This is a genomic window from Mesorhizobium sp. BR1-1-16 (assembly GCF_020165495.1).
Classification (GTDB): Bacteria; Pseudomonadota; Alphaproteobacteria; order Rhizobiales; family Kaistiaceae; genus Kaistia.
In genome coordinates this window covers 55787-113457 of record NZ_JAIUIE010000002.1, presented here as the reverse complement: position 1 = coordinate 113457, position 57671 = coordinate 55787, and the positions used below count along the sequence as shown (strand labels likewise).

53 protein-coding genes (2 of these 53 running past the window's edge) are annotated in these 57671 nt (G+C 65.1%); 16 read left to right on the top strand and 37 right to left on the bottom strand.

The genetic code is table 11. From position 1 onward, the window contains the following. Together argF and LB518_RS06440 are read right to left on the bottom strand one after the other, a co-directional pair. Nucleotides 1–568: the 5' portion of an ornithine carbamoyltransferase gene (argF, locus tag LB518_RS06445; RefSeq protein WP_224574607.1), read on the bottom strand. Its footprint begins 353 nt before the window's first position; the window shows 568 of its 921 coding nt (coding positions 1–568); the start codon lies at nucleotides 566–568; its stop codon lies beyond the left edge, outside the window. A gap of 11 nt (nucleotides 569–579) precedes the next feature. Continuing rightward, entirely contained in the window at nucleotides 580–1797 is a 1218-nt protein-coding gene (locus LB518_RS06440) for an aspartate aminotransferase family protein (protein ID WP_224574606.1), read from the bottom strand. 408 nt (nucleotides 1798–2205) lie between these two features. Here LB518_RS06440 and LB518_RS06435 point away from each other — a divergent pair, with 408 nt between their 5' ends. Together LB518_RS06435 and LB518_RS06430 are read left to right on the top strand one after the other, a co-directional pair. Next, complete coding sequence (locus tag LB518_RS06435) at nucleotides 2206–2748, top strand: GcrA family cell cycle regulator (RefSeq protein WP_224574605.1); 543 nt, start codon at nucleotides 2206–2208, stop codon at nucleotides 2746–2748. 100 nt (nucleotides 2749–2848) lie between these two features. Beyond that, nucleotides 2849–3526, top strand: coding sequence for a TetR family transcriptional regulator C-terminal domain-containing protein (locus tag LB518_RS06430; RefSeq protein WP_224574604.1), 678 nt, complete (start codon nucleotides 2849–2851; stop codon nucleotides 3524–3526). A gap of 55 nt (nucleotides 3527–3581) precedes the next feature. On the opposite strand, the gene LB518_RS06425 is transcribed toward LB518_RS06430, so the two are convergent. After that, entirely contained in the window at nucleotides 3582–4316 is a 735-nt protein-coding gene (locus tag LB518_RS06425) for an SDR family oxidoreductase (RefSeq protein ID WP_224574602.1), read from the bottom strand. A gap of 85 nt (nucleotides 4317–4401) precedes the next feature. Here LB518_RS06425 and LB518_RS06420 point away from each other — a divergent pair, with 85 nt between their 5' ends. Beyond that, nucleotides 4402–5289 carry an AraC family transcriptional regulator gene (locus LB518_RS06420; protein ID WP_224574600.1) on the top strand — a complete coding sequence of 296 codons (888 nt, stop codon included), beginning with the start codon at nucleotides 4402–4404 and terminating at the stop codon, nucleotides 5287–5289. A gap of 13 nt (nucleotides 5290–5302) precedes the next feature. On the opposite strand, the gene preA is transcribed toward LB518_RS06420, so the two are convergent. The 3 genes from preA to LB518_RS06405 form a co-directional block, all read right to left on the bottom strand. Then, entirely contained in the window at nucleotides 5303–6625 is a 1323-nt protein-coding gene (gene preA, locus LB518_RS06415; protein WP_224574598.1) for an NAD-dependent dihydropyrimidine dehydrogenase subunit PreA, read from the bottom strand. Between the two features lie 14 nt (nucleotides 6626–6639). Continuing rightward, complete coding sequence (locus LB518_RS06410; RefSeq protein WP_224574596.1) at nucleotides 6640–7992, bottom strand: NAD(P)-dependent oxidoreductase; 1353 nt, start codon at nucleotides 7990–7992, stop codon at nucleotides 6640–6642. Between the two features lie 219 nt (nucleotides 7993–8211). Then, complete coding sequence (locus LB518_RS06405; protein ID WP_502845805.1) at nucleotides 8212–8916, bottom strand: GntR family transcriptional regulator; 705 nt, start codon at nucleotides 8914–8916, stop codon at nucleotides 8212–8214. A gap of 324 nt (nucleotides 8917–9240) precedes the next feature. On the opposite strand from LB518_RS06405, the gene LB518_RS06400 reads away from it, so the two are divergent. The 7 genes from LB518_RS06400 (at nucleotide 9241) to LB518_RS06370 (ending at nucleotide 15046) form a co-directional block, all read left to right on the top strand. Next, entirely contained in the window at nucleotides 9241–10221 is a 981-nt protein-coding gene (locus tag LB518_RS06400) for an ABC transporter ATP-binding protein (RefSeq protein WP_224574592.1), read from the top strand. Between the two features lie 31 nt (nucleotides 10222–10252). Beyond that, nucleotides 10253–11533 carry an ABC transporter substrate-binding protein gene (locus LB518_RS06395; protein WP_224574590.1) on the top strand — a complete coding sequence of 427 codons (1281 nt, stop codon included), beginning with the start codon at nucleotides 10253–10255 and terminating at the stop codon, nucleotides 11531–11533. A gap of 89 nt (nucleotides 11534–11622) precedes the next feature. After that, nucleotides 11623–12504: an ABC transporter permease gene (locus LB518_RS06390; RefSeq protein ID WP_224574588.1), complete on the top strand. Its 882-nt coding sequence runs from the start codon at nucleotides 11623–11625 to the stop codon at nucleotides 12502–12504. Nucleotides 12505–12507: 3 nt separating this feature from the next. Next, nucleotides 12508–13464, top strand: coding sequence for an ABC transporter permease (locus LB518_RS06385; RefSeq protein ID WP_224574586.1), 957 nt, complete (start codon nucleotides 12508–12510; stop codon nucleotides 13462–13464). A gap of 8 nt (nucleotides 13465–13472) precedes the next feature. After that, nucleotides 13473–14204, top strand: coding sequence for an aspartate/glutamate racemase family protein (locus LB518_RS06380; protein WP_224574584.1), 732 nt, complete (start codon nucleotides 13473–13475; stop codon nucleotides 14202–14204). A gap of 192 nt (nucleotides 14205–14396) precedes the next feature. Further along, nucleotides 14397–14702 carry an ElaB/YgaM/YqjD family protein gene (locus LB518_RS06375; RefSeq protein WP_224574582.1) on the top strand — a complete coding sequence of 102 codons (306 nt, stop codon included), beginning with the start codon at nucleotides 14397–14399 and terminating at the stop codon, nucleotides 14700–14702. Next, a complete protein-coding gene (locus LB518_RS06370; protein WP_224574580.1) occupies nucleotides 14699–15046 on the top strand; it encodes a hypothetical protein in 348 nt (115 codons plus the stop codon). The genes LB518_RS06375 and LB518_RS06370 overlap by 4 nt, the downstream gene beginning before the upstream one ends. 54 nt (nucleotides 15047–15100) lie before the next feature. Here the strand turns inward: LB518_RS06370 and LB518_RS06365 are convergent, their stop codons facing one another. Then, on the bottom strand, nucleotides 15101–15904 hold the full coding sequence (locus tag LB518_RS06365; protein ID WP_224574578.1) for a response regulator: 804 nt from the start codon (nucleotides 15902–15904) through the stop codon (nucleotides 15101–15103). A 93-nt stretch (nucleotides 15905–15997) separates the two neighbouring features. Between LB518_RS06365 and LB518_RS06360 the strand changes: the two genes are divergently transcribed. From LB518_RS06360 to bla, 3 genes are all read left to right on the top strand, one after another. After that, a complete protein-coding gene (locus LB518_RS06360; protein ID WP_224574576.1) occupies nucleotides 15998–16300 on the top strand; it encodes a NepR family anti-sigma factor in 303 nt (100 codons plus the stop codon). A 54-nt stretch (nucleotides 16301–16354) separates the two neighbouring features. Then, a complete protein-coding gene (locus tag LB518_RS06355) occupies nucleotides 16355–16897 on the top strand; it encodes a sigma-70 family RNA polymerase sigma factor (RefSeq protein ID WP_224574574.1) in 543 nt (180 codons plus the stop codon). 123 nt (nucleotides 16898–17020) lie between these two features. After that, complete coding sequence (gene bla, locus LB518_RS06350; protein ID WP_224574572.1) at nucleotides 17021–17914, top strand: class A beta-lactamase; 894 nt, start codon at nucleotides 17021–17023, stop codon at nucleotides 17912–17914. A gap of 56 nt (nucleotides 17915–17970) precedes the next feature. On the opposite strand, the gene LB518_RS06345 is transcribed toward bla, so the two are convergent. From LB518_RS06345 to LB518_RS06210, 28 genes are all read right to left on the bottom strand, one after another. Further along, nucleotides 17971–18135 carry a DUF1328 domain-containing protein gene (locus tag LB518_RS06345; protein WP_073057876.1) on the bottom strand — a complete coding sequence of 55 codons (165 nt, stop codon included), beginning with the start codon at nucleotides 18133–18135 and terminating at the stop codon, nucleotides 17971–17973. Nucleotides 18136–18215: 80 nt separating this feature from the next. Then, the gene (ribB, locus tag LB518_RS06340) at nucleotides 18216–19316 is read right to left on the bottom strand and encodes a 3,4-dihydroxy-2-butanone-4-phosphate synthase (protein ID WP_224574570.1); all 1101 of its coding nucleotides are present in this window, start codon (nucleotides 19314–19316) and stop codon (nucleotides 18216–18218) included. Between the two features lie 115 nt (nucleotides 19317–19431). Then, entirely contained in the window at nucleotides 19432–19740 is a 309-nt protein-coding gene (locus LB518_RS06335) for a Dabb family protein (protein WP_224574567.1), read from the bottom strand. Between the two features lie 21 nt (nucleotides 19741–19761). Continuing rightward, nucleotides 19762–21402, bottom strand: a complete 1641-nt coding sequence (locus LB518_RS06330; protein WP_224575720.1) for a GMC family oxidoreductase — start codon at nucleotides 21400–21402, stop codon at nucleotides 19762–19764. A 78-nt stretch (nucleotides 21403–21480) separates the two neighbouring features. Further along, on the bottom strand, nucleotides 21481–22260 hold the full coding sequence (locus tag LB518_RS06325; RefSeq protein WP_224574565.1) for a 3-ketoacyl-ACP reductase: 780 nt from the start codon (nucleotides 22258–22260) through the stop codon (nucleotides 21481–21483). Beyond that, complete coding sequence (locus tag LB518_RS06320) at nucleotides 22257–23768, bottom strand: FAD-dependent oxidoreductase (protein ID WP_224575718.1); 1512 nt, start codon at nucleotides 23766–23768, stop codon at nucleotides 22257–22259. The genes LB518_RS06325 and LB518_RS06320 overlap by 4 nt, the downstream gene beginning before the upstream one ends. Continuing rightward, entirely contained in the window at nucleotides 23768–24883 is a 1116-nt protein-coding gene (locus LB518_RS06315; RefSeq protein ID WP_224574563.1) for an ABC transporter ATP-binding protein, read from the bottom strand. Before LB518_RS06315 ends, LB518_RS06320 begins: the two co-directional genes overlap by 1 nt. Nucleotides 24884–24887: 4 nt before the next feature. Continuing rightward, nucleotides 24888–25820, bottom strand: a complete 933-nt coding sequence (locus LB518_RS06310; protein WP_224574562.1) for a carbohydrate ABC transporter permease — start codon at nucleotides 25818–25820, stop codon at nucleotides 24888–24890. After that, nucleotides 25817–26710: a carbohydrate ABC transporter permease gene (locus LB518_RS06305; RefSeq protein ID WP_224575716.1), complete on the bottom strand. Its 894-nt coding sequence runs from the start codon at nucleotides 26708–26710 to the stop codon at nucleotides 25817–25819. Before LB518_RS06305 ends, LB518_RS06310 begins: the two co-directional genes overlap by 4 nt. A 184-nt stretch (nucleotides 26711–26894) precedes the next feature. After that, entirely contained in the window at nucleotides 26895–28148 is a 1254-nt protein-coding gene (locus LB518_RS06300; protein ID WP_502845794.1) for an ABC transporter substrate-binding protein, read from the bottom strand. Between the two features lie 64 nt (nucleotides 28149–28212). After that, a complete protein-coding gene (locus tag LB518_RS06295) occupies nucleotides 28213–29727 on the bottom strand; it encodes an aldehyde dehydrogenase family protein (RefSeq protein WP_224574558.1) in 1515 nt (504 codons plus the stop codon). Between the two features lies 1 nt (nucleotide 29728). Further along, complete coding sequence (locus LB518_RS06290) at nucleotides 29729–30508, bottom strand: enoyl-CoA hydratase/isomerase family protein (protein WP_224574556.1); 780 nt, start codon at nucleotides 30506–30508, stop codon at nucleotides 29729–29731. Beyond that, nucleotides 30501–32099, bottom strand: a complete 1599-nt coding sequence (locus LB518_RS06285) for an acyl CoA:acetate/3-ketoacid CoA transferase (RefSeq protein WP_224575714.1) — start codon at nucleotides 32097–32099, stop codon at nucleotides 30501–30503. The genes LB518_RS06290 and LB518_RS06285 overlap by 8 nt, the downstream gene beginning before the upstream one ends. Continuing rightward, on the bottom strand, nucleotides 32096–33103 hold the full coding sequence (locus LB518_RS06280; RefSeq protein WP_224574555.1) for a Gfo/Idh/MocA family protein: 1008 nt from the start codon (nucleotides 33101–33103) through the stop codon (nucleotides 32096–32098). The genes LB518_RS06285 and LB518_RS06280 overlap by 4 nt, the downstream gene beginning before the upstream one ends. Then, entirely contained in the window at nucleotides 33100–34146 is a 1047-nt protein-coding gene (locus LB518_RS06275) for a LacI family DNA-binding transcriptional regulator (RefSeq protein ID WP_224574553.1), read from the bottom strand. Before LB518_RS06275 ends, LB518_RS06280 begins: the two co-directional genes overlap by 4 nt. Before the next feature lie 203 nt (nucleotides 34147–34349). Further along, nucleotides 34350–37865 carry an efflux RND transporter permease subunit gene (locus LB518_RS06270; protein ID WP_224574551.1) on the bottom strand — a complete coding sequence of 1172 codons (3516 nt, stop codon included), beginning with the start codon at nucleotides 37863–37865 and terminating at the stop codon, nucleotides 34350–34352. Then, on the bottom strand, nucleotides 37862–39118 hold the full coding sequence (locus LB518_RS06265) for an efflux RND transporter periplasmic adaptor subunit (RefSeq protein ID WP_224574549.1): 1257 nt from the start codon (nucleotides 39116–39118) through the stop codon (nucleotides 37862–37864). The genes LB518_RS06270 and LB518_RS06265 overlap by 4 nt, the downstream gene beginning before the upstream one ends. Before the next feature lie 29 nt (nucleotides 39119–39147). Then, entirely contained in the window at nucleotides 39148–39768 is a 621-nt protein-coding gene (locus tag LB518_RS06260; RefSeq protein ID WP_224574547.1) for a TetR/AcrR family transcriptional regulator, read from the bottom strand. A gap of 134 nt (nucleotides 39769–39902) precedes the next feature. Then, the gene (gene uxuA, locus LB518_RS06255; RefSeq protein WP_224574545.1) at nucleotides 39903–41099 is read right to left on the bottom strand and encodes a mannonate dehydratase; all 1197 of its coding nucleotides are present in this window, start codon (nucleotides 41097–41099) and stop codon (nucleotides 39903–39905) included. Nucleotides 41100–41161: 62 nt separating this feature from the next. Next, complete coding sequence (locus tag LB518_RS06250; RefSeq protein WP_224574543.1) at nucleotides 41162–44428, bottom strand: error-prone DNA polymerase; 3267 nt, start codon at nucleotides 44426–44428, stop codon at nucleotides 41162–41164. Then, entirely contained in the window at nucleotides 44425–45885 is a 1461-nt protein-coding gene (locus tag LB518_RS06245; protein ID WP_224575703.1) for a DUF6504 family protein, read from the bottom strand. The genes LB518_RS06250 and LB518_RS06245 overlap by 4 nt, the downstream gene beginning before the upstream one ends. After that, nucleotides 45875–46708: an ImuA family protein gene (locus LB518_RS06240; protein ID WP_224574541.1), complete on the bottom strand. Its 834-nt coding sequence runs from the start codon at nucleotides 46706–46708 to the stop codon at nucleotides 45875–45877. The genes LB518_RS06245 and LB518_RS06240 overlap by 11 nt, the downstream gene beginning before the upstream one ends. A 190-nt stretch (nucleotides 46709–46898) precedes the next feature. Then, complete coding sequence (locus LB518_RS06235) at nucleotides 46899–47951, bottom strand: endonuclease/exonuclease/phosphatase family protein (protein ID WP_224574538.1); 1053 nt, start codon at nucleotides 47949–47951, stop codon at nucleotides 46899–46901. An 11-nt stretch (nucleotides 47952–47962) separates the two neighbouring features. Continuing rightward, complete coding sequence (locus LB518_RS06230; protein ID WP_224574536.1) at nucleotides 47963–48886, bottom strand: TIM barrel protein; 924 nt, start codon at nucleotides 48884–48886, stop codon at nucleotides 47963–47965. Between the two features lie 58 nt (nucleotides 48887–48944). Next, nucleotides 48945–50060 (bottom strand): sn-glycerol-3-phosphate ABC transporter ATP-binding protein UgpC, encoded by a 1116-nt coding sequence (gene ugpC / locus LB518_RS06225; RefSeq protein WP_224574535.1) that lies wholly within the window; start codon nucleotides 50058–50060, stop codon nucleotides 48945–48947. A gap of 12 nt (nucleotides 50061–50072) precedes the next feature. Further along, nucleotides 50073–50987 (bottom strand): ABC transporter permease subunit, encoded by a 915-nt coding sequence (locus LB518_RS06220; RefSeq protein WP_224574532.1) that lies wholly within the window; start codon nucleotides 50985–50987, stop codon nucleotides 50073–50075. 9 nt (nucleotides 50988–50996) lie between these two features. Then, nucleotides 50997–51881: a carbohydrate ABC transporter permease gene (locus tag LB518_RS06215; RefSeq protein ID WP_224574530.1), complete on the bottom strand. Its 885-nt coding sequence runs from the start codon at nucleotides 51879–51881 to the stop codon at nucleotides 50997–50999. 77 nt (nucleotides 51882–51958) lie between these two features. Further along, nucleotides 51959–53308 (bottom strand): extracellular solute-binding protein, encoded by a 1350-nt coding sequence (locus LB518_RS06210; protein ID WP_224574528.1) that lies wholly within the window; start codon nucleotides 53306–53308, stop codon nucleotides 51959–51961. Nucleotides 53309–53517: 209 nt separating this feature from the next. Between LB518_RS06210 and LB518_RS06205 the strand changes: the two genes are divergently transcribed. Genes LB518_RS06205 through LB518_RS06195 form a run of 3 tightly spaced genes read left to right on the top strand, consistent with a single transcriptional unit; the run spans nucleotide 53518 to nucleotide 55085 of the window. Further along, complete coding sequence (locus LB518_RS06205; protein WP_224574526.1) at nucleotides 53518–54216, top strand: helix-turn-helix transcriptional regulator; 699 nt, start codon at nucleotides 53518–53520, stop codon at nucleotides 54214–54216. 48 nt (nucleotides 54217–54264) lie between these two features. Then, on the top strand, nucleotides 54265–54633 hold the full coding sequence (locus LB518_RS06200; protein ID WP_224574524.1) for a VOC family protein: 369 nt from the start codon (nucleotides 54265–54267) through the stop codon (nucleotides 54631–54633). A 5-nt stretch (nucleotides 54634–54638) separates the two neighbouring features. Continuing rightward, on the top strand, nucleotides 54639–55085 hold the full coding sequence (locus LB518_RS06195) for an EVE domain-containing protein (RefSeq protein ID WP_224574522.1): 447 nt from the start codon (nucleotides 54639–54641) through the stop codon (nucleotides 55083–55085). A gap of 4 nt (nucleotides 55086–55089) precedes the next feature. Here LB518_RS06195 and denD read toward each other — a convergent pair whose 3' ends face one another. Further along, nucleotides 55090–56073, bottom strand: coding sequence for a D-erythronate dehydrogenase (gene denD, locus LB518_RS06190; protein WP_224574521.1), 984 nt, complete (start codon nucleotides 56071–56073; stop codon nucleotides 55090–55092). Between the two features lie 91 nt (nucleotides 56074–56164). Next, nucleotides 56165–57671: the 3' portion of an ATP-dependent helicase gene (locus tag LB518_RS06185; protein WP_224574519.1), read on the bottom strand. The gene runs 554 nt beyond the window's last position; the window shows 1507 of its 2061 coding nt (coding positions 555–2061); the start codon falls outside the window, past its right edge; the stop codon is at nucleotides 56165–56167.

Below are 57671 nucleotides of genomic sequence, written 5' to 3'. Positions count from 1 at the left end.
GCGAGGGCGCAAGCTCGGGCGGCGTCGCGATCTTCAGGCTGAAATCAAACCGCGCAGCGGCATGGACCCAGGAGGCGAGCACGTTGTTGCTGTCGCCGACCCAGGCCACGGTGCGGCCCTTGATCGAACCGCGATGGTCCTCGAAAGTCAGGATATCGGCCATCACCTGGCACGGATGGGACCTGCGGGTGAGCCCGTTGATCACCGGCACCGTGGCATTGGCCGCCAGCTCGGCGAGCGCGTCCTGATCAAGGATGCGGATCATGATGCCATCGACATAGCGCGACATGACACGCGCGGTATCGGCGATGGTCTCGCCACGGCCGAGCTGCATCTCGGCGCCGGTCAGCATCAGGGTCTGGCCACCAAGCTCACGCATGCCGACATCGAACGAAACGCGGGTTCGGGTCGAGGGCTGCTCGAAGACGAGTGCCAGCACCTTGCCAGCCAGGGGGCCGACGCCGTCGCGCGCGCCGTCGCGCGCCTCGCGTAGCGTACGCGCACGGTCGAGAATGCCGTTCAGGGTCGCGGAATCGAAATCGGCGAGATCGAGAAAATGCCGGGTCATGATGGTCCGATTCAGGCTTCGAGCCGCGCCGGCGCAAGCGCGGCGGCAGCCGCCTCGAGCTTCGCGATGGCAGCGTCGACTTCATCGCGGCCGACGGTGAGCGGCGGCAGCAGGCGCACGACATTGTCGCCCGCGCCGGCGACCAGCATGTGCTCGGCACGGAGCGCCCCAACGATTTCCGGCACCGGCTTGACGCCATGCAGGCCGACGAGCAATCCCTCGCCGCGCACGCCGTCGAACACATCTTGATGCTGGTCGACCAGTGCTGCCAGGCGCTGCTTCAGATAGATGCCGGTCTCGCGCACATGATCCAGGAAGCCATCGGCCAGGACGACGTCGAGCACCGCATTGCCGACCGCCATGGCGAGTGGATTGCCGCCGAAGGTCGTGCCATGCGTGCCGGGCGTCATCCCCTTGGCCGCTTCGTTGGTCGCAAGGCACGCGCCGAGCGGGAAGCCGCCGCCGATACCCTTCGCGAGCGTCAGGATATCGGGCGTGATGCCGGTCCACTCATAGGCGAACAGCTTGCCGATGCGGCCGACGCCCGTCTGGACCTCGTCCATGATCAAGAGCAGGCCCTCGGCGTCGCAAAGGGCCCGCAGTTCACGCAGGTAGCCGTTGGAGAAGGCGCGCACGCCACCCTCGCCCTGGATGGGTTCGATCATGATCGCGGCCGTCTCGGGCGTCACGGCGGCCTTGATCAGCGAGATGTCACCGAAGGGGACCTGATCGAAGCCTTCGGCCTTCGGGCCGAAGCCATCGAGATATTTCTGCTGGCCGCCGGCCGCGAGTGTCGCGAGCGTCCGACCGTGGAAGGCGCCCTCGACGGTAATGATGCGGAAGCGCTCGGGCTGGCCGTTGACATAATGATAGCGCCGGGCCGTCTTGATCGCACACTCGTTCGCTTCCGCGCCCGAATTGGCGAAGAAGACGCGGTCGGCGAAGCTGGCGGCGACGAGGCGCTCGGCGAGGCGCTCCTGGCCCGGAATGCGGAACAGGTTGGACGTGTGCCAGAGCTTGCCGGCCTGCTCGGTCAGGGCAGCGACGAGCGTCGGATTGGCGTGGCCGAGGGAGTTGACGGCGATGCCGGCGGAAAAGTCCAGATAGGCCTCGCCCTCGGGCGTGAAGAGCCAGGCGCCTTCGCCTCGCTCGAACGCCAGCGGCGCGCGCGCGAACGTATCGAACAGGGCGTTGGAAGCCGTGGGTGCACTGGATGCGGGGGCGCTCATATGCCCTCCTCGGGTCTGGCCGCAGATTGCCGGATGCTAAAAAACCAAAGGTGCCACCCGAGGCCGTCGCGCCGGGCAGCACCTTTTTGCGTTGCCCTTATATCACGGTCGTGACGATTTCTGTCAATGGAGGCACGCCATCCACAGCCGCGCAGGCGGCTAAGCGATTGACGCGACTCAAACTTCCGCCCGACAGGCCTTAACTGGGGAAAACAGCAAGAACAGCCGCCTCGATTCCCCCCGACTCTTGTCAGAGAGTCACGCCATATAGTAGCTTAACGCTCGTTAAGATACGAAATATCGAGAGACAGTCCTCCCTGAACAATGTGTCGAGTCTGTCGTCGTCCGCAGTCCAGGACGGCGTTCTTCAGGGATTCGAACTGTCTCTCCGACGGACAAGGATTTGCTATGACTTGGACGGACGAACGGGTTGAGTTGCTGAAGAAGCTCTGGATCGACGGGCTCAGCGCCAGTCAGATCGCAACCGAGCTCGGCGGGGTGACGCGCAATGCCGTGATCGGCAAGGTGCACCGGCTGAGCTTGTCCGGACGGGCGAAGCCGGCTTCCGCGCCGACGGCCCGGGCCCGGAAACCCGCCGCAGCGACCAGTCGCACCGGCATCGCCCCACGGGGCGCGGCGCCGACAGCCCGGCCGCTCGTCGCCGGCAACACGGCGCTGAAGCCAATGGTCCAGGCCGCGCCAGAACCGCGCCGCGCCATGCGCGCCGAGGCCTCGGACTCCGTCGTGGTGCCGATCAGCCTGCATGCGACGATCCTGACGCTCACCGAGCAGACCTGCAAATGGCCGATCGGCGACCCGAGCACCGAGGATTTCCATTTCTGCGGCCAGCGCTCGGGCAGCGGCATTCCCTATTGCGAATATCACTCGCGCATCGCCTACCAGCCGGTCCATGACCGCAGGCGCGAGCGCAAGGTGATGGTCGGCACCTGATCCGGACGTATCCCGTTCTCCCGGCCGCGGCGCGGCCGGGGGCGCCGCCTTCGCGGCTGGGCGCTTGATCGCGGCGTGAAATCGGCGAAACTGTCGGCCCATGGCCAGAGGGAAGGCGTCGCCGCCCGTGATGAACCCCGCCGAGCCGGCGCGCGCCCACCAGACCAAGAAGCGCACGCGGATCCAGGAAGAGAACGAGCAACGCATTCTCGATGCGGCGCTCGAGGTTTTTTCGAGCTATGGCCTGCGCGGCTCGACGATCGACCAGATCGCGGCCGGCGCCGGCATGACGAAGCCGAACCTCCTCTATTATTTCCGCCGCAAGGACGACATCTATCTCTCCGTCCTCAAGCGGACGCTCGAGGCCTGGCTGCAGCCGCTCGAAGCGCTCGGCGCCGGCGATGATCCGCGTGCGGAACTCAGAGCATATCTCGACCGCAAGCTCGAAATGTCGCGCGACAATCCGAAAGCATCGCGGCTCTATGCGATGGAGATGCTGCAGGGCGCGCCCGTCCTCGGCGTTGTGCTCGGCACCCGCCTCAAATCGCTCGTCGACGAGAAGGCCGCGCTGATGCGGCGCTGGATCGCCGAGGGCCGCATGGCGCCGGTCGACCCCTATCATCTCATCTTCATGGTGTGGGCGACGACCCAGCACTATGCCGACTTCGAGGTGCAGATCCGCTCCGTCCTCGGCGACAAGGCCGCGGGCGACCGCCATTTCGAAGCCGCCACGCGCGCGCTCGAGGATGTGATCCTCGGCGGAATCTTCGGGCGGTAGTTTCCGCCGTCAGACGGCGCATCCGGAAGCAGAGAGTGACTTCCGCGCGCCGCGCTCAGTCCTGGGCCGTCGGCCTTATGACGATGCTGCCAACCTCGACGTCATCGGGCTGATCGATGGCAAACGCGATCCCCCTTGCGATCGCGGACGGCGCGATTGCGATCGCCCCGAGCCGGGCCGCGAGGGCATCCCTGACCGAAGGATCGGAGACCGAGTCGCCGAGATTGGTTGCGATCATGCCGGGCGACACCTCCGTGACCCTCAGATGCGGCCCCGACTCCTGCCGCAACGCCTCGCTGATGGTCCGCACGGCATTCTTGGTGGCTGCATAGACGCCCATGGTCGGCACGATCTTGAGGCCGGCCGTGGAGACGACATTGACGACATGGCCACTTTGCTGGCGTTGGAAAACTGGCAGCGCGGCGGCAATGCCATAGAGCGTGCCTCGGAGATTGACGTCGATCATCGCGTCCCAATCCTCCACGCGCAGGGCATCGAAGCGCGAGATCGGACTGATGCCAGCATTATTGACGATGACATCGAGGCGGCCGGCCTCGTCGACGGCAAGCTGCACGAGCGCCTCCAGATCAGCGCGCACGCTCACATCCGTCGCCTTGTAGATTGCTCGCCCGCCCGCCGCGACGATGTCGCGGGCGATCGACGCCAGCGCATCCTCCCGCCGCGCACCCAGAACGACGGTCGCGCCGGCCTCCGCCAGGAGAATTGCCGTCGCACGGCCGATACCGCTGCTCGCGCCGGTGATGATGACAACCTTGCCGCTGATGCTCATGTTGGTCTCCTTTCAGCGAAAGGTAGGCATCCGAGCGCAGACGATCTATGCTCGGAGCGCCATGAATCTCTCGCGATCGTCTCAAATGTCGGATCCTCTGGCGGATGTGCTGACCGTGCTCGATGCGCGGCCCATCCGGATCACCCGTTTCGAGGGAGCCGGCGAATGGGCGCTGGCCTTCCCCGCCCTCGACCGGCTGAAATTCATCGCCCTTTTGCGTGGGTCGGGCTGGCTGCTGACGCAGAACCAGCCGCCCCTGCGAATCCTTGCCGGCGACTGCTGCCTGATCGGCAGGAGCGCCTATACGATCGCCAGCGATCCCGATGTGCCGCCGATCGACGGCTCCCCGCTTTACGCCGACGGAAACGACCTGCTGAATCTTGGCGGCGACGAAACGGTCGCGCTTGGTGGCGGAATTTCCTTCGCGCCCAGCGTCGGAGCCTTCCTGCTCGATCTGCTCCCGGCAGTGATGCACATCTCCGGCGCGACGCCCGAGTCGAACGTGATCGCGGCCGTTCTCGATCTTCTGGACAACGAGACGGCGATAGCCGGCATCGGCCGGTCCATCGTCACGACACGATTGGCCGAAGTTCTGATGGTGCAAGCGATCCGGGCGTTTGCAACCGCGCCGGAGGCGATTGACGGCTGGTTCGGAGCACTGGCAGACCCTCGCCTCGGCCGGGCGCTCCAGAGCCTCCACGGCGACATAGCACGGCCCTGGACCGTCGCTGATCTGGCGGCCGAGGCCGGCATGTCACGCGCGGCATTCTCGGCAGCCTTCAACCGCCATGTCGGCGTGCCGCCGCTTGCCTATATCCGGAACTGGCGGATGACGCGCGCCCGCGTCGCTCTGGCTTCACGCCACCAGAGCGTCCGGACCGTGGCTGCCAATGTCGGCTACACGTCGGAAAGCGCGTTTGGGCATGCCTTTCGCCGACATTTCGGTATCGCGCCGAGGCAAACCGCAGAGTGATCCGACGACCGGCTTACTCGGCAGGTTCCGCGACCACGGCGGGCTTGGCCATTGGGTTGTTCTTGTGCGTCGTCCAGTTGGCATATTCGCCGGTGACCGGGAAACCGGTGCGCGGATCGGTGCCGGCGACCATCTCCTCCATCGTGATGCAGTCCTGCACCGGGCAGACATTGACGCAGAGATTGCAGCCGACGCATTCGGCGTCGATGACCTCGAAATGCCTGATGCCGTCGACCATCGACGTGATGGCCTGGTGCGAGGTGTCCTCGCAGGCGATATGGCAGCGGCCGCACTTGATGCAGAGATCCTGGTCGATCTTCGCCTTGGCGACGTAGTTGAGGTTGAGATACTGCCAGTCGGTGACATTGCCGACGGCGCGGCCGGTAATCTCGTCGACGGACGTGAAGCCGTGGCTGTCCATATATTCGGAGAGGCCGGTGATCATCTCCTGCACGATGCGGAAGCCGTAGGTCATGGCCGCGGTGCAGACCTGCACATTGCCGGCGCCGAGCGCCATGAACTCGACTGCGTCGCGCCACGTCGTCACGCCGCCGATGCCTGAGATCGGCAGGCCGCGCGTCTCGGCGTCGCGGGCGATCTCGGCGGTCATGTTGAGGGCGATCGGCTTCACCGCCGGACCGCAATAGCCGCCATGGCTGCCCTTGCCATCGATCGAGGGCAGCGGCGAGAAGGTGTCGATATCGACGCCGATGATCGAGGAAATGGTGTTGATCAGCGAGACGGCATCGGCGCCGCCGCGCTTGGCGGCGCGGGCCGGCTGGCGGATGTCGGATATATTCGGCGTCAGCTTCACGATGACCGGCATGCGGCTGTGCTGCTTGCACCAGCGCGTGACCATCTCGACATATTCAGGCACTTGGCCGACCGAGGCGCCCATACCGCGCTCGGACATGCCATGCGGGCAGCCGAAATTCAGCTCGACGCCGTCGCATTCGGTCTCCTCGACCTTGGCGAGGATATCCTTCCAGTACTGCTCCTCGCAGGGCACCATCAGCGAGACGACGAGCGCGCGGTCGGGCCAATCGCGCTTCACTTCCTTGATTTCGCGGAGATTGATCTCGAGCGGCCGGTCGGTGATCAACTCGATATTGTTGAGGCCGATCAGGCGGCGGTCATTCGAATGGATCGCGCCATAGCGGGGGCCGGACACATTGACCACCGGCGGATCAGTGCCGAGCGTCTTCCAGACGACGCCGCCCCAGCCATCCTTGAACGCGCGGACGACATTGTAGGCCTTGTCGGTCGGCGGCGCCGATGCGAGCCAGAACGGGTTCGGCGATTTGATGCCGATGAAATTCGACGCGAGATTGGCCATAGCGATGCCTTCCCTCAGCCCGCGCTCAAGGCGCGATGAATGGATTCAGCGGCGATGCGACCATCGGCGACGGCGGCAACGGTGAGGTCCTCACCGGTTGCCGCGCAATCGCCGCCCGCCCAAACGCCGGAAAGCGTCGTGCGGCGCTCGGCATCGACGCGGATCTTGCCGCCGTCAAGCCCGATCGTCTCAGCCGACCCGTTGAGCGCGGCCGGCACCAGGATCTGGCCGATCGCCTTGAATACCATGTCGGCGGGCAGTTCGAACGTTGCGCCGGTACCGACCAGACGTCCGTCCTGCTCGGCCGTCTCCTCGAAGACAATGCCAACGACGCGGCCATCCTCCACTACCAGCCGCAGCGGCTTCGCATGGGTGCGGATCACGACGCCGCTCGTGGCGGCCAGCTCCTGCTCATAGAGCGAGGCACCCATCTTCTCCGCCCCGCGCCGATAGACCATGGTCACTTCGCGGGCGCCGAGCCGCTTCGACTGCACCGCGACGTCGACGGCCGTCATGCCGCCGCCGATCACCACCACGCGGCCGCCGACTGGCAGCGCGCCGAGATCCTCGGCCTGGCGGAGATCCGCGATATAGCCGACGGCGTCAGCGACACCGGGCAGAGCCTCGTCCTCAAGCGCCAGCGCATTGACGCCCGCAAGGCCCATCCCGAGGAACACGGCATCATAGGCGCCGCGGAGATCACCGAGCTGGACGTCGCGGCCGAGCGCCTTGCCGTGTTCGACGGTGATGCCGCCGATTGAAAGGACGAACTCGACCTCGTCCTGCGCGAAATCATCGGGCGCCTTGTAGGCGGCGATACCGTATTCGTTGAGGCCACCGGCTTTCTGGCGCGCATCATAGATGACGACGTCATGACCATGCATGGCGAGGCGGTGCGCCGCGGCAAGGCCCGCAGGACCGCCGCCAACGACGGCGACGCGCTTGCCAGTCGGCGCCGCGCGCTCGAAAGGCTGCTCGCCCACTTCGTCCATCAGAGTATCGGTGGCATAGCGCTGCAACAGGCCGATCTTGACCGGCTTGCCCTCCGCCGCCTCGCGGACGCAAGCTTCCTCGCACAGCGTTTCGGTCGGGCAGACACGGGCGCACATGCCGCCGAGAATGTTCTGCGACAGGATCGTCTCGGCCGAGCCGATCGGATTGTCGGTCAGGATCTGACGGATGAAGAGCGGGATGTCGATGGTGGTCGGACACGCCTTCACGCAGGGCGCATCATAGCAGAAATAGCAGCGATCCGCCTCGACCAGCGCCTCATGGCGGCTGAGCGGAGGATGGATGTCACTGAAATTGACGGCATATTGCTCGGGCGACAAACGGCCCGCAGCGATGTCCGGCGCTCTGGTCGCCATGATCACTCTCCCTCGCGGCCCCTCGGCCGATCCCTGGCCCGGACTGGCGCGCCTTCTTGTGAGGCGTCGCGCCTGCCGGAAACTCTTGATCATTTGGACAAATTCCAGATCGGTCGTCAAGGCGTGTATTCGAGCAGTTCCAATCTGCGAATGATCGAAAATTTGGCATGAACTGCCTTGAGGCAGTATGGGCGGCGCTTGGCGGCCCGCACCGAAGCCTCAACGAGCAGCAGGCTCGGCGACCAGAAGCTTGGCGAGGGAAGCCGGCATGGCCGGACGCTCGACGAGGTCGAGCCCCTCGAGAAGATCGGCGATATGCGCCTCCATCAGCGCCGCCGCGCCGGCTGCATCGCCGGCGGCCAGCGCAGCGATCAGCGCGCCATGTGCGGGAGTGGCGCAGGTCGCTTCCTTCCGCCGCCAGTAGAGCGAGATGATCAATGACGAGCGGGCGACGAGTTCGCGCACGAAGCCGGCAAAGACCGGCTGGCCGGCGATCTCCCCGATCAGGATATGGAAGCTGCCGGAGAGGACGATCGCCCGGCGATGATCGCCGTCATGCAGGGCCCGGTGTTCAGCCTCGACCTCTGCAGCGAGCGCTTTGATCTGGGCCGGGGTGGCGCGCGCTGCTGCGGCGCTCGCGACGCGCGGCTCGATGAGCTGCCGCGCCTCGAACACGCTGCGTGCCTCTGCGACGGTCGGCTGCGCGACCATGGCGCCGCGATTGGGCTCGATATGAACGACACCCTCATGCGACAGCGCTTCGAGCGCGGACCGGACGATCGTGCGGCTGGCTCCATAAACGGCGCCGATCTCGTCCTCGGGCAGGCGCGTTCCCGGCGTGAGACGGTGATCGAGGATGGCCGCGAGCAACTCGCGATAGACGATCGCCGCCCGCGCACTGCGCAGCGGCACACGGAGCTCCATCGCGGAGAAGGAAGCCACGCGCTCGTCGCTCGGCATCGTCGCCTTTTCCCGGGTCGGCGCCGGAAGATCCCTCCGCCGAACCACAAACCCGAGAGTAAAGGAGCCCACGCGGAGCGCAAAGACCGCGATCGTATACGATTGAGGCAATTCATCGTCTTCAACGCTGAATCTTTGTGCATGCAAACGAAAGCAGCTCAGGGAGGAGCCACGCGCTCGCCGGGCGTGCAAATCCCGCTGCGGCAACGCTTTTTTCGCATAGGCGGCGCGGCGGAGCGGCTTGGCACACGACTTGCGATCAGAAACGTGGCCCCAACGGAGACCACGATGGCAAGACCCGCCGATCTGGAACTCGCTTCCGTCACCAAGCGCTACGGTGAGACGACCGCTGTCGACAGCATCGATCTCAAGATCAAGGCTGGCACCTATTGCTGCCTGCTCGGCCCATCCGGCTGCGGCAAGTCATCCACGCTGCGCATGATCGCAGGCCATGAGAGCGTTTCGGACGGCGATATCGTGCTCGGCCCCGAGGTCGTCAACGACCTGCCGCCGGCCAAGCGCGGCACGGCGATGATGTTCCAGTCCTATGCGCTGTTTCCCCATCTCTCGGCGCGCGACAATGTTGCCTTCCCCCTGCGCATGAAGGGCTCGAACAAGGTCGACCGCTCGATCCGCGCGACCGAAGCGCTCAAGATGGTCGACATGGAGCGCTATCAGGCGCGCCTGCCGAGCCAATTGTCCGGTGGCCAGCAGCAGCGCGTCGCACTTGCCCGCGCGCTCGTGACCGACCCGCAGATCCTGCTGCTCGACGAGCCGCTTTCCGCGCTCGATCCATTCCTCAAGGTTCGCGTCCGCGCCGAGCTCAAGCGCTTCCAGCGCGAACTCGGCATCTCGTTCATCCATGTGACGCACAGCCAGGAAGAGGCGATGGCGCTCGCCGACCTCGTCATCATCATGAACAACGGGCGCATCGAGCAGGCCGGCGCCCCGCGCGACATCTTCAACGCGCCGGCGACCGAGTTCGTCGCCCGCTTCATCGGCGGCCACAACATCATCCCGGAAGACGGCCGCAAGCTCAGCATCCGCTCCGACCGGCTGCAGCTTTCGAGCGGCGGCCACGGCACGCCGGCGGTGGTGCGCGACGTCGAATATCAGGGCATCGCCGTCCATGTCAGCCTCGCCACCGAAACCGGCGTCGAGATGATGGCGATCGTTCCGGAACGCATCTTCTACAGCCGCCCGTTCGAGGCTGGCGAGGCGGTCAAGGTCCATTGGGACCCGGCCGATATCCACGAGCTCGCCGCCTAGCGGCAATGTTTCCACCAGAGGAGAGTGCCCCATGAAGAAGACCGATAACGGCGGGATGTCACGCCGCACGCTGCTGAAGGGCTCGGCCATCACCGCCGGCTTCATCGGCACGCAAGTCGTCACCGGCTTCCCCGCCGTGCATGCCGACGAGCCGATCACGCTGCGCTATCTCTCGACGGCGACCAACCAGTCGCCGGCCATCGCCGCCAAGGCGAAGGAAATCACCGGCATCAACATCGAATATGTGACCGTCACCACCGACGACGTGACGAAGCGCATCATCACGCAGCCGGATTCGTTCGACCTCGTCGACACCGAGTATTTCAGCCTGCGCAACCTCATTCCCTCTGGCAACCTGATGGGGATCGACGCCAAGAAGGTGAAGCTGGTCGACAAGCTCGCCACCGCAATGACCAAGGGCGAAGTCGACGGCAAGAAGATTGGCGACCAGGGCACGGCGCCGCACAAGGTGTTCTACCTCGAGAAGCAGCGCGGCAAGGAATTCGCCAAGGAGCCGACCGAGTGGATCACGCTGATCCCGACCACCTATAATGCCGACACGCTCGGCATCCGCCCTGACCTGATCAAGCGCCCGATCGAAAGCTGGGCCGAGCTGCTCAACCCTGAATTCAAGGGCAAGGCCGCCATCCTCAACATCCCCTCGATCGGCATCATGGACGCTGCCATGGTCAACGAGGCGATGGGCAAGGTGCAGTATGGCGACAAGGGCAACATGACCAAGGAGGAGATCGACAAGACGATCGCCACCCTGATCGAGGCCAAGAAGGCCGGCCAGTTCCGCGCCTTCTGGACCGACTTCAACGAGAGCGTCAACCTGATGGCCTCGGGCGAGACGGTCATCCAGTCGATGTGGTCGCCGGCCGTCACCGCCGTGCGCCTCAAGGGAATTCCCTGCACGTTCCAGCCGCTGAAGGAGGGCTATCGCGCCTGGGCTTCGGGCTTCGGCCTGCCGAAGACGCTGAAGGGCAAGAAGCTCGACGCGGCCTATGAATTCATCAACTGGTTCCTGTCGGGCTGGGCCGGCGCCTATCTCAATCGCCAGGGCTACTATGCCGCTGTGCTGGAGACGGCGAAGGAGAACATGCAGCCCTACGAATGGGCCTTCTGGATGGAAGGCAAGCCGGCCGAGAAGGACATCATGGGTCCCGATGGCGGCCTGCTCGAAAAGGCCGGCACGGTCCGCGACGGCGGCTCCTACAACACGCGCATGGGCGCGGTCGCCTGCTGGAACTCGATCATGGATGAGAACGCCTACATGATCCAGAAGTGGAACGAGTTCATCGCCGCCTAATCGGCCGAACGATCCCGCCGGCGGGCCAACCCCGCCGGCGCCTCCCCGGGCGCTCGACGCCCGCGCCGACGGACGGAGAGCCTCGCCCCATGCTGGATGAGAAATCGCGCTGGACGCCTTACTGGCAGGCCGCGCCCCTTGCGATCGTGTTCCTCGTCTTCTTCGTCCTGCCGCTCGCCATCACCTTCATGGTGAGCTTCTGGACCTATACCGGCTATTCGATCGAACCGGCCCTTGTCGGCGACAACTATGCCAGCGCCTTCGACAAGTGCATCGACAGCCTGCCGGACCTCTGCACGACCTTCCGCACCTATCTCTCGACGCTGAAATTCTGCCTCATGGTCTGGCTGATCACGCTCGTGCTCGGCTTCACCATCGCCTATTACCTCGTGTTCGAGATCAAGTCCCCGACGACACGGATCGTGCTGGCGCTGCTGACGACGATCCCGTTCTGGACGTCGAACGTCATCCGGATGATCTCGTGGATTCCGCTGCTCGGCCGCAACGGCCTCGTCAACCAGGCGCTGATGGGCGCCGGCATCACCCATGAGCCGGTCGACTGGCTGCTCTATTCGAGCTTCTCGGTGACGCTGTCGCTGGTGCACATCAACACGGTCTTCATGATCGTGCCGATCCTTAATTCGATGTCGCGCATCGACAAGTCATTGATCGAGGCCGCCTATGACAACGGCGCCAGCGCCTGGCAGACGATCTGGAACGTCATCGTGCCGCTGTCGAAGACCGGCATCGCGATCGGCTCGATCTTCGTCATCACCGTGGTGATGGGCGATTTCATCTCCATCGGCCTGATGGGCGGCCAGCAGATCGCCTCGGCGGGCAAGGTCATCGAGACGCAAATCACGGCGCTGCAATTCCCGATCGCCGCCGCCAATGCGATCGTCCTTCTCGCGGCGGTGCTGATGATCATCTGGACGCTGCTGCGCTTCGTCGACATCCGCAAGGAGCTCTGAGCGATGACCGAAACACGCTCGCGCGCCTTCTATATCCTCTCGGCGGTGTTCGCGCTCTATGTGCTGTTTCTCTACGGCCCGACCATCACCATTCTGGTGTTGTCGTTCCAGGGCCCGAGCGGCGGCATGACGTTTCCGATGAATGGCGTCTCGCTGCACTGGTTCCACAACCTCTGGGCCGGCATCGGCGTGCCCAATGTCGTCGATGCGCTGTCGAATTCGCTGAAGCTTGGCATCGTGGTAACGATTATCACCGTGGTGATCTCGATCCTCGGCGGCTATGCCTTCCGCCGCCGGTTCCGTGGCCAGGACGCGCTGTTCTTCACCGCCATCGCCAGCCTGATCCTGCCGTCGATCGTCGTTTCGCTCGGCATCGCGCTCGAATTCCAGCTCTTCAACCAGACGATCACCGGCTGGGGCGACAGCCTCGTCGAGAACTATGTCGACATCGAAAACCCGACGGCCTGGACCAATTTCCTCGGCTTCATCGGCTCGTCGATCCAGGACAATTTCCAGACACTGATGGGCCTTTTTACGTCGGGCCTTGGCGCGCATCTGACATGGACGCTGCCTTTCGGCCTCCTGATCATGTTCGCCGTCTTCAACCGCTTCAATCCGGCCTATGAGGAAGCCGCGCGCGACCTCGGCGCCTCGCCCTGGCAGACCTTCCGCTTCGTGGTGCTGCCGATGATCCTGCCCTCGCTGATCGGCGTCGCGCTGTTCGGATTTACCCTGTCCTGGGACGAGATCGCTCGATCGAGCCAGGCGGTCGGCTCGGCCAACACGCTGCCGCTGACCTTGCGCGGCCTCACCACGACCGTGACGACGCCGGTGATCTATGCGCTTGGCACCGTGACGACGGCGGTTTCCTTCGCCGTCATCGGCACCGCCATCCTGACGCTGCTGATCGTGCAGGCTCGCCGTCGCCGGCATGGATCGGACGCCGGCCGGGGCGTATAACGCCCTTCATGCGCATTCAGATCATCAATCCAGGCAGCGCGCCCGGCACCACGGCACGGATCGCGGCGGCAGGCCGCGCCTTCGCCTCAGCGGGCACCGAGATCATCGCCGTTTCGGCCGAGGATGCACCGGCCTCGATCGAGGGCCCGGTCGAGGCGGCCCTGGCGCTTGCCGGGCTCGTCGAGCAGGTCGCGCGGGGAGAGAGCGACGGTGTCTCGGGACACGTCATCGCCGCCTTCGATGATCCCGGCCTCGACGCTGCCCGCTCGCTCGCGCGCGCGCCGGTCATCGGCATCGGCGAGGCGGCTTTCCATCTCGCGAGCCTCGTCGCTGGACGCTTCACTGTGATCACCACGCATGTGCGCACGGTGCCGCTGATCGAGCACAATCTCGTCCGCTATGGCTTCGGCGGCCGCTGCGCGCGGGTGCGCGTCGCCGAGATCTCGCTGCATTCGCTCGATGATCCGCATTCCGCGGCGCGCGACCGCATCTCGGCCGAAATCGATCGCGCCATCCGCGAGGACCGATCCGACGCGATCGTCCTCGGCACGGCGGGGCTCGCCGATCTTGCCCGCTCGCTGTCGGGTGAGCACGGCCTGCCGGTCATCGAAGGCGTCTCGGCGGCCGTGCGCCTCATCGAAAGCCTGGTTTCCCTCGGGCTCGCCACGTCGAAGATCGGCGGATGGGCGCCGCCACGACGAAAGTCCCTGCCCGGGCGCCTTGCGGGCCTCGGCGATTGATCACAGCTGGGAACTGCGGCCGTCCTTGTCCGTTGTCCGCGAGGATGGTGCTGCCTTAACCGCGACGAACGAATTGTCCGAAGTGGCAAGGCTCGACACCACAATTGGCCGCTGCCGCGTTATAGTCACGCTGCAGCCGTCACCGGCGACAGGGCGCGCAGCAAAGCGCGAACCAATCAACAGGAGTGCATGATGGCAGAAAAGACCGCGGGTTCCGACCTCTCCGAACAGATCAAGGCGATCCAGGCGGAGCTGTTGTCCCTGACGGACACCGTTCGCTCCTATTCCAAGGAACATGCGAGCGCCAGCGCCGAAGCTCTGCGCGACGCGGCGAGCCGGGCCGGCGATGCCGCCTATGGCGCCGCCCACGACGCGCATCGCCGCGGCGAGCAGCTCGCGGAGGACCTTCAGGGCCGCATCACAGCCAATCCGCTTCCGGCCGTCCTGATCGCTGCCGGCATCGGCCTCGTCATCGGCGCCGTCCTGGGCCGCCGATGAGCGGGGTTTTCGGAGCTCTCGCCAGTATCGCCACCGCGGTGGCGGCACAGGCGACCGCGCGGACCCTGAAGAAGCTCGCCTGGACCGCGCTTGCAGCGGTGTTCATTCTGATCGGCGTCGCCTTCGCGGCGGCGGCGGGCTATGACGCGCTCGTCATCGCCCTCGGCCCAAGGACGGCCAAGCTCGTCTCAGCCGGTGTCTTCGTGGTGGTCGGTCTCATCATCTATGTGAGTGCGAACTATAGCGGCCGGACGCGGAGACGCCCGGCCGAAAGCGGGGACGCCACGACCGCTGCCGTCGCCTTCGCCATGGGCCTCCTGTCCGGCATCGGACGGCGTCGATAAAGAAAAGGCCCCGGATCGCTCCGGGGCCTCTCGACGTTCATCGTCGGACGATCTTCAGGCCGCCATGGAAGCGGTCGAATTGAAGAAGAGTGCCTGGCTGATCGCGGCCTTGACGGTGCGCGGATCGAAAGGCTTCGTCAGAAGGAATGTCGGCTCAGGACGCTCGCCCGTCAGCAAACGCTGCGGGAAGGCTGTGATGAAGATCACCGGCACGCTGAAGCCGGCCAGGATGTCCTTCACCGCATCGATACCGGACGAGCCATCGGCGAGCTGAATATCGGCCAGCACGAGGCCAGGCAGTTCGGCGCCGGCCGCGGCCACCGCTTCGGTTCGCGTCCTCGCGATCGCCGCGACTTCGTGGCCGAGTTCCTGAACGATGCCTGCAAGGTCCATGGAGATCATAGGCTCATCCTCGATGATCAGAACGCGCGTATGCGTCTGGCGCTGGATCTCGTTCAGAGCCTCGGCGATGAGCGGCTGGATCGACTGCTCGTCAACGCCCATCACGGCCGCGGTGTCGGCGTCCGAGAAGCCTTCCATCGTCGAAAGAAGCAGGGCTTGCCGGCTCTCCGGCGTCATTTCGGAAAGCCGTTGCTGCGCAGTCGCTTCTTGGCGGCTGATCCCATCGATGTCGGCGTTTTCGCCAAACTGTGTGCCCGACCAGATCGCATGAAAAAGGCGATAGAGCGCAACCTTGGGATGGACGTCGCGTTGGATGGCGGAAGGCTCGTTGATGATCGCCTGGAGACAGGCGCGCACATAGGCGTCGCCGCTGCGTTGCCCCCCCGTCAGCGCGCGGGCGTAGCGGCGCAGGAATGGCAGATGCGGAGCCAGCATCTGCGACAGGCTATCAGGCATGGTTTTTCCCTCGGCAGGACGGTGTGTTCTGAGTAGCAACGCATATTGTCGCTTTCAGTTCCAGCCGGCGGGAACCAAAATTCAGATGACGCATTGGACAGTGCCGCGAACCGAGAGGAGGCACCGGGTCCGGTCGCGACACTGTGGATACGGGTGAGCCGCATGGCAACTTCTGGGACAGAAAACGTGAACAATGATGACAAGGACGTGAAGGGTGCGCCGCCTCTCCCCGGGCCGGCGATGGCACCCGGGCGCGACAGCAAAGAAGACTGGATCGGCCGACAGCTGCGCCGCGTCTTCGATGATGCGCTGAACGAACCGTTGCCGGACGACATCATGTCGCTTCTGGAGCGGATCGACGAGCAGCCGGGCGCGCATACCAAGAGTGGCGAATGACGCTACGCGCGACTTTCTCCTTCGCAAGCGGCGTTCAGCGCCGAGGAGATATTCATGAGGAATGAACTGGTCGAGGCATTGCCGATGTTGCGTGCCTTCGCTCGATCGCTTTCTGGAAATCGCGACCGTGCAGACGACCTCGTGCAGGAGACCGTCATGCGGGCTCTCGCCAATCGCGACAAGTTCCAGGAAGGCACCAATCTGCATGCCTGGCTGGTGACGATCCTTCGCAATCAGTACTACTCCGAAGTTCGCAAGCGCCGCCGCGAGGTGGAAGATGCCGAGGGTACGCATGCCAGCCGTCTCTCCGACATTGCTGGCCAACCGGGACATCTCGAGCTCGACGACTTCCTGCGCGCCATGCGGCTGTTGCCGGACGAGCAGCGCGAAGCGCTCGTGCTGATCGGGGCAAGCGGATTTTCCTATGAAGAAGCGGCCGAGATCTGCGGTGTACGCATCGGGACCGTGAAGAGCCGTGTCTCCCGCGCCCGCGCCCGCCTCGAAGAGATCATGAATGGCGGGGTCACGCTGCCCGGCGGCGATAGCGCCGAGAAGTCAGCCCACGAAATCGCCGACGCGATGCGCCTGCGCGCTTGAGGCGCCGAGCTTGGCGCCAAATGCCAAGCTTCGCTACCGTCAAGAGCCAGGCCTCGCCATTAAATTGACCGAAACCCGAGCGATCTCCGCCAGGCCGGCTGCCGGTACGAAGGGGGATTCGCCATGGTGCCACGACTGACGCGGCGGACATGCCTTGCGACGCTAGGCTCGGCCGCGGCGTTGCCTTGGCTTGCAACGGGCGGGTCAGCGGCGCCTGCAAAAGCCGACCTCCGCCCACAGCTTGCTGCTGTCGAAGCGTCCCTTGCGGGCCGGCTGGGGGTTGCCATTCTCGACGGCGTCATCAGTCGACAATGGCTCTATAAGGCGAATGAACGGTTCCCGCTCTGCAGCACGTTCAAGGTGCTGGCCGCGGCGGCGATCCTGCAGCGGGTCGATGCCGACACGGACTCGCTCAGCCGCCGCGTCATCATCAAGCCCGGCGATCTGGTCGAACATTCCCCCGTCACCGAACAGCATATCGACAGCAAGGGCATGACCCTCGCGGATATCTGTGCCGCGGCTCTCACCACAAGCGACAACACGGCCGGCAACATGATGCTGAAAGCGATCGGCGGACCGGCCGGATTGACCAGCTTCGTGCGATCGATCGGGGATGGTTCGACGCGCCTTGACCGGTGGGAAACGGCCTTGAACGAAGCCTCACCCGGCGACGATCGCGATACGACGACGCCGCTTGCCATGGCGCGTTCATTGCAGGCCGTGCTGCTCGGTTCGGTCTTGTCTGACACCTCGAAAAAGCAGCTCGGCGACTGGATGCTGGCCAACCAGACTGGCGATGCCAAGCTTCGTGCCGGGCTGCCCAAGCGCTGGCGCATCGGCGACAAGACCGGCGGCGGCAATCATGGCACGACAAATGATGTCGCGATCATCTTTCCGCCGGGCCGAACGCCGCTGATCGCCGCCGTCTATATCACAGAGACCTCGGCGAGCTTCGAAGCGCGCAACGCAGCGATCGCCACGGTCGGGCGTGCTCTCGCCGCAGCGGTTATCACCTGAACAAAAAAGCCTGCCGCGTTGCCGCGGCAGGCTTTCGTTCGATGAGATCGACTGCGTCAGGCTCGTCGCATCATGTGCATGACGGCCGAGATCAGGAACAGCACGATCGCGACGACGAAAATGATCTTTGCGATGCCGATAGCCGTGCCGGCGATACCGCCGAAACCGAGGACAGCCGCAACAAGCGCCACGATCAGAAAAAGGATAGCCCAGTTCAGCATCAGGAAGCTCCGTCTCTTCTGCGGTCTCAGCACCGCTCGGCAAGACAATGCCGCCAGAAGAAAAGAGTTCCGACTGCTGCTCAGTCTCCGCTCTCGCGGCCGGTTATCTCGATGCCGAAGCCCTGCAGGCCGACATATTGCCGCTCCTGCGAGGAAATGAGGCGGATCGAACGGACGCGAAGGTCGCGCAGGATCTGCGCCCCGACGCCGATCTCGCGCCAGCGCTCCTTGCGCTGCCGGGCCGAGAGATGCTGCTCTTCGCCATCGCCGGGCAGCGACCCGTCGGGACGCGCGACCGCGGGATCACGGATCATCAGGAACACGCCGCGGTCCGCCGTGCCGACCTTGCGCAGCGTCGTCTCCAGCCATCCCTTCGAATCCGGCCCGCGCGAGACAAGATCGCTGATCGGATTGGCGCGATGAATGCGCACGAGAACATCGGGCTGCTCGGCGATGTCGCCGAAGACGATAGCGAGATGCTGGATCGGATCGAACGGCGTCTCATAGACATGGGCCATTGCCGTACGGCCGCCGACGGGAACCTGGAAGCTGTCGACCTCCTTGACGAAGCTCTCGGTACGGGCGCGATAGGCAATGAGATCCTCGATCGAGATGATCTTCAGGCCATGCTCGCGCGCGAATTCGATCAGCTGCGGCAGCCGCTTGACCGTGCCATCGTCATTGACCACCTCGGCGAGCACGCCGGCAGGCTCAAGCCCGGCGAGGCGAGCGAGATCGATTGCCGCCTCGGTATGACCGGAGCGGATCAGTACGCCGCCATCGCGGGCGATCAGCGGAAAGATGTGGCCGGGGCGCAGAAAATCGCCCGCGGTGCAATTGTCATTGGCGAGCGCCTGGATCGTGTTGGCGCGCTCCTCGCTCGATATGCCTGTCGTGAGGCCGACGCGGTAATCGACGGTGACGGTGAACGCGGTGCGCATCGGATCGCGGTTGTTGGCGACCATCGGCGGCAGGTGGAGGTGCTCGGCCCGCTCCGGCGTCAGCGGCACGCAGATGATGCCGCTGGTGTGGCGGATCATGAACGCGACATTCTCCGGCGTCGCCTTCGAGGCCGCCATGATCAGGTCGCCCTCGTTCTCGCGATCGGTATCGTCGACGACGACAACCAGTTCGCCGGCGGCGATCGCCGCAATGGCGTCCTCAATCTTGTTCAGCGACATGACACGGTTCCATCCGACAACGCGACTCTAGCGTCGTCTTAGCAGCGAACCGCCGCGCCGCGCCAGCTTCGGCGCGACGTGATCCGGTTGAAACCCTGTTCAATCCTCGACGCGATCAGTGATCGAGATCGTAGACGAAAATCCCGTCGATGCCGCCCTCGGCCGCCGCCACGATCATGCCGCCGACCTTCGCGTGCTCCGGATCGGCCAGATATTGATCACGCGCCTTGGCGTCGCGGAACGTGACGATGAAACCTTCGGAAAAGCCCTTGTCGAGACCCTCAGGACTTGAATTGGCGGCGATCACGATGCCGGTCAGGCCGGGAATTCGCGGCCGAAGTCCATGCAACGCCTTGTAGATATCGTCGCGCGTGGCGTCCGTGGCATCAGCTCGATATCGGATGAACACGCAATGGGTGATCATGCTGGTTTCCTGCCCTTTTCTTCAAGCGACTCGCGGCCGCGCTTCTTCGACGGCGGCAATTGTAGCCCTCGGCAGTGGCTGGACGCCACGGATAAGGTCAGCCGCCTTTTCGCCGATCATGATCGTCGGGGCGTTGGTGTTGGACGAATTCACCTGTGGCATGATCGAAGAGTCTGCCACCCGAAGGCCCTCGATGCCCTGGACGCGGAGTTCCGGATCGACCACCGCATCCGCATCGACACCCATCTTGCAGGTGCCGGCGGGATGGTGATCCGTCTTGGCGTGACGGCAGCCATAGTCGAACAGGTCCTCATCGCTCACGACGCCCGCGCCCGGCAGCCGCTCGGCGAGAATGAACGGCTTCAGCGCCTTCTGGCTGAAAATCTCGCGAGCCAGACGCAGGCCGCGCAGCGACATTTCGCGATCATGCGGATCGGCCCAGTAATTCGGATCGATCAGCGGCGCAGCGGCCGGGTCGCTTGAGGCCAGGCGCACTGTGCCGCGCGAGCGAGGACGGAGATAGGCCGAGTTGAGCGTGACGCCGGCATTGTTCAGCTTGGCAACGCCCGCCTCGATGCCGGAGCCGAGCCCGAGATGGAACTGGATGTCGGGCGAGCGGGCTTCGGGATCGGCATACCAGAAGCCGCCAGTCTCGAAGAGGGAGGAGGCGACCGGACCCTTCTTGAACATCAGATATTCAAGCCCGGCGAAGGCCGATCGATACCATTTCGCATAGGAATCATAGGTGTGATCGCCGGTGCATTCAGCGATCACGAAGAGATCGAGATGGTCCTGCAGGTTGCCGCCGACGCCGGCAAGATCATGCGTCACCGCGATGCCGACGGACTTCAGATGGTCGGCCGGCCCGATGCCCGACAGCATCAGCAGGCGCGGCGATCCGATGGCGCCGCTTGAAACGATCACCTCCCGCTCGGCCCGGTGGATGCGCGTTCCACCATTGCCGTCCGCGACCTCCACGCCGACCGCCCTGCCCTTTTCCACGACGACGCGCAGCACCTGGACACCGGTTTCGACGGTGAGGTTCGTCCGCGCCGCGGCGGGCTTCAGATAGCCGGTGGCGGCCGAGGAGCGGCGGGCGTTCTTCTGCGACAGCTGATAGAAGCCGATACCGGCCTGGCGAGCGCCGTTGAAATCATGATTGTAGGGAATGCCCGCCTCCTGCGCCGCGCGCATGAACGCATCGCAGATCGGCAAGGGTGCCACGGGCATCGAAACGCCGATCGGCCCGCCATAGCCATGGAATTCGTCGCTGAAACGCTGGTTGTCCTCGGCGCGACGGAAATAGGGCAACACATCCTCATAGGACCAGCCTCGGCAGCCAGCCTGCGCCCACTCGTCATAGTCGAGGCGGTTGCCGCGCGTGTAAAGCTGGGCGTTGATCGTCGAACCGCCGCCGATCACCTTGGCCTGCGTGTAGCGCAGCACGCGGTTTTGCATGTGCTTTTGCGGCACGGTCGACCAGCCCCAGGAACCGATGCCCTTGGTCATCTTCGCGAAGCCGGCCGGCCAGTGATAAAGCAGATTGTTGTCCCGGCCGCCCGCCTCGAGCAACAGAACCTTGACGGCCGGGTCTTCCGAAAGCCGGGCGGCGATCGCGCAGCCGGCCGGCCCACCGCCGACAATGATGTAATCCGCCATCACTTCCTCCCATCCGCTCCGCGCGACGCGCAGATTGGAACGTTCCAACTATCAATTGAGATCATCTGGCGATGCAAGCCGTCACAATCTCGGTATTGCGAGCCCGCCATCGAGATTGACGACAGTTCCGGTTGCGAAGCCGAAGGCGCCGGTTGCCAAGGCCACCGCAGCGCGGCCGATATCGGCGCCCTCGCCCCAACGCCCGGCCGGCACCAGGCCATCGGCGATCAGACGGTCATATTTTTCGCTGACCTTCGCGGTCATCTCGGTGCGGATGATGCCCGGCCGCAGCTCGAAGACGCCGATATCGGTGCCCGCAAGGCGAAGCGCGAGGTTCTGGACGAACATCGCGAGCGCGGCCTTCGAGACGCAGTAATCCGTCCGCTCGGGCGAGGCGAGCGCCGCCGAAACCGAGGAGACGGTGAGGACAGCGCGGGGATGAGCCGCCCGGCGGGCCAGCATTCGCTTTACGACGGCCTGCGTGAAGAACAGCGTGCCGGTGAGATTGACCGCCAGAACGGCGTCAAGATTCTCCGGGAGCAGATCGAGAAGATCACCACGCACCACCGCGCCGATGCCGGCATTGTTGACCAGCACATCGACGGGGCCGAGCGCTTCCTCGATCTGTGCCAACGCCGGCGCATGTGCGGCGAGATCAGCGAGATCGAAGGCCGCGAAATGCGCACGCGCGCCGAGCGCCTCGGTGTGGGCGAGCGCTGCTTCCGCCTGATCGTCGCGCACAATGTCGGTCAACGCCACGTCATGGCCGGCGCGAGCAAACGCCGCGGCGATGGCGAGCCCGATGCCACGCCGCGCGCCTGTCACGAGAGCAACCGGACGCTGGCTGCTCGTCGCTGTCATGCCGCGAACCCGGTCGCAATCATATGGTCGGCGGTGCGCAACGCCTGCGCCGCGATCGTCAGCGCGGGGTTGACGGCGGCCGAGGTCGGCAGGAAGCCGGCGTCGACGACGAAGAGATTGCGATGGTCATGGGCGCGGCACCAGATATCCAGCGCCGAACTGGCCGGATCAGTGCCGAAGCGCACGGTGCCGCATTGATGCGAGGGTGTGCGCCCGTCGAAGTGGTGCGTCAGCACCAGCGGAAAACCTGCCGCATGGAAACGCTCCTTCATGACGCGAACGAGCTTCCAGTGCGCCTCCATGTTGGATCGCTTCCACTGCATGATGACGCGGTCGCCATCGACGCGGATGCGGCTGTCGCGATCGGGCAGATCCTCGTTCATGGCGAGGAAGTCGACGCTGTGACGCGACAGGAGGTTGAGCGCCCATTCCGGTGCGAAGCGGACATTCGCCTTGAGGATCGCGCCGGAGACGCGGCCGAGAAGCTGCATGTTGCCGAGCGGCTTTCCGCCCTTGCCGTCCGACAGATAGAAGTCGTTGAAGCCAAACGTCTTCTGATGGATCGCGTCATTCGTGAAACGCGGATCGACGGCGATCATCGCCGTCATGTTGTGGCTCATGAAATAGCGCCCGACGGCGTCCGAGCCGTTGGCGAGGCCGTTGGGGAAGGCTTCGCTTTTCGAGCCAAGCAGCATGGCCGCCGACTTCACCGCGCCGGTCGAGAGCACAACGATCTTCGGTGACAGCGTCTTCGTTTCGCCGTCCTGAACATAGACGACGGAGGTGATGCGGCCATCGGGTCCCGCGATGAGCCGCGTGACCTCGGCGCCGGTCTCGATCGTGATGTTGGGATCGGCGAGGGCCGTCGCGAGGCCGCAGGTCTCGGCGTCCATCTTGCCGGTGCGGGCGTCGGGGAACGCGTCCCATGGCGTCCGCGCCTTTTTCAGCCATTGATCGATGTCGACGCCGAGCGGCAGCGAGGCCGGATGCAGGCCCACCTTCGCGAGGCGCGCGCGCACTTGGGCCAGAGCGGGTTCGTCGCGGATGGCGCCGAAGGCATAGGGCTGCGAGTGATAGGGCTCGGTCGCGTCTTCGCCGAGCGCACCGCGGACCCGGTACAGCTGTTCGGCGCGGCTGTAATAGGGTTCCATTTCCGCATAGCGGATCGGCCAGGCTGGCGAGACGCCACCATCATGCTCCATCGCCTCGAAATCCTCGGCGCGGTAGCGGATCAGCACCGCGCCGTAGAACTTCGAATTGCCGCCGACATAGTAGTAGTTGCCGGGGTTGAAGGGCGCATCGCTCGCTTCGGCGTCGTACCACTGCTCCTTGGGCCGAAAATAGCCGCGCTGGAAAATAGCGCGCGCGTCGCGATTTTCAGGCCGATCGGCGAGCTGACGCCCCTTCTCCAGGATGAGGACGCGCGCGCCCGAGCCGGCAAGCCCGGCGGCCAGCGTCGAGCCGCCCATGCCCGAGCCGATGATGACGATGTCGGGTGTCATGGAAATCACGCCACCCGCAGTTCTGTCTGGGGATCGAAGAACACGGCCTTGTCCATGTTGAAGGTGAACGGCGCGCGCTGCCCGCCCCTCACCGAAGCGTCGGAGCGCATGCGCGCGATGACATGTTTGCCGCCGAGATGCGTGACGACGAAGGTATCGGAGCCGGCGGGTTCGACGACCTCAACATGGCAATCGACATCGACCAGCGTCCTGGCATTGCGGTCGGCGCCGTCATGATCGGTGATCGCCTCGGGCCGGATGCCGAGCAGCACATTCTGGCCGAGCACTGCACCGAGTTTTGTGGACGCAACGCCTGGATCGAGGATGAGATCGTCCTCGTTCGCGCGGCTGAGCGCGACGACGGTCTTGCCGTTCTCGGCACGAATGTGCGCGGGCACGAGGTTCATCGATGGCGAGCCCATGAAATCGGCGACGAACATGTTGACGGGGTTGTTGTAGACCTCGGCCGGCGTGCCGAACTGCTGCAGCACGCCGTCCTTCAGCACTGCGATCTGCGTTGCCAGCGTCATAGCCTCGATCTGGTCATGCGTCACATAGACGATCGTCGTGCCCATGCGCTGGTGCAGCCGCTTGATCTCGGTGCGCATGTCGACACGCAGCTTCGCGTCGAGATTGGAGAGCGGCTCGTCGAACAGGAACACCTGCGGATCGCGCACCAAGGCGCGGCCCATGGCGACACGCTGGCGCTGGCCACCGGACAATTGGCTCGGTTTGCGCTTCAGAAGATGGCCCATCTGCAGCATCTCGGCGACCTTGGCGACCGCCGCCTCGCGATCTGTCTTGGGTACGCCGCGCATTTCGAGGCCGAAGGCGATGTTCTCGGCCACCGTCATGTTCGGATAGAGCGCATAGGACTGGAACACCATCGCGATGTCGCGCTGCGAGGGATGCAGTTCGTTGACGCGGCGGCCATTGATGCGCACCTCGCCATCCGAGATCGTGTCGAGACCGGCGATCATCGAGAGCAGCGTGGACTTGCCGCAACCTGACGGCCCGACCAGCACCAGAAAGCCGCCCTCTTCCACCTCGAGCGTGATGCCCTTCAGAACCTCGGTGGCGCCGAAACGCTTGACGAGACGGTCGATTTCCAGAAACGCCATGGTTCTATCCCTTGACGGCGCCCGCCATGAGACCGCGCACGAAATAGCGGCCGGCGAGAATATAGACGAGGAGGGTCGGCATCGCGGCGATCATCGCGGCGGCCATGTTGACATTGTATTCGACGACGCCGGTCGACGTGTTGACGACATTGTTGAGCGCCACCGTCATCGGCATCACGTCGCCCGAGCCGGCATAGGCCGAGGCGAACAGGAAGTCGTTCCAGATATTGGTGAACTGATAGATCACCGTCACCACGATGATCGGCAGCGAATTCGGCAGCAACACGCGGCGGAAGATCTGGAAGAAGCTGGCGCCGTCGACCATCGCCGCCTTCACCAGTTCAGTCGGGAAGGCCTCGTAGTAATTGCGGAAGAAAAGCGTGGTGAAACCGAGGCCATAGACGACGTGGACGAAGACGAGGTTCACGGTCGGGTTGCCGAAGCCGAATGTGAAGCCGGTCGTGTTGGTGAGAAACTTGCCGAACTGGCCGAACTCGCCGAGCACGGTCGCCATCGGCAGCAACACCGCCTGAAAGGGAATGAAGCAGGCGAACAGCATCAGCCCGAACACCAGCTTGTGTCCCTTGAAGCGCCACTTGGTCAGCACATAGCCGTTGAGCGCGCCGAGAAAGGTCGAGATCGCGACGGCCGGCACGACCATCTTGATCGAGTTCCAGAAATAGCCGTGGATGCCCTCGCAGGTGAGCCCGACACAGGCCTCACCCCAGGCGCGCACCCAGGGATCGAGGGTTGGCGCCTTCGGCAGCGCCAGCATGTTGCCGTGCTGAATCTCCGGCATGGTCTTCAGCGATGTCACCAGCATCACGAAGAACGGGATCAGATAGATCAGCGCGAAGAAGACCAGCAGCCCGTAGATGACGATGCGCGGGACGATGGATGATCCGGGCGTCCGGCCAGGCGCGGCGATGGCGCTCATCGGGATTTCTCCCGGAGTTCGGAATAGAGATAGGGAACGATGATCGCCGAGATGGTGGCGAGCATGATCACCGCACTGGCCGAGCCGACCGCCATCTCGTTGCGCTTGAAGGTGTACTCATACATGAAGTTGGACGGCAGCCAGGCCGAGCCGCCAGGCCCGCCCGAGGTCAGCGCGACCACGAGGTCGTAGGACTTGATCGCCATATGGGCGAGCACGATCAGCGCCGACAGGAAGACAGGCCTGAGCAGCGGAATGATGATCCGGCGATAGAGCTGGAAGGTCGAGGCGCCGTCGATCTGCGATGCCTTGACGATCTCGCTGTCGATGCCGCGAAGGCCGGCCAGGAACATCGCCATGACGAAGCCGGACGCCTGCCAGACTCCGGCGATGACGACCGTGTAGATCACGAAGTCCTTGTTCTTGATCCAGTCGAAATGGAACGAGGTCCAGCCCCATTGATGCAGCGTCTGCTCAAGGCCGAGGCCGGGATCGAGGAACCACTTCCACGCAACGCCCGTCACGATGAACGAAAGCGCCATCGGATAGAGATAGATCGGCCGCAGCACCCCCTCGCCGCGGATCTTCTGGTCGAGGAGGATCGCGATCAGGAGGCCGAGGCCGAGGCAGATGGCGATATAGAGAACGCCGAAAATGCCCATATTGGTGATCGACGTGTACCAGGACGACGGCGGGTCGCTCTCGAATGTCCAGCGCCACAGGCGCTGATAGGCGCGCGCGTCGGTGAGCACATATTTCGGGAACGCCTTCGAGTTGGTGAAGGACAGATAGATCGTCCAGAGGATGAAGCCGTAGACGAAGATGAGCGTGATCGCGAAGCTCGGCGCCAGCACGAGCTTCGGCAGCGCATCCTGCATCCGCGCGCGCATCGACTTCGTCGGCGCACTGCTGCGGACCGGCAAAAGCTCTTGATGGATGTGTGTTGATAGCGCCATGAGCGAACTCCGGATCAACGATCGACGGATCCTGCGAACGACTGTCATTGCCGGAGTTTAACCCGGCAATGACAGGGTTTCCTTCCCCGCCCGAAGCGAACGGGAAAGGACTCGTCGCTTACTTCGCGTCGTCGATCGCCTTCACCAGTTCTTCCACCGCCTGGTCGGACGAGGTGATCTGGCCATGGACGAATTTCGACACGACATCCTTGTAGGCATTGGCGACCGCAGGCGGCGCGCCATAGCCCTGGGCGAGCGAACCGAACAGCGTGCCGCCTTCATTGGCCGCCTTCAGATCGGCGATGCCCTTCTTGCCGCAGGCGTCGAAGTCGGTATCCGGCACATCGGTGCGGGCCGGAACCGAACCCTTGACCACGTTGAAGGCCGACTGGAAGCTCTTGGACAGCGTCGCCTTGGCGAGCGCAATCTGAGCCGCCTTGCGATCATCCGGAACGTCGAACATGCCGAACATGTCGGAGTTGTAGATGACCGAGCCATCTGTGCCCGGGAAGCGGTAGCAGAGGAAGTCGGTGCCCGGCACCTTCTTCGCCGCTACGAACTCGCCCTTGGCCCAGTCGCCCATCACCTGCACCAGCGCATCGCCGTTGATCACCATGGCGGTGGCAAGATTCCAGTCACGGCCCGAGAAGTTCGGATCGACATAGCCCTTGAGCTTGGCAAGGTTGTCGAAGGACTTCTTCATCGTGTCGGACTTCAGCGCGTCCTCGTCGAGATCGTTGAAGGCCTTCTTGTAGAACTCGGGGCCGCCGGTGGACAGGACGACGCTGTCGAACATGGTGGCTTCCTGCCAGTTCTGGCCACCGAGCGCGAGCGGCGTGACGCCGGCCGCCTTCGCCTTGTCGAGCAGGGCGATGAAGTCGTCGAAGGTCTTCGGCTCGGTGCCGCCGATCTTGTCCATCACGGCCTTGTTGATCCAAAGCCAGTTCACGGAATGGACATTGACCGGCGCCGCGACCCACTTGCCGTCATAGACGGCGAACTTCTGCAGTGCTGCCGGAACAGCCTTGTCCCAACCTTCGGCAACGGCCGTCTCGGTCAGGTCGCCCATCTTGCCGGCTTCGGCATAATCCAGAACCGTGTAGCCCAGCATCTGCGAAGCCGTCGGCGGATTGCCAGCCGCGACCATCGCCTTCAGCGCCGTCATGGCGGCGTCGCCGCCACCGCCGGCCACCGGAACGTCCTTCCAGGTGTAGCCTTCCTTGGCGAGATCCTGCTTGAGGACGTTGAGGGCAGCGGCCTCGCCACCCGATGTCCACCAGTGCAGCATCTGCACTTCCTTGACGTCGTCCGCATGCGCGGTAAGCGCCGTCGTCGCCAGCATGGCCGCAGCCATCATCAGCTTACGCATCATCATCTCCTCCCGAGTGACGCATCTATCCCCGTCCGGCCCCCTCCAGAGCCGGCCGTCTCCTCCATCAGTCTTCCACCCACCACGAAGTGCGCGGACCCCGATGGAACTGAATTGTTTTGGCCTCCGAAAAATCTTCTACCGCGTTTCGGCCGAGTTCTCTACCGATTCCGCTCTGTTTCATGCCGCCGAAGGGCAGTTCCGGATAGCCATCCATAAAGGTATTCACCCAGACGGTGCCCGTGCGAACTGAGCGGGCAACCGTCATCGCGGTATCGATGTCGCGCGACCAGACGCCCGCCGACAGGCCGTAGTCGGTCAGGTCCGCGAGGCGAAGTGCTTCCTCGACCCGCTCGAATTCGAGCACGGAGAGAACCGGACCAAACACCTCCTCGCGGGCGATCGCCATGTCAGGCTTCACGCCCGTGACGACCGTCGGCGTCATGTACTGGCCGGCAGCGCTCGTGAGGCCGGCCCCGCCGAGCGCCACGGACGCGCCATCGGCGGTCGCGTCGACGACGGCGTTCTCGATCTTCTTCAGATGCTCCGGCGTGATGATCGCGCCGACCTTCGTCGCGTCGTCGAGCGGATCGCCAACCTTGACCCTGGCCGCGCGCTTCTCGAAGGCCGCGAGGAAATCCTTCGCCACCGCCTTGTGGATGATGAGCCGGCTGCCGGCATTGCAGCATTCGCCGGCATTGAAGAAGGCGCCGAACACGGCCGCATCGACGGCGGCTTCGAGATCGGCATCGGGGAACACGATCTGCGCATTCTTGCCGCCGAGCTCCATCGCCACTTTCTTGAGCGTCGCGCCGGCCGCCTGCACCGTCGCCTTGCCGACGCGTGTCGAGCCGGTGAAGGTCACCATGTCGACGTCGCGATGCGCGACCATATGGGCGCCGACTTCGGGCCCTGTGCCGAGCACGATGTTGCAGACGCCTTCCGGCAGCCCGGCCTGCATCAGGATCTCGCCAAGCACCACGGTCGAGGCCGAGGTCATCTCGCTCGGCTTGACCACCGTCGTGCAGCCGGCGGCAAGCGCGAAAGGCAGCTTCTGCGCCACGATCAGGAAGGGGAAATTCCACGGCGTGATGATCGAGACCACACCGACCGGCTCGCGCAGCACGACGCCGAGCATGTCGTCGCCGAGATTGGCATAGCTTTCGCCATGCAGCGTGCGCGCCAGCGAGGCGGCATAGCGCCAGATATCGGCGGCGCCCGCGATCTCGCCCCGGGCCTGGCTGATCGGCTTGCCGCTTTCGATCGCATCGAGGCGGGCGATCTCCTCGCGCCTCGCATCGATGAGATCGGCCGTCTTCAGCAGCACGGCGGCGCGATCCGCAGCCTTCATGCGCGGCCAGGGGCCACGGTGGAAAGCGCGGCGGGCGGCCGCGACGGCGCGTGCGACATCCGCCTCGGAACCGAAGGCATAGCGGCTGACGACAATGCCGTGGCCCGGACTGACGCGCTCGCCCTCAAGGCCGACTTCGCCGTCTGTCCACTTGCCGTCGATCAGCATCTGGTAGCGGCGGGGGCCGCTGGTCGCCTCGTCAAGGCGCGCCGGATCGATGTGAAGCGTCATGTCAGCAATCCTCAAAACGGGGCGCGCGCTTCTCACGGAAGCTGGCGGCGCCCTCTTTCAGATCTTCAGTGAAGGCTGCGAGCGCGCCAGCGACGGATTCGATCGCCGATGCCTGCTCCTCGCCCTCGGCGGCATTGATCAACTGCTTGGTGACTTGCACCGCCACCGGGCCACGGGCAGCGATCGAAACCGCAAGCGCCTTGGCGGCGGCGAGGCCCTCGCCTTTCGGCACGACCTTGTCGACGAGCCCGAGCGCCAGCGCCTCCTCGGCGCCGAACATCTCGCCGCCAAGCGCCATGCGCTTGACGACGCGCGAGCCGAAACGGCGCACCAGTCGCTGCGTTCCCGACCAGCCCGGCACCATCGCAAGGCCCGTCTCGGGCAGGCCAATGCGGCCATGCGCCTCCATGACGATCAAGTCGGCCGTCGCGGCGAGTTCGAGCCCGCCGCCGAAGGCATGGCCGTTGAGGCAGGCAATCAGCGGTTGGCGCAGACGGGCAAGGCGATCGAAAACGCGATGGCCGTTGCGGATCCAGTCGCGCATGAAGGTGATCGGGTCGAGCCCGGCCCAGGCAGCGATGTCGCCGCCGGCCGAAAAGGCCCGCTCGCCAGCACCAGTGATGATGGCTGCGCGCACGGCGCGGTTAGCCTCTGTCGACGCGACGAAGGCCTCGATGCCATCAATCATCGCCTGATCGAGCGCATTCAGCTTGTCCGGCCGGTCAAGCGTCAGGATCGCAATCGGACCGTCGATCTCGCTGCGGATGCGGCTCTCAGACATGGACCGCTCCATCGAGCGTGAGGTCGATCTTGGCCGGCTGATAGAGCCGCCCGGGCGTCCGCTTCAGATCTTTCGCCACGAGAAGCGGGAAATCGGCCTGGCCGAGGATGTCGCGCTCCAGCTCAAAGCCGGGCGCGATCTCGACCACCTCGACACCTTGAGGCGTCAGGCGCATCACGCAACGCTCGGTGACGTAGAGGATCTCCTGGCCCTGCGCGACCGCGCGGCGGCCGGAGAAAGAGACATGCTCCACCTCCGGAACGAGCTTCTTGATCTTGCCTTCCTTGACGATCCCAACCGCGCCCTTCTCGATCGCAAATTTGGCGCCGGCGTTGAAATAGCCGGAGAAGACGATGCGTTTGGCGCGCGCAGTGATATCGACGAAGCCGCCGGCCCCGGCGGTCACATGCGGCCGCGTCGAGAGGCGGGAAACGTTGACCGAGCCGGACGCGTCGATCTGCAGGAAGGAGAGCAGCGAGCAGTCGAAACCGCCGCCCTGGAAATAGACGAATTGCTGCGGGCTCGGGACGATCGCTTCGGCATTCGACGCGCAGCCAAACTGGAAGTCGAGCAACGGCACGCCGCCGACCGCACCTTGCTCGATGACCCAGGTGACGTCACCATGCCGGCCTTCCTCGATCAGGATGCGCGGCACATTGGCCGAAATGCCGAAGCCGATATTGACCGCCCAGCCGGCTTTCAGCTCCATCGCCACGCGGCGGGCGATGACCTTGGCGATATCGAATGCGGGAATGTCGAAGCTTTCGAGCGGCCGCGAGATTTCGCCCGAGATCGCGGGCTCATAGGCCGTCTGGCAGGTCTGCCACTGATCCGGCGCGACGACGACGTAATCGACGAGGATGCCGGGCACATGCACATCGAGCGGCTTCATCGTGCCGGCCTGGGTGATGCGCTTCACCTGCGCAATGACGATGCCGCCATTGTTGCGCACGGCGAGTGCCTGATCGAGCGGGCCCAGATAGGCACCTTCATGCTCGAAAGTGAGATTGCCGCGCTCGTCAGCGGTCGTCGCGCGGATGATCGCCACATCGGGGACGACGGCAGGGAAGAACAGCCATTCCTCGCCGCGGAACTCGAGCACCTCGACCACCGGGGCCGCTTCGGCCGCGGCGTTCATCGCGCAGCCCTGCCGGCGCGGATCGGCGAAGGTATCGAGGCCGACCTTGGTGATGACGCCGGGGCGCTTCGCCGCCGCCTCGCGATGCATGTCGAAGAGAATGCCCGAGGGAATATTGTAGGCTTGGATGGCGTTGTCGCCGACCATTTTCCAGATCGCCGGTGGCTCGGCCGTTGAGGGGCCGGAGGGATACGAGCCGGCGAGGATGCGGCCAAGCAGGCCGGGCTTCGCGATATGATCGATGCCCTTGATGCCATACATGTCGCCGGCGGCGATCGGATGCAGCATCGTCAGGTTCTTCGGATGGCCGGTCGCCTCGAAATGCGCGCCGATCGCCGCCAGCGTCGCATCCGGACAGCCAAGCGCGCTTGCCGAGGACACCGTCACGACGGCATCGTCCTTGACGAGGGCCGCGGCCTCGGCGGCCGTGATGACCTTCGAAGCCATGCTCAGAGCCCCGTCTCCACCTTGACCCGCGCGCCGGTCCGCGCTGCCTCAGCAACGGCGAGGCCGAAGGCGAGCGAGCGGATGCCGTCCTCGCCCGTTGCCGCCGGCTGGCCCTCGCCGCGCGTCGCCGCATGGAAAGCGCCGAGCGCGCGGACATAGAGATCGTTCCGATCGAACGCCAGTTCACGCTCACCGGACGCATCGCGCAGCGCCAGCGAGCCAATCGGCTTCTGGGTCATGACATCCCGCGCGATCAGCGAGCCTTCGGTGCCATGCACTTCAAAGCCGGTGCCGGCATATTTCGAGGTGAAGGCATCATGCGTCTGCGCGATCAGGCCGGAACGGAACCGCGCCATCGTCATCACGGCGTCCTCGAGCCCGCCCTCGGCCATGCCGGCCGATTGGGTCAGCGCCTGCACACTGTCCGGCTCGTCGCCGAGAACGAAGCGCAGCGTATCCGCGTCATGCACGGCGATATCGAGGATGACGCCGCCGCCCGCAGCCGGCGCATTGATGCGCCAACCCTGCAGGAATGGCGGCAGATAGACCGCATGGAACACGCGCGCCGCCAGCGGCTTGCCGATCCGCCCTTCGGCGATCGCGGCCCGCATCGCGCGATGGGCGCCGGCATTGCGGAGGTGATGATTGGTGGCGAAGACCACGCCCGCGGCCTTGGCCGCATCGACCATCGCATGGGCATCGGCCAAAGCGAGCGCCAGCGGCTTTTCGCAGAGGATATGCTTGCCGGCCCTGGCGGCGGCGAGCGCCTGATCGCGATGCAGCTCGTTGGTGGTCGAGATATAGACCGCGTCGATATCATCGCGTTCGAGCAGCGCGCCGAGGCTGTCAGTGCCGGACGGAATGCCGTTGGCCGCCGCATACTCGTTGGCGCGACCGGCATCCGAACTCATCACCGACAGGACGTCGCCGCCATTTTGCCGGATCGCGTTGATGACATGCTCGCGGGCGATATTGGAGGCGCCGATGAGGCCCCAGCGGATCGTGGTCATGCTTCTCTCCCGGATGTGGCGCCGCAGCTTGCCCTGACGACGAGGTCGACATCGCTGACGAACTCCTCCGGCCGCGTATCGCCATGGATCATGCGCAACACCTGATGCGCCGCCCGCTCGCCAAGGGCGCCGGTATCGACATGCACGGTGGTGAGCGGCGGATTGGTGTGGCGCGCCTCGGCAACGTCGTCGAAGCCGACCAGCGCGAAGTCACGGCCGGCGGCGAGGCCGCGCCGTTCGAGGCCCGAAAGCACGCCGAAAGCGACGACATCGTTGAAGCAGAGCGCAGCGGTCGCAGGCTCGGCCATATCGAGCACATGGCCGATCGCATTGAGGCCGCAGTCGCGATTGGGCGGACCCTCGATCACCAGCGAGCGGTCGAACGGGATATCGGCCGCAGCCAACGCCGCCTGATAGCCGCCGCAGCGATCGTTCTGCGCAATCATGTCTGAATAGCCGCCGAAAAAGGCGATGCGGCGATGGCCAAGCGCGATCAGATGTTCCGTCGCCCGACGAGCCCCGCGCAGATTATCCGGCGTTACGGACGAGAATTTCGGGCCGGCGAGGCGGCGCATCGCGAGCACGGTCGGCACGCCGATCTGCGCCAGCGCCTCGATATCGGCCGGACGCGTGCCGCGCGCCGGGCAGATGATCAGGCCGGCGATGTCATGCTCCGACATCGAGCGCAGCACCTCGCTCTGGCGCTTCGCATTTTCGATCGTGTTGGCGATGAACGGGATATAGCCGGCAGCGTGGAAGACGCGCTCGATGCCGACGGCAAGCTCGGCAAAGAACGGGTTGGCCAGATCGTTGATGACCATGCCGACAATGTTGGACCGCGAACCGCGCAGATTGGCCGCGCCGCGATTATAGACATAGCCGAGCGCCTCGATCGCCGCGTTGACCTTGTCGCGCGTCTCGGCCTTGACCAGCGGGCTCGCCTGCAGCACGAGCGACACCGTAGACTTCGACACGCCGGCATGGCGGGCGATGTCGATCATCGTGACGCGTGAAGCGGAAGCTGGCGTTTCCCGGGCGTTCATTGGATCGCTATCGATCTCTATATTTTGGAACGTTCCAGTTTCCTATTCCGCGGCGATTGCGGCGTCAAGAGGCTGCCAAAAGTCAGAAAGCCTGCAATTCCGCTGATATCGGAATTGCAGGCTTCATATCATCTAAAAATTTTTTGGATCGTTCCAGTTAACCATCACCCCGACAGCCTGCCTCGGCGGCCGTCGGGAGACGTCTATTCGGCAGCGATCCGCATCGCCGCGGCATGCTCGGCCGCAGTCGGCTCGCTGGAGTGAGCTACCGGCGGCGGTGCGTCCCCTGTTTCGTTTCCGGACTCCTCGCGGCTGTTCGGCTTGACGATCCAGTGGAACAGCCCGGAGATGCCGCGCGAGACATCATCCATCACCGAATAGACGGAGGGGATGAAGACCAGCGACAGCACGGTCGAGACCAGCAGACCGCCGATCACCGCGATGGCCATTGGCGAACGGAACTCGCCGCCCTGTCCGACGCCGTAAGCGGCGGGGAGCATGCCTGCGGCCATGGCGATGGTGGTCATCACAATCGGCCGGGCACGCTTGCGGCCGGCATCGATCACCGCTTCCGTCTGCTCCATGCCGTGCTTCTCGCGCTCGACAGCGAAGTCGACCAGCATGATCGCGTTCTTGGTGACGATGCCCATAAGCATCAGGATGCCGATGATGACGGGCATCGAGAGCGCGTTGTTGGTGAGCAGCAGGGCCGCAACCACGCCGCCGACCGAAAGCGGCAGCGAGGCCAGGATGGTGATCGGCTGGATCACGCTGTTGAAGAGCAGGATCAGCACCACGAACACCATCATGATGCCCGCGCCCATCGCCACGGCAAAGCCTGAGAAGACCTCGCCCTGGATCTCGGCGTCGCCCGTGTCCTGAATACGCACACCGGCCGGGAAATCCTTGACCGCCGGCAGAGCCTTGATGCGGTCGAGCCCCTGGCCTGAGGTGTAGCCCGGCGCCATGTCGGTGCCGACCTTGACCAGCCGTTCGCGATCATAGCGTTCGATGGTCGACGGACCCTGGCCGAAGCCGATATTGGCGACGGTCGAGAGCGGCACCGAGCCGCCCGAGCCGGTCGGCACGCGCAGCGCCGAGAGCAGCGAGAGATCGCCACGCGAACCCTCCTTGAGTTCGACGCGGATCGGGATCTGCCGGTCGCCGACCGTGAACTTGGCGAGCTGGCTGTCGGCATCGCCCATGGTGGCGACGCGGACGGTTTCCGAGATCGCACTGGTGGAGATGCCGAGATCGGCGGCCTGATCGGCCTTTGGGCTGATCCGGATCTCGGGCCGGGCAAAAGAAGCCTGCGCCGCGGGATTGGAGAAGATCGGATCCTTGCGCATCTCCGCTTCGAGATTGCTCGCGGCGGCAGCCACGGCGTCGCCGTCGCGGCCGAGGATGCCGACCGTCGCTTCGCGATCACCGCGCTCGTTCATGAAGAAGGCGCGGATATCGGGAATGCCGGCCAGTGTATCCTGCACGACGAATTGCAGGTCCTTCTGGCTCGGACGACCGCTTTCCTTCGGCGTCAGGTTCAGGATGACGGTGGCGCGGCGCTTTTCGAGCGTGCCGGTCGGCGAGGTGCCACCCATGACGAAGACGCTTTCGACGCCATCGATCTTGCCGAGCTTCGCCGAAATGGCGTCGCTGACGCGTGTGGTCTCGTCGAGCCGGGCGCCGGGCGGCAGCTCGACCGAGGTAACGATGCGGCCCTCGTCAACCGGCGGGATGAAGCCGGTCGGGAGATATTGCGTCGCGTTCATCGAGACGAGGAAGAAGGCGATGCCGGCAGCGATGGTCACGAGCGGCATGACCGGAACGCGGAGGCGAACCGGGCGCTTCACGCCATCCTCGACGCGCGTCGCGAAAGGAACGCGAATGCGCGGCCGCCAGAGCGTCGCGCGCAGCAGCCCCGTATAGAGGCGCATGATGAAGCCGTCTTCATGCTCCTCGGGGTGCGGACGGCCGAGCCATGTCGTGAATCCCGCGATGATGAGTACGGCGGCGAGGGTGCCGCCGATGACCAGCGCCCAGCCATGCGCCGCAAGCCGCGCCGCAAGCGCATCGAGGCTGGCGAGCGGCGCCCACCAGGCAGCAGCCGGGCCTGCGCTTTCGGCCAACATGAGCACGGCGAGGAACAGCACGCCGATCACGGCAAGCGCACCCACCCGCCTGCGGAAGGTCGGCCAGGCGCCGCGATAGACCTTGCGCCCATCGCTGCCATCGCCCGCATAGGGCTCGCGCATGAAGAACGCCGCCATCATCGGCGTGATCAGCCGCGCGACGAGCAGCGAGAAGAACACTGCGATGGCCACTGTGAGGCCGAACTGCTTGAAATACTGGCCGGCAACGCCGCCCATGAAGGAAACCGGCGCGAAGATCGCGATGATCGTCGCGGAGATCGCGATGACCGCGAGACCGATTTCGTCCGCCGCCTCCAGCGCCGCCTTGTAGGGCTTCTTGCCCATGCGGATATGGCGGACGATATTCTCGATCTCGACGATCGCATCGTCGACGAGAATGCCCGTGACGAGCGTGATGCCAAGCAGGCTGATGAGATTCAGCGAAAAGCCGAGCATCGACAACGCCCAGAAGGTCGGGATCGCCGAGAGCGGCAGCGCGACGGCCGCAATCAGAGTGGCGCGAATATCGCGGAGGAACAGCAGCACGACGAGGATCGCCAGCAGCGCCCCCTCGACGAGCGTATCCATCGCGCTCTCATAGTTGCCGTAGGTGTAATAGACGCTGTCGTCGATGCGCGAGAAGCCGATATCGGGATGGGACGCCTGCAGCGCCGCGACCTCGGCCTTGACGACATCGGAGACCGAAGCGTCGCTGGCGCCCTTGGCCCGATAGATCGCGAAGGCGACCACCGGCTTGCCGTCGAGCCGCGCATAGGACTTCGGCTCCTGATAGCCGTCAACCACCGTTCCGAGATCGGAAAGGCGCACTTCGCGCCCGCCGGAGAGCACGATCCGCGTCGCGGCGAGCTGGTCCAGATTCATCGCATTGGCGAGCGTCCGGATCGTCTGCTCCTGGCCGCCGACCTCCGCCTTGCCGCCGGAAAGATCGACATTGGTCGCCTTCAGCTGGCGGCTGACTTCGGCCGCCGTGACGCCGAGCGCCATCAGCCGGTCCGGATCGAGCCTGACCTGGATCTCGCGCGTGACGCCGCCCATGCGCTCGACACGGCCGACGCCCTTGAGTCCCTGCAGGTCACGGATGACGGTGTCATCGACGAACCACGACAGTTCCTCCGGCGTCAGGGTCGGCGCTGTGACGGCATAGGACTGGATCGACTGACCCTCGACATCGATGCGCTGCACGATCGGCTCGTCGATTGATCCCGGCAGATCGCCGCGGATCTTGGCGATGGCGTCCTTGACGTCGTTGAGTGCGCGATCGGTGTTGATTTCGAGCCGGAATTCGACCGCCGTGGTCGACGAGCCGTCCGTGACCGTCGACGTCACATGCTTGACGCCGGAAATGCCGGCGATCGCATCCTCGACCTTCTTCGTCACCTGGGTCTCGAGCTCGGCCGGAGCCGAACCAACATCGGTGACCGTCACGGCAATGACGGGAACGTCGATATTCGGGAATTTCGTGATCGGCAGATGAGCGAACGAATAGAGGCCGAGCGCGATCAGCACGACGAAGAGCAGGATAGGCGGAACCGGGTTCCGGATCGCCCAGGCGGAGAAGTTCCAGTTCATCCCTTCGCTCCTTCCGCCGACGCCATCACCGGCGTCACCTGATCGCCATCGCGCACAAAAGTGCCGGCCCGGACGATGACGTCTTCGCCCTTGGCCACGCCTGAACGGATCTCCACGACCCCGCCGCCCGAAATGCCAGTCTCGAGCGCCCGCGTCTCGACCCTGCCGTTCTTGACAACCTGCGCGGTCGGCTTGCCGTCCACCGTCACGATGGCAGACTGCGGCAGCACCACGCCTGAATGCCTGGCGATTTCGACCGTGCCGCGCGCGAAGGCTCCTGCATTGACCTTCGCATCTGCCGGAAGCGCCACACGGACATGTCCAAGGCGGCTCGTGCTGTCGATCCGGGGTGCAACCAGCCGGACCGTGCCCGCGATGACCGTATCGATGCCGGCGGAATGAATCACGACCGGCTGGCCGACGGCAATGCGCGCGAGGGCCGTTTCGGGAACCTGCGCCTCCATCTCGATCGCGCCGTCCTCGGCGATGCGGAACAGCGGCTCGCCAGCGCCCGAGACGATCGCGCCGATGCGGGCATTGCGCGACAGGACAATGCCGTCGGTCGGCGCCTTGATCTCCGTCTTGGCAAGGCGGAGTTCCAGCTCGCGGCGAAGCGCTTCCGTCAGCGCCTTGTCAGCCTCGGCGACCGCCAGCCCCTGCTCGGCCGCCGCGCGTCGCGCGCTGGCGGCGCCAGCCAGCGAGCGGCGCTGATCGAGCACGCTTGTCGAGGCAAAGCCCTTCTCCTGCAGCGAGGCACCGCGCTCCAGCGACGACTTGGCCTCCACCTCGGTCGCAACGGCCTCGGCGATCTGGCTCCTGGCCTGCGCGATTGCCGCATCGTTGCGGGCGAGCGAGGAGGCATTCTGGGCGAGCAGGACTTCGAGCGTATCGGTCGAAAGACGGGCAAGAACCTGGCCGGCCTTGACCCTGTCGCCTTCCTCCGCGTGAAGCTCCGTGAGGCGATAGCCATCGAGATCGACGCCGACCAGCACCTCCTCGCGCGGCACCAGCGAACCGACGACGGTCTCCGTTTCGACGACCTCGCCGCGCGCGGCCGATGCGACCGTGATGGCCGGGGGCCGTGCTACAGCCACCGGCGCTGTGGCCTCCGCTCCGAAGGCAGCTGGTGCTGACAGCAACGCAACGCATGCACCGGCGAGGAAAGCGGCAAGGGCGGCCGAAGCCGCGAGACGGATTTCAGACTTCATCTCTGACCGCCGCTTGCGCAGCGCCTTCTCGAAAAAGTGGGGCACGGGGCGCTTCTGGCGCCTCTCTCGTACATTCAGGCCGTGATCTGCAATATGCCTGCGAGCATCCGGCGCAGGACCGGCTCGACGCGGGCAAGCGTCAGATCGGGATCGGCAATCTGGCGGAGCGCAATGCCATCGACCGCCGCCATGAGGACGCCGATGGTCGCGTTCATGTCGTCGATCGGCGGAATCTCGCCGCGCCCCACCGCTTCGGACAGGATATCGTCGATGGTCGCGCGCACATGGTCGTCGATGCGGGCAAATCGTTGCCCGATCGCGGAGTTGCGAAGGCTCTCGGCGCCGATTTCTGCCATCAGGCTCGAGGCACCGGCCTCGCGCATGAAGGCGAAATAATTCATGGCGCAGCGGACCGTGCGATCGAGGAGCGGCGCATCACCGCGCATCGTCTCGACGATCGCAGCGGCGTCGCAGCGCTCGTCCGCAGCGATCGCCTCGATGATCGTTTCCTTGGACGGAAAGTAGCGATAGAGGGCGCCCGGGCTCATCTTCGCCTCGGAACAGATCTCCTGCATCGAGGCGCCGCGAAAGCCGGAGCGGGCGAAACAGATGCGGGCCGCGTCGAGCACCTGGGCGCGCCGCGCTTCGTGCGTATTCGTCCGTTCCCCCGGGTCCAGACCCACCACCACCGCCATGCCACACCCCGTTTTCGCTATGCGAATGAACATTCGCTCGCAAAAATGGGAAGTGCTGGCGAAGAGTCAACCCGGCGCGAGAGAAATGTGAACGGCGTCACAACTCGAAGGGATTACGCCGTCCTGTCACGAGCTCAGGCTGGGACGAGCTGATCGACCGCAGCCATGACGCCGCGGAGTTCGGCGAGGCCCTTCAGGCGGCCGATGCAGGAATAGCCCGGATTGACGCGCATGCCCGCCTCGACCTTGGTGATGTCGTCGACGAGGAGATGGCCGTGATCCGGCCGCATGGGGATATCGGCATCGCTGCGGCCTTCGGCGCGGCGGCGGCGCTCCTCGCGGGTCAGCGCCACGATCAGCTTCACCATGTCGGTGCTGCCGGCGAGGTGATCGTCCTCGAAGAACGAGCCATCCGCCTCGCGCGTCACATTGCGCAGATGCACGAAATGAACGCGACTGCCGAATTCCGACGCCATGGACGGCAGGTCGTTATCGGCCCGCGCGCCATAGGAACCGGAGCAGAGCGTCAGGCCGTTCGCCGTGAGATCGACGGCCGAAAGGATGGTGCGGATATCGGCGCTCGTCGAGACGACGCGCGGCAGGCCGAACAGCGAGAAGGGCGGATCATCGGCATGAATGCCGAGCCGCACGCCGAGCTCCTCGGCGAGCGGGGCGACTTCCTTCAGGAATTCAATGAGATGGTCGCGCATCTCCGCATCGCCCAGCCCATCGAAACGGGCGATCTGGCGGGCGATCCCCTCGCGCGAATAGCTATCCTCGCCGCCGGGCAGACCGGCGATGATGTTCTTCTCGAGCCGCGTGATCGCCGCCTCGTCCATGGCCTTGGCGCGGCGTTCGGCTTCCGCAAGCAGTGCTGCGTCATAGCCGGCGGCAGCGTTCGGCCGCTTCAGAATGAAGGTATCGTAAGCGACGAAATCCGGCATATCGAAGCGCAGCGCATAGCCGCCGGTCGGACGGCGGAACATGAGATCGGTGCGCGTCCAGTCCACGACCGGCATGAAGTTGTAGCAGATGACCTTCACGCCGCCTTTGGCGAGGCTGGTGAGGCTGGACTTCCAGGCGTCGATCTTCTCGCGATAGGCGCCGGAGCGGAGCTTGATCTCGGAGGGGACGGGGATCGATTCGCAGACGCTCCAGCGCAGGCCCGCCTTCTCGATGATCGCCTTGCGCTCCAGAACATCGTCGAGCGTCCATGCGCGGCCATCATAGATATGGTGCAGCGCCGTGACGATGCCGCTGGCCCCGGCCTGCTTGACATGATCGAGCGTGACGGGATCTTCGGGCCCGAACCAACGCCAGCACTGTTCCATCTCGTTTCCTCCCTCTTGCGGGTCATAACCCATACTGGGGGCAGAGCGCCTGTCCAGCGCTTTCAATGGAAGTCGCGCGACTTCGGGATGATGCGGACATTGCGCGGATGGCCGGCCGTGCGCGGATGTTGCGGATGAACGAATTCGTCGGCGCGCGACAGCTGGAGGTTTGGCTTCCGGTCTTCAGAAAGCGATGCGAGATCGCCTGTCCGGTCGACAAGGAGGTCGGCGACCAGATGGATGATGCCTTCCGGGCTCTTCTGAATACGCCCTTCCACCAGCACCAGCTTGGCGCCGAGAATGGTGCGGCGGAATCTGTCGAAGAGCCGCGTCCAGACCACGATATTGACGATGCCGGTCTCGTCTTCCAGCGTCATGAACACGACATTGCCCTTGCCCGGCCGCTGGCGCACCAGCACCACCCCGGCCATGCGCGCCTTGGCGCCATCGGCCAGCGCGTTGGCGCCTGCCGCAGAAAGGATGCCCTCGCTGACAAGGCGCGTCCTGAGAAAGCTCATCGGATGTGCCTTCAGCGACAGGCGCAGTGTCTGGTAATCGGCGACGACATGCTCGGCGAGCGGCATTTCAGGTAGCGGGCGATCCTTCTCCTGGCCAAGCTCGGCCGCATCGGCGGCGGCGAACAGCGGCAGCGCCGGCGTGCCCGGCAGGTGGCGCACGCTCCAGAGGCCGGCCCGGCGATCGAGGCCGAACGAACGCAGCGCATCGGCATCGGCGAGCCGCTCATAGGCGCGCCGTTCCAGCCGCGTATGACGAACAAAGGCGTCGAAGCCCTCAAAGCCCGCGCCGCGCGCTTCCGCAATCCGCCCGGCCCAATCCTCGCGAAAGCCGTCGATCTGGCGAAAGCCGAGGCGAAGCGCGAGCTCTCCCTCATGCCGCTCGAGCTGGTTGTCCCATAGGCTCGCATTGACGTCGACCGGCAGCACGGTGACGCCATGCTCGGCGGCATCGCGCACGATCTGCGCCGGGGCATAGAAGCCCATCGGCTGAGAATTCAGCAGCGCCGCTGCAAAGGCCGCAGGGTGATAGTGCTTGATGAAGGCGGAGATATAGACGAGGCGGGCGAAACTCGCGGCATGGCTTTCAGGGAAGCCATATTCGCCGAAACCCTTGATCTGGCTGAAGCAACGTTCGGCGAACTGCCGTTCGTAGCCGCGGCGGACCATGCCCTCCACCATCATCGCTTCATATCTGTGCATGGTGCCGTTATGGCGGAAGGTCGCCATCGCACGGCGGAGGCCATTCGCCTGCTCGGGGGTGAAGTGCGCCGCCACCATGGCGAGCTTCATCGCCTGTTCCTGGAACAGCGGCACGCCGAGCGTGCGGCCAAGCACCTGTTCCAGTTCATTCTTCGGTCCGTGCTCGGGCGCAGGCGCGGGAAAGTTCACCTCTTCGAGGCCCTGCCGGCGACGCAAATAGGGATGGACCATGTCGCCCTGGATCGGGCCTGGGCGGACAATCGCGACCTGGATGACGAGATCGTAGAACTTCTCCGGCTGGAGGCGCGGCAGCATGTTCATCTGCGCCCGGCTTTCGACCTGGAAGACGCCGATCGAATCTCCCTTTTTCAGCATCCCATAGACGGCCTGATCGTCCTGCGGGACCGTGTGCAGCTCATATTGCTCGCCGCCCGCTTCGGCGATCAGGTCGAAAGCCTTGCGGATGCAGGTCAACATGCCGAGGCCCAGCACATCGACCTTCATCATCTTGACGGTGTCGATGTCGTCCTTGTCCCATTCGATGAAGGATCGGCCCTCCATGGCGGCCGGCCCGCTCGGCACGAGATCGTTGAGGAGGCGGTGCGTCAGCACGAAGCCGCCGACATGCTGCGAGAGATGACGCGGAAAGCCGCGCAGTTCCTCGGCAAGGCGCACCACGCGCGCAATGGCGGGATTCTTCGGATCAAGGCCTGCTTCGCGCAGATGCCTCTCCTGCACGGCCGAGCCCCAGCCCCCGCCCCAGACCGTGCTGCCGAGCGCGAGGATCACATCTTCGGAAAGCCCCATCGCCTTGCCGACCTCGCGGATGGCGCTCTTGGTGCGATAGGAGATCACGGTGGCGCAGATGCCGGCACGCAGGCGGCCATAACGGCGATAGATGTACTGGATGACTTCCTCGCGCCGCTCATGCTCGAAATCGACGTCGATATCCGGCGGTTCCTGCCGCTCGGCCGAGACGAAGCGCTCGAAGAGAAGCTGGTGCTGGACCGGATCCACGGAGGTGATGCCAAGGCAATAGCAGACCGCCGAATTGGCGGCCGACCCGCGCCCTTGGCAAAGAATGCCGATCTCGCGCGCATAGGCGACGATGTCATGCACCGTGAGGAAATAGGCGGGATAGCCGAGCTTCTCGATGAAGGTGAGTTCCTTCTTCAGCGTCGCCTCGACCTCCAGGGGAATGCCATCTGGAAAGCGCTGCCGCGCGCCCTTCCATGTGAGGCTCTCCAGATGCTGCTGTGCGCTCATGCCCTGCGGCACGGATTCGGTCGGGTAGTGATACTTGATCTCGTCGAGCGTGAAATGGATGCGCCCCATGAAGCGCATGGTCTCGGCGACCGCTTCCGGCCGATCGCGAAAGAGGCGCGTCATCTCGGCGCCATCCTTCAGATATCGCTCGGCATTTCCCTCCAGCAGGCGGCCTGCCTTCTCGATCGTCGTCTTCTCGCGGATGCAGCTGAGCACGTCCTGCAGCGGCCGCCGGTCGGGCGCGTGATAGAGCACGTCATTGGTGGCGATGAGCGGCAGACCGGCGGCTTCGGCCAAGGCGGCGAGCCCAGCAAGGCGGCGGCGATCATCGCCGCGGCGCGGCATGGTGGCGGCGAGCCAGACGCGGCCGGGCGCCAGCGCCGCCACCCGCGCCAGCAAGGCCGCGAAGGCGGCGTCCGGATGTTCAGGCGGCATCACGATCATCAACACGCCCTCGGCATGGCGGGCGAGATCGGCAAGGTCGAGATAGCACGATCCTTTCGGCGCGCGTTTCTTGCCGAGGCTGAGGAGATGGCAAAGCCGCGCATAGGCGGCAAGATCTATGGGATAAGCGAGGATATCGGGCGTTTCGTCGCGAAAGCAGAGACGAACGCCGACGACAAGGCGAAGGCCCTTGGCACGCGGATTGCCGAATTCCTTTTCGCCCCAGGCATCATGCGCCCGGACAATGCCGGCAAAGGTGTTGCGGTCGGCGATGCCGATGCCGGCAAGGCCGAGCGCCTCGGCGCGGATGATGAGCTCGGCAGCATGCGAGCCGCCCTCCAGGAAGGAGAAATTGCTCATGACGCCGAGTTCGGCAAAGGAATGGCCGCCCCGCGCGCTCATGCAAAGAGCCCATGCAGATACCAGCGCGGGCTCGCCGCCTCCTGGCCATAGAGCCCTTCGCGATAGAGCCAGAACCGGCGGCCTTCCTGATCCTCGACGCGGTAATAATCGCGGTCGAGCGTATCATCGCTCATCCGCCACCATTCCGGCGCGATCCGCTCCGGCCCCTCGGCGCGGGCGACACGGTGCAACACCCGCCGCCAGCGGAAGCGGAGTGGCGGCCCGTCCGGCACCTCGGCCAGCGCCTCGATCGGCTCGGGTGGATTGAACAGGCTGAGCGGCCGGAGCGGCGGTTCGCCAGCGACGAGATCCTCCGGCCAACGCGCTGCCGGCGCGGCGAGAACCGGCACGGCCCGCGCCCGCCGCTCGGGGATATGCGTATCCTCCGGAACGAAGCGCAGCACATGTTCCGGCCCGAAGCGGGCCCCGAGCCTGTCGACGAGATCGGTGAGCGCATCCTCGTCGCGCGCGCGTCCGTCGAGGCTGGTCTCGATCTCGTCGAAGGGCTCGGTCGCAAAAGTGCCCAGGCGGACGAGATCAAAGCCAAAGCCGGCCTCAAGCGGATCGGAGAGCGCGTCAAGCTTTTCGCGGAAGAGGCGGATGAGCGCCTTCGCATCGCGGTTGGGCCGCGAGGTCGCGACGGCGATGCGGCGCACGAAGCCATCGACACGGTAGAACACCGCCTCGAAGCGCCGGCCACCCTCGCCGCGTTTTTCAAGCAGGCGCGCGACATCAGCGGCAAGGCCGGCCAGCGTCGCCTCGATATCCTCGGTGCGGGAGACCGGTTCGAAGAAGATGCGCTCGGCCAGCGCCACGGGAACAAGCCGGCGGGGCGAGATCGGGTGATGGACGAGGCCGGTCAGCCCGGCGATCCTGTCGACGCATTCGGCGCCGAAGCGGGCGGCCAGCGGCGCGCGCGGCCGGTCAATCAGGTCGCCGATCGTTTTCAGGCCGGCGCGGGTGAGCGCGAGGCTGCGCGCCGCATCGAGGCCGAGCAGCGCCACGGGCAGGTCGCGCACCGCGCTTGCCTCGCCGCCCGATGGGACAATGGCGCCGGGACGCGCGCGGGCCAGCGCACGCGCTGCATCGGCTGCGCCCGCGATCGCACCGCGCGCCGAAATACCGAATGTATTCAATCGCCTGAGGCAATCCGCGAGCAGCGCCGCCTCGCCATCGAAAAGATGGGCAACGCCGGTCAAATCGAGCATCAGCCCCTCCGCGCCGTCGAGCGCGACCAGCGGGGTATAGCGGTCGCACCAGTCGGCGATGCGCTCCAGAAGGGCGGCGTCGGCAGCGGGATCGGCTTCCGCCACGGCGGGATCGGCAACACGCGCCCGCGCCTCGGCGAGTGTCAGGCCGGGCGAAAGGCCAAGCCGGATCGCCGCCGGATCGCGCGCGGTGATGACGAGCGCGCCCTTGACCTTTTCAGCAATCAGCAAAGGCGCTTCAGCCGGCATGGCGCCAAAGGGCGCGCCCGGCAAGCGGCGCAGCCGGTTGGACGCGAGGCAAGGCATCAGGATCGCTGCGTATCGTCTCGGTTGCGAAATGGAGGGGTTCAAAGCGTTTCGCATCGCGGTTCCATTCAAGACGCCAAGGCCCGCCGGGCGGCCCATGGCGATGGCGGACGAGCGTCAGGTCGAAGGTGGGCGGCCCCGGCGCGTTCATCGGCAGTGGCCGCGTCGGCCCGGACGCGAGGCGCCAGCGCGTTTCCGCGCCGCCGGGCGCCGCCTTCGCGCCCGGACGCAGCAGGATGACGCTGACGCCCGATTGCTCGGCCGCGAGCATGAGGCGGCGCTCGCTGGTCAGGTCCAGCGCCTTCGGGTCGCCATAGAGCTCGACGATCACCGCGCCGAGCGCCGCGCAGCGCGCCACCTCGACACCGGCGCGCAGGATCGAAGCGGCATCGCCGAGCCGGACCAGGATCAGCCGCGCCGGATCGAGCCCGAGCGCGGCAAGCCCGTCGGGATGAAGCTCGCCGCTTTCCCGCACCGAGGCCGCGGCACGGATCCAGACCAGCGGCCGCTCGGCGGGCGCGAGGCAAAGCGAAAGCGCCAGCGCAAAGCCGCCAGCGGCTGCGCTGTCGGCGACCGCCGCCGGCAGGATTTCATGCAGAACTCCCGCCGCAAGACCTCCGCCGAGCGCCGCATCGACAGGCCCGTGATCGACCGGCAGCCGCCGCCCGGCGAGCGGCCGCGTGCCGTCGCCGGCCCGCTCGATCGCCGCCACCTGCCGCCGCAGCGCTTCGACGGTTTCCCGCCCCGCCATTCCTATCCTGCTCATCTCAATCACCGTGTTTACGTGTTCTTGTTTTGTTCTATAACGACTCCACGGATGCAAAGAGTCAATCGGCAGACCCGTCGGGACCCGCCGCTGTGGATTCCAGCTGAGACAAAATCACCGCGCCCCATGGGAACGGACGATAAAACGCTATCCGGATCCTTGGTGCGCGGCGCCGGCACGCCACCAGGCGTCAGGTGAGGCTCACCTCGACCGCGATCAAATCATGATCCGAGATCGCATCGCCCTTTTCGTCGACCGCCGGAACCGTTGCCGGTTCGCTGGCAGAAAGGCCGCGGGTAAACAGCCAGTCGAGACGGCGGAACGGCGGCTCGGGCTTGCCGTCCGGAAGCCGGCGCTGCGAGGCATCGCCGGTGTTGGCGCCGCGCCAGTCGAAGCCCGCCGCTGACATCAGGGCGAAGAGCGGCTCATGAGCCGCGGGATCGAGATCGGCGGCGAGCGTTCCGGGCGGCAGGACCTTGGTGTTGAAATCGCCGCCGATGACGACCGGCAATCCCTCGCCCAATCTCTCGATCGCCGCGATGAGACGGGCAACCTGTGCGGCGCGATCGGCGGGATCGGATTTGCTCTCCAGATGCACCACCACCGCCAGCAGCGGTCCCGTTGCCGTTTCGATCCGCGCCGCGATCGCCATGCGCCAGCCGAGCCGGCGTTGACCCTTCAAGGCGTCGAGCCACCAGACCGCGCCATCATCAAGGCGGATCAGCACAGCGTCGGCGATCGGCAGGCGCGACAGAAGCGCATTGCCATGAAAGCCGACGCGGTTCGTTTCGCCCCGATGCCAGCGCCGCTCGCGATCATCGCCAAGGCCAAGCTCAACGAACTCGACGCCGAAGACATAACCCATGCCCAGCGCCGTCGCGAGGTCAGCGCTGGTATGGCGGTTGCCGGAGCGCGCCATGCCACGATCGGTTTCGGTCAGGAGCAGGATATCCGCGCCGGCCGCCATGACGAGAGCGGCCGAGGCCTCGGCATGCTTCAGCCGCTCGGCATTCCAGGCGGCGATGCGAAACGCCGTCCCTGCCGCGGGACCGGCCGGCGGCGGGACCAGTTCGAGCGCGTTGAAGGCAGGCAGATCGAGCGCCAGGCGGTCATGCTCGGCCCGGGTCTGGTCCGCCTCCTCCGCCTCCTCGAACACCGCAGCAGGCGGCTTCGGCAGGCTGGGGACGCTCGTCGTGACGAGATGAGCGGACCCGATTTCCGCGGCTTTGTCGGCGAAACGCATGGAGCCCTCGCTCAGGCTGCCGCGACGGCGTGACGGCCATTGATCCGCGCCGCAAGGGCGCGCGCCCGCTCGAGCGATTCCGCGCGTTCGGCCGAGAAGCGCTCGCCGATCTCCATGATCAGCGCCGTGCCCGGCAAAACCTCGATCTCGTCGAACAGCGCCTCGAATGGCAGGTCGCCCCAGCCGAGCGGCAGGTGAAGATCGCCGATGCCGAGCGCGATGGCCTCGCTGGTATGATAGAATTTCGACATCGTATAAGGTCGGCCGAAGCTGTCATGCACATGCAGATGGCCCGCGATCGGCGCGAACGCCTTGATTTCACGGAAGAAGTCAGCGCCGGTGCGCGTCGCTTCGATATAGGCGTGGCTGAAATCGATCAGGCCGACGAGATGCGGACTGCCGACCGAGTGCACCGTCGCGGCGACTTCCGACGGCAGCTGGCGATATTCGCTGTTGTCGACGGCGAAGATGTTTTCGAGCGCGATGCGAATGCCGTGGCGGGCCGCGACGACCGTCATCTCGGCCAGCGCCGCCCGCTCGATGCGATCATAATGCGTGAGCAGCGGACGCGAGCCGATCGGCGCATGGCCGGAATGGTGCACCAGCGCATCGGCGCCGATCCGGTCGCACAGCTCGATCATCGCGTGGACCGCCGCCTTTTGATAGGCAAGATGCGCCTCGTCCATGAAGTTGGAGACGATGAGGCCGTGCACCGTGTAGCGGATGTCAAACTTGGCGCAGATCTCGGCGAGGCGCCGGGCGCGGCCCTCGATGACGCGGCCGCCCGCGATCAGATCCTCGCCGAAGAGCCCGAGCTCGACGACATCGGCGCCGAGATCGACGATCTCCGCGATCGAGGCTTCGAGATGAGCGAGATCGCCTTTATGCGGCGAGGTTGAAAAGCCAACATGCGAAATCGGCAGCGTCGCAGTCATGGCATGCTCCTGTCTGGCCGGATCATCGGCGCGCGTTACAAGAAACGGATTCGATCGACTAGGGGACCAGAGGCGGTTCAACTTGCGCCCCCGCGGGCGCAGCGTCGATCCTGAGCCCCGTCTCGGACGAAAAGAGATGGATGTCGGCCGGATCGATAGCGATGCCAACGGCCGTTCCTGGCAGAAGCGCAACCGGCTCGGTGACGGCGACGGCAAAGGAGAGGCCGTCGAGATCGGTGTGGACGACACGGCCGGCGCCGAGTTCCTCGACGAAATCGACCGTGGCCGGCAGACTTCCGGAGGTCCCGGCCTCGACGAGCCGGGCCGCCTCGGCGCGGACACCGAGCGTCACCTTGTGGCCGACGAGGCGATTTTCCACGGCGTCAGGGACGGCGACGCGGCGCTCCTCGTCATAGACGAAGACGCCGTGCCGATCGATCGTGCCTTCCATGAGGTTCATGGCGGGCGAGCCGACGAAGCTGGCGACAAAGCGGCTGGCGGGACGATTATAGACCTCGGCCGGCGCGCCGACCTGCTCGACGCGACCGGCATTCATCACCACGAGCCGGTCGCCCAGCGTCATCGCCTCGACCTGATCATGCGTCACGAAGATCGACGTGGCGCCGAGGCGGCGATGCAGGCGGCGGATTTCGGCCCGCATCGCGACGCGCAGCTTGGCGTCGAGATTGGAGAGCGGCTCGTCGAACAGGAACACCTTTGGCTCGCGCACGATGGCGCGCGCCATGGCGACGCGCTGACGCTGGCCGCCCGAAAGCGCCATCGGACGCCGATCGAGGAAGGATTCGAGCGCGACGATCTTGGCCGTCGCCTCGACGCGGCGGCGGCGCTCCTCCTTGGGAACGCCGGCCACTTTCAGCGCATAGCCGATATTGTCGGCGACGCTCATATGCGGATAAAGCGCATAGTTCTGGAACACCATGGCGCAGCCGCGCTCGCGGGGCTCGATGTTGTTGACTACAACCCCGTCGATCGAGATCTCGCCGGCCGAGATTTCCTCCAGCCCGGCGATCATCCTCAGGAGCGTCGACTTTCCACAGCCCGACGGCCCGAGAATGACGATGAACTCACCCGAAGCGATATCGAGATCGACGCCATGCACGACGGCGTTCTTCTGATAGGCCTTCCGGACGCTGCGGATACCGATCGAGGCCATGTCCGCTTCCTTTCACTTCTCGGTGGAGATCAGGCCGCGCACGAACCAGCGCTGCATCAGGATCACGACAATGAGCGGCGGCGCCATGATGATCAGCGTGCCAGCCATGGCGACATTCCAGTCGGGCAGGCCGAATTCGGAGGGGATCAGCAGCTTCAGCTGCGTGACCGCGATGCCGAATTTCGGATCCGTCGTGACGAGCAGCGGCCAGAGATACTGGTTCCAGGCCCAGACGAACATGATGGTGAAGAGCGCGATCATGTTGGGCCGCGACAGCGGCAGCAGCATGTCGAAGAAGAACCGCACCGGGCCCGACCCGTCCATCTTCGCCGCTTCCGCCAGTTCATCGGGAATGGTCAGAAAGAACTGGCGATAGAGGAATGTTCCCGTCGCCGTCGCGACCAATGGCAGGACGAGGCCGGGATAGGAATTGAGCAGCCCCCATTGCAGGCTCACCTGAAAGCCCGAGACGGTCCGGATCAGCCAGGTGATGCCGGTCACGTCGAGGATGGCCTGAAACGGGGCGAGCGCATTGGCCGCCACGGCATAGGTCGGGACGATGCGCACTTCCAGCGGCAGCATCAGCGTGATGAAGATCGCCCAGAACAGCAGCGAGCGGCCCGGAAAGCGGAAATAGACGATCGAAAACGCCGCCATCGCCGAGAGGATCACCTTGCCGGCGGCGACCGACACCGCGAACAGGATCGAGTTGAGCAGCTTGCTGGCGAGATCGGCGCGAACCCAGGCCTCATGCAGATTGGCCATGAGATCATGGCCGGGCATCAGCGGCATCGGCACGATGTTGACGGTGCGAATGTCATGCGTCGCCGCGATGATGACGATCGCGAAGGGCAGCAAAGCGACGATGAGGCCGATCAGGAGGATCACCTGGCAGATCGCGTCGAAGATTGGGGTGCGCTCAACCATGGCCCGCTCCTATTTGTAGTGCACGCGCCGCTCGATGAAGCGGAACTGCACGATGGTGAGCAGGACGACGAGGCCCATCAGGATGATCGATTGCGCGGCGGCGCCGGAATAATCGAGCCCTTTGAAGCCGTCGAAATAGATCTTGTAGACCATCAGCTCGGTCGCCCGAGCCGGGCCGCCCTGGGTCATGATGTCGACGATGCCGAAACTGTCCTGAAAGCTCTCGGTGATGTTGATGACGAGCAGGAAGAACAGCGTCGGCGTCAGCAGCGGGAGCTGGATATCGACGACACGGCGCGCAGGCCCCGCACCGTCCATGGCAGCCGCCTCGATGAGCGAACGCGGAATGGAGGCAAGCGCCGACAGGAAGAAGATGAAATTGTAGCCGATATATTTCCACGAGAAGGCGATGACGATGGCGATCATCGCGTCCTTGCCGTCGAGGGCGGGATTCCAGATGTTCGGCCAGATCGAATTCAGAACCGACAGCAACCCAGCTTCGGGCGCCAGAATGAAGCGGAAGGCCAGACCGAGCGCCGGCGCCGCGATGGCATAGGGCCAGACGAAGATCGAGCGATAGGCCCGGTGGAAGCGAAGTTCGCGGTCGGTGAAAAGCGCCAGCACCAGCGCCACGCCCATGGCGATCGCCGTTGAAGCAACGCCGAAGACGAGGCTTCGCGTGATCGAATTCCAGTAGACGGGATCAGACAGAAGCTGCTGGAAGTTCTGCAGGCCGACCCACTGGTTGCCGCCGCCCCAGGGCTGCTCGAGCGTGAAGGCCCAGTAGAGCGCCTGGCCGCTCGGCCAGTAGAAGAAGACGAAGATCAGCAACAGCATCGGCGCGACGAAGACGAGGCCGATCGTCGTCGAGGAGAATGTAGCGCGCTTTTCCATGGGATCCGTGATGCCGTCCGTTCCGTGTCGGGAGCCCTCCCCCGCTTGCGGGGAAGGGCCAGAAACGTGAGAAGGCCTTAGGGAAGCTGCTTGCCCTTATAGGTCTGCTCGAAGCGGCGCAGGATCTGGTTGCCGCGGGCGGCCGCTTCGTCCAGCGAGGTCTGGACGTCGGCATTGTTGATGAAGATCGCCTGGAGACCATTGGCCATTTCCTGGCGGATCTGCAGCAGGCCGCCGAGACGAATGCCAGGCAGCGAGTCGGCCGTGGCCGGCGAGGCGGTCAGGCTCTTGATCGCGAGTTCGCGGCCGGCATAGGGCGCCTTGTCGTAGAAGCCCTGCTTGACGAGATAGTCATAGCCGGAGTTGCGGACCGGGATGTAGCCGGTGACCGTCGACCAGGTCAGCGCTTCTTCCGGCTTGGCGATGAAGTTGAAGAAGGCGGCCGCGCCCTTGTATTCGGCGTCCGACTTGCCCGCGAGGACCCAAAGCGAGGCGCCGCCGACGAAGGAATGCTTGCGCTCGGTGCCGGCATAGACCGGCAACATCGCGACGCCCCAGTTCAGGCCGGGCTTCGCCGTGCGACCGACATTGCCATGGTCGCCGACCGAGGTGAGGATTACCTGGCAATCGCCAGCGGCGAAGGCCTCGACGAAGGTCTGGCCGGTTTCCTTCGACTTCAGGACGGCTTCGCCGTTGTCATACCAGCCCTTGAGATCCTTGATGTACTGGACCCACTTGCCCTTGTTGAAGATCAGCTCGGCGTCGAGCCCGTCATAACCGTTTCGCTTGGTGGCAATCGGCTCGCCATGCACGGCCATAAACTGCTCGCCATACTGCCAGATCTCGTCGCGCGAGATATTGAAGCCGAGCGGGCAGGTATAGCCTGCGGCCTTCAGCGCCTTGAAGTCCTCAGCGGCTTCTTCCCATGTCGCGGGTGCCTGATCCTTGCCGATCTTGGCGAAGGCATCCTTGTTCCAGTAGAGCAGTGGCGTCGAGGAATTGAAGGGGAACGAATACATGTCGCCCTTCGAGGTCGCGTAATAAGACTTGATACCCGAGAAATAGTCGTTCCAGTCGACGTCGTAGCCCATGTCCTTCATGAGCTTGTTCGCCGGATAGAAGGCGCCGGAGAGCATGATGTCGAGCGTGCCGGCGTCCGAAACCTGCGCGATGGTCGGCTGCTTGCCGGCGCGGAAGGCGGCAATGGTGTTCTGCAGCGAGGCGTCATAAGAGCCCTGGGAGGTGCAGACGACCTCGTAATCGGACTGCGACTGGTTGAACCGGTCGCATTGCTCCTGAACCCGCTTGGCGATATCGCCGGTGTTGCCGAACCAGAAATCGATCTTGGTCTTGTCGGCCATGGCGGGTCCGGCCAGCATGGCGGCGATCGCGAACATGCCGGCGGCGCCGAGGAATTTGGCGTGCATGGAAGCCTCACGGGAATGGGGTGGAGCGCCTCCTTCGGCGCGACGGCAACCGGTTAGCCGATCGAAGCGCGCAAGAGTAATGAAGTTTCAATGACATGCCGGCTTATAATTTGCCGGCTTATTTCATGGTTCTGCTTACGCCAAGATCGCTGCTGGTTGGCCGCCGGCGCATCCAGGTGTGCTATGCCACGATCAACGGGAGCAGACGGATGGCGCGCGCGGAGCGATTGCTCGATCTCATTCAGGAATTCCGGCGCCATCGCACTCCTGTCAGCGGAGCGAAGCTTGCTGCGACTCTTGGCGTCAGCTTGCGCACGCTCTATCGCGACATCGCCGCGCTGCAGGCGCAGGGGGCCGACATCCAGGGCGAGGCTGGCGTCGGCTATGTGCTGAAGCCGGGTTTTCTTCTGCCGCCACTGATGTTTGCCGAGGAAGAAATCGAAGCCTTCGTGCTCGGCATGCGCTTCGTGGCGAGCCACGGCGATCCGGCGCTGCGGCATGCGGCGGAAGGCGTGCTCGCCAAGGTCGCGACGGTGTTGCCGGCCGACCTGAAGGCGGGGCTGGATGGCTCGACGCTGCTCGCCAGCGGCCTGAAACACACCGGCGAGCGCATCGACCTCGCCCTTGTGCGCCGGGCGATCCGCACCGAGCGCAAGCTCACCATCGCTTATGCCGACGGCACGGGACAGGCGAGCGAGCGCACGATCTGGCCCTTCGCGCTCGGCTTCTTCGAGAAAGTCCGCGTTCTCATCGCCTGGTGCGAGCTGAGGCAGGATTTCCGGCACTTCCGCACCGACCGGATCGAGGACGTAACTGTTCTCGACGAGCGCTATCCGAGCCGCCGCGCCGGGCTGCTCAAAACCTGGCGCGAGAAAGAGGGAATCCGGACTCATGCTGACAGAAGCTGACAGCATGGCCGTGTACACCCATCCCGTCCCCAACGACGGAGGCCGACCATGGCCAATCTCAATCTCATCGTTCTCTATGTCGAAGATCCGGCGGCGAGCGCCGCCTTCTACGAAAAGCTGCTCGGCGCCGCGCCCGCGGTGATGAGCCCCAATTTCTACGCCTTCCCCATGGCAGGCAACGGCACGCTCGGCCTCTGGCGCAAGAGCCATGTGAAGCCCGAGCCGACTGGATCGGGCGCTGCCAACGAGATCGGCATCATGCTGCCGGGCGCCGACGCCATCGCGGCCTGCCATGAGCGCTGGAGCGCGGCCGGCGTCGACTTCGAGCAGGATCTGGCCACGCTGGATTTCGGCCCGACCTTCGTCGCACGGGACCCGGACGGGCATCGAATCCGCGTCTGCCTGCTGGACAACTGATCGCCATGCGCTTCTGGATCGGTGTCGCCTCGGCGGATCATGTGACCATCGGCCGGGCCGGCGGCTTCGCGCAGCTCGGTCACGGCAAGGCGGCCCCGCTGAAGCGCCTCAAACCCGGCGACGGCATCGCCTATTATTCGCCGGTGCGAAAACTTGGCGGTGCCGATCGCGTTCAAGCCTTCACGGCGATCGGCATCGTGCGGCCGGGTGAGATCTATCCGGCCGTGATGGGCGGCGACTTCGCCTGTTCCCGCCGCGATGTCGACTGGCTCAGCGGCCGCGAGACGCCGATCGCGCCGCTTCTCGATCGGCTTCAGCTGACAACAGGCAAACGGAACTGGGGCTATGCCTTCCGTTTCGGACTTGTCGAGATCGGCGAAGCCGATTTCCGGATCATCGCCGAGGCCATGGGTGCGGCACTTCCGGACATTCCGGCGAACGCCGCATACTGAGGCATCACGCCACGAAGCGGCCGCCCAGCTCATCCTCGATATGCGCCTTGATGATCTCGTCAAAGTCGGTCTCGGCGACGAAGCCGAGCTCGGCGGCGCGACGGGCTTCGAAATCGGCGGGCCAGCCAGCCACGATCCTGGCGATGGTCGGGTCCGCCTCGCGCCGGATGCGCGCGACCACGGCGTCCCCCGCGATGCGGCGGAGCGAGGCGATCTCGTCGCCGACCGTGCAGGAGAGGCCGGGCAGCGAAATCGCCCGGCGCGGGCCAATGCGATCACTGGCGAGCGTCGCGGCATGCTTGAGGAAGCCGACCGCGGCGCGCGGCGAAGCGAACCAGTGCCGCACGCTCTCGTCGACGGGCAGCACCGCTTCATGTCCGTTGAGCGGCTCGCGGATAATGTTCGAGAAGAAGCCCGACGCCGCCTTGTTCGGCTTGCCTGGCCGGACGCAGATGGTTGGCAGGCGGACGGCGACGCCATCGAAGAAGCCGCGCCGGGTATAATCGGACAGGAGCAGTTCGCCGATCGCCTTCTGCGTGCCGTAGCTCGTCAGCGGCGTCGTGAAATAGTCGTCGGGAATGAGCTCAGGGAAAGGCGCCCCGAACACGGCGATCGACGAGGTGAAGACGACGCGCGGGCAATAGCCGTCGCCGACGAGGCGGATCGCGTCGAAGAGATAGCGGGTTCCGTCGAGATTGATGCGATAGCCCTTGTCGAAATCGGCTTCGGCCTCGCCGGAAACAATCGCGGCCAGATGGAAGATGACATCGGGCCGCGCTGCGACGACCTGTTCGGCCGTGCCGGGGACGGAAAGATCGGCGGCGAGCCGATCGACGACGCCTGAGAAGCCGACCGGTGCGGCAGGCTCGATGACATCGACGAGCGACAGCCGGGTCAGGGCGTCATTGCCGAGGCCGCCATCGGCGATGAGCGCCGATGTCAGCTTCTGGCCCACCATGCCGGCCGCGCCCAGGATCAGCACATGCATCGTCTCGTCTCCCTCGACGTCTGGTTGTGGGTCGGTTCAATACCAGACTTCGCCGCGGCGCAAGGCTTGTCTCGTCATCACACCAATCGTTCTAGCGCCACATGCCGCGCATGCGCGCCGCGATGTCGACAGGCGCCGGCGGACGCGGGGCTGCCCCGGCCGCCGTCTCGCGCGCCATCGGCCACATGACCTGGCGAAAATGCGGGAGGAGCGTCGGTGGAATGAAGCGGGTGCGCGATGCATAGATATGCCGGTCGCCGCCTCTGCCCTGCTGGTGAACGAAAAAGCGCTGCGGCATTACGAGGTGGAGATCGGTCTTGGCACGCGTCATCGCGACATAGAGCAGGCGGCGTTCCTCCTCGATCTCCGCCGACGAGCCGGTGCCGAGATCGGAGGGGATGCAGCCATCGACGGCGTTGAGCACGAAGACCTGCGACCATTCCTGCCCCTTGGCCGAATGAATCGTCGAGAGGATCAGATAGTCCTCATCGAGCAGCGGCACTCCGGATTGATCCGAGGTCGCATCGGGCGGATCGAGCGTCAATTCGGTGAGGAAGCGTTCGCGCGAGGGGTAGCCGGCTGCAATCTGCTCCAGCTGCGCGATATCGAGCAGGCGGATGGCGGCGTCCTCATGCCGGCGTTCGAGATGCGGCTCGTACCAGGCACGGATGGTCGCGAGTTCCGCTGGCCAGCCGAGTTGCCGGCCGCGCAGCGCGCTCATCAGACCGATGAAATCGCGCCAGTCGTCGCCGGCGCGTGCTGGCGGGGCAAAGCTCATGAGCGCGGCCAGCGGGTCGGCAGCCTCGGCCAGACCATCGAGCGCCTTGCCGGCCGTGGTCGGACCGACGCCCTGCATCAGTTGGACAACGCGGAACCCCGCCACGCGGTCACGCGGGTTTTCGGCGAAGCGGAGCACGCCGAGCAGATCCTTCACATGCGCCGCATCAAGGAATTTGAGGCCGCCGAACTTCACGAAGGGAATGTTGCGCCGCGTCAGCTCGACCTCGAGGGGGCCGCTGTGATGCGATGCGCGGAAGAGCACGGCCTGCGCCTTCAGCGCTATGCCTTCCTCGCGCTTTTCGAGGATTCGCTCGACGACATAGCGCGCCTGATCATTCTCGTCGCGGACGGTGACCAGCGCCGGCGCCTCGCCTGTCGTCCTGTCGGTCCACAGATCCTTTGTGTAGCGCTCGCTGGCGAGGCCGATCACGCCATTGGCCGCGGCGAGGATCGGCGCGGTGGAGCGATAGTTGCGGGCCAGCGTCACCACGGATGCGGGAGGTGCGAAGCGGGCAGGAAAATCGAGAATGTTGCGGATTTCGGCGGCGCGGAACGAATAGATCGACTGCGCATCGTCGCCGACCACCGTCAGCCCTTCGCCGGAAGGCTTCAGCGCGTGCAGGATCGAGGCCTGCAGGCGGTTGGTGTCCTGATATTCGTCGACCAGAACATGATCGAAGCGCGCGCCGATAGCCGCCGCCACCTCCGGCTCGGCCATGGCATGGGCGAAATAAAGTAGGAGGTCGTCGTAATCGAGCACGCCCTGGCGCTGCTTGGCGTCGACATAGGCCGCGAACAGGCCGCGAAGGTCTTCCTTC

Coding starts and splice junctions, on each gene's coding strand:
- LB518_RS06210 (WP_224574528.1), bottom strand. CDS start 53,308: ATGCACGCCAAATTCCTCGGCGCCGCCGGCATGTTCGCGATCGCCGCC.
- bla (WP_224574572.1), top strand. CDS start 17,021: ATGGTGCCACGACTGACGCGGCGGACATGCCTTGCGACGCTAGGCTCG.
- LB518_RS06370 (WP_224574580.1), top strand. CDS start 14,699: ATGAGCGGGGTTTTCGGAGCTCTCGCCAGTATCGCCACCGCGGTGGCG.
- LB518_RS06235 (WP_224574538.1), bottom strand. CDS start 47,951: ATGCGTTTCGCCGACAAAGCCGCGGAAATCGGGTCCGCTCATCTCGTC.
- LB518_RS06335 (WP_224574567.1), bottom strand. CDS start 19,740: ATGATCACCCATTGCGTGTTCATCCGATATCGAGCTGATGCCACGGAC.
- uxuA (WP_224574545.1), bottom strand. CDS start 41,099: ATGGAACAGTGCTGGCGTTGGTTCGGGCCCGAAGATCCCGTCACGCTC.
- LB518_RS06270 (WP_224574551.1), bottom strand. CDS start 37,865: ATGAACTGGAACTTCTCCGCCTGGGCGATCCGGAACCCGGTTCCGCCT.
- LB518_RS06425 (WP_224574602.1), bottom strand. CDS start 4,316: ATGAGCATCAGCGGCAAGGTTGTCATCATCACCGGCGCGAGCAGCGGT.
- LB518_RS06385 (WP_224574586.1), top strand. CDS start 12,508: ATGACCGAAACACGCTCGCGCGCCTTCTATATCCTCTCGGCGGTGTTC.
- LB518_RS06200 (WP_224574524.1), top strand. CDS start 54,265: ATGGCCAATCTCAATCTCATCGTTCTCTATGTCGAAGATCCGGCGGCG.
- LB518_RS06390 (WP_224574588.1), top strand. CDS start 11,623: ATGCTGGATGAGAAATCGCGCTGGACGCCTTACTGGCAGGCCGCGCCC.
- LB518_RS06395 (WP_224574590.1), top strand. CDS start 10,253: ATGAAGAAGACCGATAACGGCGGGATGTCACGCCGCACGCTGCTGAAG.
- LB518_RS06365 (WP_224574578.1), bottom strand. CDS start 15,904: ATGCCTGATAGCCTGTCGCAGATGCTGGCTCCGCATCTGCCATTCCTG.
- LB518_RS06430 (WP_224574604.1), top strand. CDS start 2,849: ATGGCCAGAGGGAAGGCGTCGCCGCCCGTGATGAACCCCGCCGAGCCG.
- LB518_RS06295 (WP_224574558.1), bottom strand. CDS start 29,727: ATGACGCTTCACATCGATCCGGCGCGCCTTGACGAGGCGACCAGCGGC.
- LB518_RS06440 (WP_224574606.1), bottom strand. CDS start 1,797: ATGAGCGCCCCCGCATCCAGTGCACCCACGGCTTCCAACGCCCTGTTC.
- LB518_RS06405 (WP_502845805.1), bottom strand. CDS start 8,916: ATGGAGCTCCGTGTGCCGCTGCGCAGTGCGCGGGCGGCGATCGTCTAT.
- LB518_RS06435 (WP_224574605.1), top strand. CDS start 2,206: ATGACTTGGACGGACGAACGGGTTGAGTTGCTGAAGAAGCTCTGGATC.
- denD (WP_224574521.1), bottom strand. CDS start 56,073: ATGCATGTGCTGATCCTGGGCGCGGCCGGCATGGTGGGCCAGAAGCTG.
- LB518_RS06325 (WP_224574565.1), bottom strand. CDS start 22,260: ATGACAGCGACGAGCAGCCAGCGTCCGGTTGCTCTCGTGACAGGCGCG.
- LB518_RS06400 (WP_224574592.1), top strand. CDS start 9,241: ATGGCAAGACCCGCCGATCTGGAACTCGCTTCCGTCACCAAGCGCTAC.
- ribB (WP_224574570.1), bottom strand. CDS start 19,316: ATGTCGCTGAACAAGATTGAGGACGCCATTGCGGCGATCGCCGCCGGC.
- LB518_RS06315 (WP_224574563.1), bottom strand. CDS start 24,883: ATGGCGTTTCTGGAAATCGACCGTCTCGTCAAGCGTTTCGGCGCCACC.
- LB518_RS06410 (WP_224574596.1), bottom strand. CDS start 7,992: ATGGCGACCAGAGCGCCGGACATCGCTGCGGGCCGTTTGTCGCCCGAG.
- LB518_RS06220 (WP_224574532.1), bottom strand. CDS start 50,987: ATGGTTGAGCGCACCCCAATCTTCGACGCGATCTGCCAGGTGATCCTC.
- LB518_RS06250 (WP_224574543.1), bottom strand. CDS start 44,428: ATGAGCGCGCGGGGCGGCCATTCCTTTGCCGAACTCGGCGTCATGAGC.
- LB518_RS06300 (WP_502845794.1), bottom strand. CDS start 28,148: ATGATGCGTAAGCTGATGATGGCTGCGGCCATGCTGGCGACGACGGCG.
- LB518_RS06215 (WP_224574530.1), bottom strand. CDS start 51,881: ATGGAAAAGCGCGCTACATTCTCCTCGACGACGATCGGCCTCGTCTTC.
- LB518_RS06380 (WP_224574584.1), top strand. CDS start 13,473: ATGCGCATTCAGATCATCAATCCAGGCAGCGCGCCCGGCACCACGGCA.
- preA (WP_224574598.1), bottom strand. CDS start 6,625: ATGGCCAATCTCGCGTCGAATTTCATCGGCATCAAATCGCCGAACCCG.
- LB518_RS06305 (WP_224575716.1), bottom strand. CDS start 26,710: ATGCGCGCGCGGATGCAGGATGCGCTGCCGAAGCTCGTGCTGGCGCCG.
- LB518_RS06245 (WP_224575703.1), bottom strand. CDS start 45,885: ATGCCGGCTGAAGCGCCTTTGCTGATTGCTGAAAAGGTCAAGGGCGCG.
- LB518_RS06205 (WP_224574526.1), top strand. CDS start 53,518: ATGGCGCGCGCGGAGCGATTGCTCGATCTCATTCAGGAATTCCGGCGC.
- LB518_RS06275 (WP_224574553.1), bottom strand. CDS start 34,146: ATGAACGCCCGGGAAACGCCAGCTTCCGCTTCACGCGTCACGATGATC.
- LB518_RS06310 (WP_224574562.1), bottom strand. CDS start 25,820: ATGAGCGCCATCGCCGCGCCTGGCCGGACGCCCGGATCATCCATCGTC.
- LB518_RS06195 (WP_224574522.1), top strand. CDS start 54,639: ATGCGCTTCTGGATCGGTGTCGCCTCGGCGGATCATGTGACCATCGGC.
- LB518_RS06290 (WP_224574556.1), bottom strand. CDS start 30,508: ATGTCTGAGAGCCGCATCCGCAGCGAGATCGACGGTCCGATTGCGATC.
- LB518_RS06375 (WP_224574582.1), top strand. CDS start 14,397: ATGGCAGAAAAGACCGCGGGTTCCGACCTCTCCGAACAGATCAAGGCG.
- LB518_RS06355 (WP_224574574.1), top strand. CDS start 16,355: ATGAGGAATGAACTGGTCGAGGCATTGCCGATGTTGCGTGCCTTCGCT.
- LB518_RS06280 (WP_224574555.1), bottom strand. CDS start 33,103: ATGACCACGATCCGCTGGGGCCTCATCGGCGCCTCCAATATCGCCCGC.
- LB518_RS06420 (WP_224574600.1), top strand. CDS start 4,402: ATGTCGGATCCTCTGGCGGATGTGCTGACCGTGCTCGATGCGCGGCCC.
- LB518_RS06345 (WP_073057876.1), bottom strand. CDS start 18,135: ATGCTGAACTGGGCTATCCTTTTTCTGATCGTGGCGCTTGTTGCGGCT.
- ugpC (WP_224574535.1), bottom strand. CDS start 50,060: ATGGCCTCGATCGGTATCCGCAGCGTCCGGAAGGCCTATCAGAAGAAC.
- LB518_RS06260 (WP_224574547.1), bottom strand. CDS start 39,768: ATGGCGGTGGTGGTGGGTCTGGACCCGGGGGAACGGACGAATACGCAC.
- LB518_RS06240 (WP_224574541.1), bottom strand. CDS start 46,708: ATGAGCAGGATAGGAATGGCGGGGCGGGAAACCGTCGAAGCGCTGCGG.
- LB518_RS06230 (WP_224574536.1), bottom strand. CDS start 48,886: ATGACTGCGACGCTGCCGATTTCGCATGTTGGCTTTTCAACCTCGCCG.